The sequence below is a fragment of the Bailinhaonella thermotolerans genome (genome assembly GCF_003594875.1).
Lineage (GTDB): Bacteria > Actinomycetota > Actinomycetes > Streptosporangiales > Streptosporangiaceae > Bailinhaonella > Bailinhaonella thermotolerans.
In genome coordinates this window covers 169,277-224,171 of the sequence record NZ_QZEY01000008.1, presented here as the reverse complement: position 1 = coordinate 224,171, position 54,895 = coordinate 169,277, and the positions used below count along the sequence as shown (strand labels likewise).

The 54,895-nt window shown below is 72.7% G+C and carries 56 protein-coding genes and 1 tRNA gene (2 of these 57 cut by a window edge); 31 read left to right on the top strand and 26 right to left on the bottom strand.

What is annotated here, in order from left to right:
* From D5H75_RS21835 to D5H75_RS21810, 6 genes are all read left to right on the top strand, one after another.
* Positions 1-568, top strand: the final stretch of a protein-coding gene (locus D5H75_RS21835) for a sensor histidine kinase (RefSeq protein ID WP_119928355.1). Its footprint begins 791 nt before the window's first position; only the last 568 of its 1,359 coding nucleotides appear in the window; its start codon lies off the left edge, out of view; it ends in the stop codon at positions 566-568.
* 121 nt (positions 569-689) lie between these two features.
* On the top strand, positions 690-2,432 hold the full coding sequence (locus D5H75_RS21830; RefSeq protein WP_119928354.1) for an MDR family MFS transporter: 1,743 nt from the start codon (positions 690-692) through the stop codon (positions 2,430-2,432).
* A gap of 282 nt (positions 2,433-2,714) precedes the next feature.
* Positions 2,715-3,512, top strand: a complete 798-nt coding sequence (locus D5H75_RS21825) for a cytochrome P450 family protein (RefSeq protein WP_119928353.1) — start codon at positions 2,715-2,717, stop codon at positions 3,510-3,512.
* Entirely contained in the window at positions 3,509-4,285 is a 777-nt protein-coding gene (locus tag D5H75_RS21820) for an isocitrate lyase/PEP mutase family protein (RefSeq protein WP_119928352.1), read from the top strand. The genes D5H75_RS21825 and D5H75_RS21820 overlap by 4 nt, the downstream gene beginning before the upstream one ends.
* 90 nt (positions 4,286-4,375) lie before the next feature.
* Positions 4,376-4,741 (top strand): STAS domain-containing protein, encoded by a 366-nt coding sequence (locus D5H75_RS21815; protein ID WP_202638376.1) that lies wholly within the window; start codon positions 4,376-4,378, stop codon positions 4,739-4,741.
* A 143-nt stretch (positions 4,742-4,884) separates the two neighbouring features.
* Positions 4,885-5,586 carry a nitroreductase family protein gene (locus D5H75_RS21810; RefSeq protein WP_119928351.1) on the top strand — a complete coding sequence of 234 codons (702 nt, stop codon included), beginning with the start codon at positions 4,885-4,887 and terminating at the stop codon, positions 5,584-5,586.
* Positions 5,587-5,759: 173 nt separating this feature from the next.
* Here D5H75_RS21810 and D5H75_RS21805 read toward each other — a convergent pair whose 3' ends face one another.
* Positions 5,760-7,001: a hypothetical protein gene (locus D5H75_RS21805; protein WP_147425242.1), complete on the bottom strand. Its 1,242-nt coding sequence runs from the start codon at positions 6,999-7,001 to the stop codon at positions 5,760-5,762.
* Between the two features lie 159 nt (positions 7,002-7,160).
* Here D5H75_RS21805 and D5H75_RS21800 point away from each other — a divergent pair, with 159 nt between their 5' ends.
* On the top strand, positions 7,161-7,970 hold the full coding sequence (locus tag D5H75_RS21800; protein ID WP_119928349.1) for a polysaccharide deacetylase family protein: 810 nt from the start codon (positions 7,161-7,163) through the stop codon (positions 7,968-7,970).
* A 131-nt stretch (positions 7,971-8,101) separates the two neighbouring features.
* On the opposite strand, the gene D5H75_RS21795 is transcribed toward D5H75_RS21800, so the two are convergent.
* Entirely contained in the window at positions 8,102-9,385 is a 1,284-nt protein-coding gene (locus D5H75_RS21795; protein ID WP_119928348.1) for a carotenoid oxygenase family protein, read from the bottom strand.
* A 96-nt stretch (positions 9,386-9,481) separates the two neighbouring features.
* Positions 9,482-10,057, bottom strand: a complete 576-nt coding sequence (locus tag D5H75_RS21790) for a hypothetical protein (protein ID WP_119928347.1) — start codon at positions 10,055-10,057, stop codon at positions 9,482-9,484.
* A 106-nt stretch (positions 10,058-10,163) separates the two neighbouring features.
* On the opposite strand from D5H75_RS21790, the gene D5H75_RS21785 reads away from it, so the two are divergent.
* Both D5H75_RS21785 and D5H75_RS21780 read left to right on the top strand, forming a co-directional pair.
* Complete coding sequence (locus D5H75_RS21785) at positions 10,164-10,700, top strand: PadR family transcriptional regulator (protein ID WP_119928346.1); 537 nt, start codon at positions 10,164-10,166, stop codon at positions 10,698-10,700.
* 35 nt (positions 10,701-10,735) lie between these two features.
* On the top strand, positions 10,736-11,734 hold the full coding sequence (locus D5H75_RS21780) for an ankyrin repeat domain-containing protein (protein WP_242454413.1): 999 nt from the start codon (positions 10,736-10,738) through the stop codon (positions 11,732-11,734).
* Between the two features lie 13 nt (positions 11,735-11,747).
* Here the strand turns inward: D5H75_RS21780 and D5H75_RS21775 are convergent, their stop codons facing one another.
* The 7 genes from D5H75_RS21775 to D5H75_RS21745 all read right to left on the bottom strand — a co-directional run bounded on the left by D5H75_RS21775 (position 11,748) and on the right by D5H75_RS21745 (position 19,352).
* Entirely contained in the window at positions 11,748-12,521 is a 774-nt protein-coding gene (locus D5H75_RS21775; RefSeq protein WP_479688597.1) for an enoyl-CoA hydratase/isomerase family protein, read from the bottom strand.
* A gap of 76 nt (positions 12,522-12,597) precedes the next feature.
* Positions 12,598-13,590, bottom strand: coding sequence for a 2,3,4,5-tetrahydropyridine-2,6-dicarboxylate N-succinyltransferase (dapD, locus tag D5H75_RS21770; RefSeq protein WP_119928343.1), 993 nt, complete (start codon positions 13,588-13,590; stop codon positions 12,598-12,600).
* Positions 13,591-13,666: 76 nt separating this feature from the next.
* A complete protein-coding gene (locus D5H75_RS44210; protein ID WP_147425241.1) occupies positions 13,667-15,091 on the bottom strand; it encodes a hypothetical protein in 1,425 nt (474 codons plus the stop codon).
* Positions 15,084-15,326 carry a hypothetical protein gene (locus D5H75_RS21760; protein WP_119928341.1) on the bottom strand — a complete coding sequence of 81 codons (243 nt, stop codon included), beginning with the start codon at positions 15,324-15,326 and terminating at the stop codon, positions 15,084-15,086. Before D5H75_RS21760 ends, D5H75_RS44210 begins: the two co-directional genes overlap by 8 nt.
* A 123-nt stretch (positions 15,327-15,449) precedes the next feature.
* Positions 15,450-16,073: a GNAT family N-acetyltransferase gene (locus D5H75_RS21755; RefSeq protein WP_119928340.1), complete on the bottom strand. Its 624-nt coding sequence runs from the start codon at positions 16,071-16,073 to the stop codon at positions 15,450-15,452.
* Between the two features lie 103 nt (positions 16,074-16,176).
* A complete protein-coding gene (locus tag D5H75_RS21750; protein WP_119928339.1) occupies positions 16,177-18,678 on the bottom strand; it encodes a DEAD/DEAH box helicase in 2,502 nt (833 codons plus the stop codon).
* A 170-nt stretch (positions 18,679-18,848) separates the two neighbouring features.
* On the bottom strand, positions 18,849-19,352 hold the full coding sequence (locus D5H75_RS21745; RefSeq protein WP_119928338.1) for an SRPBCC family protein: 504 nt from the start codon (positions 19,350-19,352) through the stop codon (positions 18,849-18,851).
* Positions 19,353-19,475: 123 nt separating this feature from the next.
* Between D5H75_RS21745 and D5H75_RS21740 the strand changes: the two genes are divergently transcribed.
* The 3 genes from D5H75_RS21740 to nudC all read left to right on the top strand — a co-directional run bounded on the left by D5H75_RS21740 (position 19,476) and on the right by nudC (position 21,634).
* A complete protein-coding gene (locus D5H75_RS21740; RefSeq protein ID WP_119928337.1) occupies positions 19,476-20,174 on the top strand; it encodes a TetR/AcrR family transcriptional regulator in 699 nt (232 codons plus the stop codon).
* Between the two features lie 130 nt (positions 20,175-20,304).
* Complete coding sequence (locus D5H75_RS21735; RefSeq protein ID WP_202638375.1) at positions 20,305-20,706, top strand: VOC family protein; 402 nt, start codon at positions 20,305-20,307, stop codon at positions 20,704-20,706.
* Between the two features lie 40 nt (positions 20,707-20,746).
* Positions 20,747-21,634, top strand: a complete 888-nt coding sequence (nudC, locus tag D5H75_RS21730; RefSeq protein WP_202638374.1) for an NAD(+) diphosphatase — start codon at positions 20,747-20,749, stop codon at positions 21,632-21,634.
* Between the two features lie 174 nt (positions 21,635-21,808).
* Here the strand turns inward: nudC and D5H75_RS21725 are convergent, their stop codons facing one another.
* The gene (locus D5H75_RS21725) at positions 21,809-22,102 is read right to left on the bottom strand and encodes a hypothetical protein (RefSeq protein WP_119928336.1); all 294 of its coding nucleotides are present in this window, start codon (positions 22,100-22,102) and stop codon (positions 21,809-21,811) included.
* A 332-nt stretch (positions 22,103-22,434) separates the two neighbouring features.
* Here D5H75_RS21725 and D5H75_RS21720 point away from each other — a divergent pair, with 332 nt between their 5' ends.
* Both D5H75_RS21720 and recD2 read left to right on the top strand, forming a co-directional pair.
* Complete coding sequence (locus D5H75_RS21720; RefSeq protein WP_202638373.1) at positions 22,435-22,797, top strand: group I truncated hemoglobin; 363 nt, start codon at positions 22,435-22,437, stop codon at positions 22,795-22,797.
* Positions 22,798-22,867: 70 nt separating this feature from the next.
* Positions 22,868-25,084 (top strand): SF1B family DNA helicase RecD2, encoded by a 2,217-nt coding sequence (gene recD2, locus D5H75_RS21715; RefSeq protein ID WP_119928450.1) that lies wholly within the window; start codon positions 22,868-22,870, stop codon positions 25,082-25,084.
* A 30-nt stretch (positions 25,085-25,114) separates the two neighbouring features.
* Here the strand turns inward: recD2 and D5H75_RS21710 are convergent, their stop codons facing one another.
* Entirely contained in the window at positions 25,115-25,756 is a 642-nt protein-coding gene (locus D5H75_RS21710; protein WP_119928334.1) for an FMN-binding negative transcriptional regulator, read from the bottom strand.
* 305 nt (positions 25,757-26,061) lie between these two features.
* Positions 26,062-28,338 (bottom strand): ATP-binding cassette domain-containing protein, encoded by a 2,277-nt coding sequence (locus D5H75_RS21705; protein ID WP_119928333.1) that lies wholly within the window; start codon positions 28,336-28,338, stop codon positions 26,062-26,064.
* 61 nt (positions 28,339-28,399) lie between these two features.
* On the opposite strand from D5H75_RS21705, the gene D5H75_RS21695 reads away from it, so the two are divergent.
* Positions 28,400-29,131: a TetR/AcrR family transcriptional regulator gene (locus D5H75_RS21695; RefSeq protein ID WP_202638372.1), complete on the top strand. Its 732-nt coding sequence runs from the start codon at positions 28,400-28,402 to the stop codon at positions 29,129-29,131.
* 31 nt (positions 29,132-29,162) lie between these two features.
* Here the strand turns inward: D5H75_RS21695 and D5H75_RS21690 are convergent, their stop codons facing one another.
* Together D5H75_RS21690 and D5H75_RS21685 are read right to left on the bottom strand one after the other, a co-directional pair.
* Positions 29,163-29,567, bottom strand: a complete 405-nt coding sequence (locus D5H75_RS21690; RefSeq protein WP_242454412.1) for a GNAT family N-acetyltransferase — start codon at positions 29,565-29,567, stop codon at positions 29,163-29,165.
* A gap of 79 nt (positions 29,568-29,646) precedes the next feature.
* Positions 29,647-30,927 (bottom strand): MFS transporter, encoded by a 1,281-nt coding sequence (locus tag D5H75_RS21685; RefSeq protein WP_119928330.1) that lies wholly within the window; start codon positions 30,925-30,927, stop codon positions 29,647-29,649.
* A 56-nt stretch (positions 30,928-30,983) separates the two neighbouring features.
* Here D5H75_RS21685 and D5H75_RS21680 point away from each other — a divergent pair, with 56 nt between their 5' ends.
* Positions 30,984-31,550 (top strand): CGNR zinc finger domain-containing protein, encoded by a 567-nt coding sequence (locus tag D5H75_RS21680; RefSeq protein ID WP_119928329.1) that lies wholly within the window; start codon positions 30,984-30,986, stop codon positions 31,548-31,550.
* 58 nt (positions 31,551-31,608) lie between these two features.
* Here the strand turns inward: D5H75_RS21680 and D5H75_RS21675 are convergent, their stop codons facing one another.
* Entirely contained in the window at positions 31,609-31,833 is a 225-nt protein-coding gene (locus D5H75_RS21675; RefSeq protein ID WP_119928328.1) for a hypothetical protein, read from the bottom strand.
* Positions 31,834-32,139: 306 nt separating this feature from the next.
* On the opposite strand from D5H75_RS21675, the gene D5H75_RS21670 reads away from it, so the two are divergent.
* Positions 32,140-32,619 (top strand): DUF1801 domain-containing protein, encoded by a 480-nt coding sequence (locus tag D5H75_RS21670; RefSeq protein WP_119928327.1) that lies wholly within the window; start codon positions 32,140-32,142, stop codon positions 32,617-32,619.
* 144 nt (positions 32,620-32,763) lie between these two features.
* On the opposite strand, the gene D5H75_RS21665 is transcribed toward D5H75_RS21670, so the two are convergent.
* The 3 genes from D5H75_RS21665 to D5H75_RS21655 all read right to left on the bottom strand — a co-directional run bounded on the left by D5H75_RS21665 (position 32,764) and on the right by D5H75_RS21655 (position 35,553).
* On the bottom strand, positions 32,764-32,988 hold the full coding sequence (locus tag D5H75_RS21665) for a hypothetical protein (RefSeq protein ID WP_147425239.1): 225 nt from the start codon (positions 32,986-32,988) through the stop codon (positions 32,764-32,766).
* 194 nt (positions 32,989-33,182) lie between these two features.
* The gene (locus D5H75_RS21660) at positions 33,183-33,728 is read right to left on the bottom strand and encodes a DUF5317 family protein (protein WP_119928325.1); all 546 of its coding nucleotides are present in this window, start codon (positions 33,726-33,728) and stop codon (positions 33,183-33,185) included.
* Between the two features lie 532 nt (positions 33,729-34,260).
* Positions 34,261-35,553, bottom strand: a complete 1,293-nt coding sequence (locus D5H75_RS21655) for an NsdA family TPR-like regulatory protein (RefSeq protein WP_119928324.1) — start codon at positions 35,551-35,553, stop codon at positions 34,261-34,263.
* Between the two features lie 187 nt (positions 35,554-35,740).
* Between D5H75_RS21655 and D5H75_RS21650 the strand changes: the two genes are divergently transcribed.
* Positions 35,741-36,289 carry a hypothetical protein gene (locus D5H75_RS21650; RefSeq protein WP_147425238.1) on the top strand — a complete coding sequence of 183 codons (549 nt, stop codon included), beginning with the start codon at positions 35,741-35,743 and terminating at the stop codon, positions 36,287-36,289.
* 37 nt (positions 36,290-36,326) lie between these two features.
* On the opposite strand, the gene D5H75_RS21645 is transcribed toward D5H75_RS21650, so the two are convergent.
* The 3 genes from D5H75_RS21645 to D5H75_RS21635 form a co-directional block, all read right to left on the bottom strand.
* Positions 36,327-37,136 (bottom strand): inositol monophosphatase family protein, encoded by an 810-nt coding sequence (locus D5H75_RS21645; protein WP_119928322.1) that lies wholly within the window; start codon positions 37,134-37,136, stop codon positions 36,327-36,329.
* A gap of 521 nt (positions 37,137-37,657) precedes the next feature.
* A complete protein-coding gene (locus D5H75_RS21640) occupies positions 37,658-38,296 on the bottom strand; it encodes an HAD family hydrolase (protein ID WP_202638371.1) in 639 nt (212 codons plus the stop codon).
* 622 nt (positions 38,297-38,918) lie between these two features.
* Positions 38,919-38,992, bottom strand: a tRNA-Gly gene (locus D5H75_RS21635).
* 115 nt (positions 38,993-39,107) lie between these two features.
* Between D5H75_RS21635 and dcd the strand changes: the two genes are divergently transcribed.
* From dcd to D5H75_RS21620, 3 genes are all read left to right on the top strand, one after another.
* A complete protein-coding gene (gene dcd / locus D5H75_RS21630) occupies positions 39,108-39,683 on the top strand; it encodes a dCTP deaminase (protein WP_119928321.1) in 576 nt (191 codons plus the stop codon).
* Between the two features lie 834 nt (positions 39,684-40,517).
* Positions 40,518-41,135, top strand: a complete 618-nt coding sequence (locus tag D5H75_RS21625; protein ID WP_119928320.1) for a DUF47 domain-containing protein — start codon at positions 40,518-40,520, stop codon at positions 41,133-41,135.
* A gap of 5 nt (positions 41,136-41,140) precedes the next feature.
* On the top strand, positions 41,141-42,136 hold the full coding sequence (locus tag D5H75_RS21620; protein WP_119928319.1) for an inorganic phosphate transporter: 996 nt from the start codon (positions 41,141-41,143) through the stop codon (positions 42,134-42,136).
* Between the two features lie 324 nt (positions 42,137-42,460).
* Here D5H75_RS21620 and mshD read toward each other — a convergent pair whose 3' ends face one another.
* Positions 42,461-43,309, bottom strand: coding sequence for a mycothiol synthase (gene mshD / locus D5H75_RS21615; RefSeq protein WP_119928449.1), 849 nt, complete (start codon positions 43,307-43,309; stop codon positions 42,461-42,463).
* Positions 43,310-43,442: 133 nt separating this feature from the next.
* Here mshD and D5H75_RS21610 point away from each other — a divergent pair, with 133 nt between their 5' ends.
* The 4 genes from D5H75_RS21610 (at position 43,443) to D5H75_RS21595 (ending at position 47,936) form a co-directional block, all read left to right on the top strand.
* Complete coding sequence (locus D5H75_RS21610; protein WP_119928318.1) at positions 43,443-45,176, top strand: bifunctional metallophosphatase/5'-nucleotidase; 1,734 nt, start codon at positions 43,443-43,445, stop codon at positions 45,174-45,176.
* A gap of 145 nt (positions 45,177-45,321) precedes the next feature.
* The gene (locus D5H75_RS21605) at positions 45,322-46,086 is read left to right on the top strand and encodes a PIG-L deacetylase family protein (protein ID WP_119928317.1); all 765 of its coding nucleotides are present in this window, start codon (positions 45,322-45,324) and stop codon (positions 46,084-46,086) included.
* Positions 46,087-46,264: 178 nt separating this feature from the next.
* Entirely contained in the window at positions 46,265-47,242 is a 978-nt protein-coding gene (locus tag D5H75_RS21600; RefSeq protein WP_119928316.1) for a phosphotriesterase family protein, read from the top strand.
* A 235-nt stretch (positions 47,243-47,477) separates the two neighbouring features.
* Entirely contained in the window at positions 47,478-47,936 is a 459-nt protein-coding gene (locus tag D5H75_RS21595) for a VOC family protein (RefSeq protein WP_202638370.1), read from the top strand.
* 107 nt (positions 47,937-48,043) lie between these two features.
* On the opposite strand, the gene D5H75_RS21590 is transcribed toward D5H75_RS21595, so the two are convergent.
* Positions 48,044-49,201 carry an FAD-dependent oxidoreductase gene (locus D5H75_RS21590; protein WP_119928315.1) on the bottom strand — a complete coding sequence of 386 codons (1,158 nt, stop codon included), beginning with the start codon at positions 49,199-49,201 and terminating at the stop codon, positions 48,044-48,046.
* Between the two features lie 62 nt (positions 49,202-49,263).
* On the opposite strand from D5H75_RS21590, the gene D5H75_RS21585 reads away from it, so the two are divergent.
* On the top strand, positions 49,264-49,767 hold the full coding sequence (locus D5H75_RS21585; RefSeq protein WP_202638369.1) for a MarR family winged helix-turn-helix transcriptional regulator: 504 nt from the start codon (positions 49,264-49,266) through the stop codon (positions 49,765-49,767).
* A gap of 61 nt (positions 49,768-49,828) precedes the next feature.
* Here D5H75_RS21585 and D5H75_RS21580 read toward each other — a convergent pair whose 3' ends face one another.
* The gene (locus tag D5H75_RS21580) at positions 49,829-50,719 is read right to left on the bottom strand and encodes a LysR family transcriptional regulator (RefSeq protein ID WP_119928313.1); all 891 of its coding nucleotides are present in this window, start codon (positions 50,717-50,719) and stop codon (positions 49,829-49,831) included.
* Between the two features lie 72 nt (positions 50,720-50,791).
* On the opposite strand from D5H75_RS21580, the gene D5H75_RS21575 reads away from it, so the two are divergent.
* Positions 50,792-51,664 carry an aldo/keto reductase gene (locus D5H75_RS21575; RefSeq protein ID WP_119928312.1) on the top strand — a complete coding sequence of 291 codons (873 nt, stop codon included), beginning with the start codon at positions 50,792-50,794 and terminating at the stop codon, positions 51,662-51,664.
* Between the two features lie 113 nt (positions 51,665-51,777).
* Here D5H75_RS21575 and D5H75_RS21570 read toward each other — a convergent pair whose 3' ends face one another.
* Positions 51,778-52,485: a winged helix-turn-helix transcriptional regulator gene (locus D5H75_RS21570; protein WP_119928311.1), complete on the bottom strand. Its 708-nt coding sequence runs from the start codon at positions 52,483-52,485 to the stop codon at positions 51,778-51,780.
* 153 nt (positions 52,486-52,638) lie between these two features.
* Between D5H75_RS21570 and D5H75_RS21565 the strand changes: the two genes are divergently transcribed.
* From D5H75_RS21565 to D5H75_RS21550, 4 genes are all read left to right on the top strand, one after another.
* The gene (locus tag D5H75_RS21565) at positions 52,639-52,893 is read left to right on the top strand and encodes a MoaD/ThiS family protein (protein WP_119928310.1); all 255 of its coding nucleotides are present in this window, start codon (positions 52,639-52,641) and stop codon (positions 52,891-52,893) included.
* A gap of 82 nt (positions 52,894-52,975) precedes the next feature.
* Positions 52,976-53,656 carry an LmeA family phospholipid-binding protein gene (locus tag D5H75_RS21560; protein ID WP_119928309.1) on the top strand — a complete coding sequence of 227 codons (681 nt, stop codon included), beginning with the start codon at positions 52,976-52,978 and terminating at the stop codon, positions 53,654-53,656.
* A gap of 132 nt (positions 53,657-53,788) precedes the next feature.
* Positions 53,789-54,301: a sigma-70 family RNA polymerase sigma factor gene (locus tag D5H75_RS21555; protein WP_119928308.1), complete on the top strand. Its 513-nt coding sequence runs from the start codon at positions 53,789-53,791 to the stop codon at positions 54,299-54,301.
* A protein-coding gene (locus D5H75_RS21550; RefSeq protein ID WP_119928307.1) for an anti-sigma factor crosses the window boundary here: on the top strand, positions 54,298-54,895 show its 5' portion. It continues 134 nt past the right edge of the window; only the first 598 of its 732 coding nucleotides appear in the window; it begins with the start codon at positions 54,298-54,300; the stop codon falls past the right edge of the window. The genes D5H75_RS21555 and D5H75_RS21550 overlap by 4 nt, the downstream gene beginning before the upstream one ends.

Sequence of the window (54,895 nt, the reverse complement as noted above, 5' to 3'; positions counted from 1 at the left end):
CGCGGGCTGGGAACGGGCCGGCCGCGAGATGCTCGACTGCGTGAACCACCTGGACTCGGTGGTGGGGGACATGCTCGTGCTCTCCAGCCTCGGCGCCCCCGGCGAACGCGAGCCGGTGGACCTGGCCGCCCTGGTGGAGGACGAGGTGCGGCGGCTGCCGCGGGGGATCCGCGTCGAGACCGACCTCACGCCCGGCGTGGTGGTCGAGGGCGACCGCGGCCGCCTCGCCCGGGCCCTGCGCGACGTCCTGGACAACGCCGTACGGCACGCGTCCGCGCTGGTCACGGTCACGCTGCGGCGGGAGGGCGAACGCGCCGTGCTGGAGGTGCGCGACGACGGCGACGGCGTGCCGTTCCGCGACCGGGAGCTCATCTTCACCCGCTTCGCCCGGCTGGTGCCGGCCCGCGAGCGCGACGCCGGAGGCAGCGGCCTGGGCCTGCCCATCGCCCGCGAGGTCGCCGTACGGCACGGCGGGACGCTGACCGCCGAGGACTGCGACGACGGGGCGCGCTTCGTGCTCTCCCTGCCGCTGGAGCGGCCGCGGTCCGTGGACGAGCCCGTGGCGTAGGGCCGCGGGTACTCGCCGGCGGGCGGGCTTATCCGGGTTGTTACACAATCCGCCGGGATCGGGCGGAGTAAAACGGGATTGTGGCGCGTTATGTGCACCGTACATGCTTCAGGGAGGTCACATGACGGCACAGCCGACGACGGATGCCCAGCCCGGGTCGGCGGGCGCGACGGCGCCGCGGTTCACGCACAAGCAGGTCCTGGAGATCCTCGTCGGGCTGATGCTCGGCATGCTGACCTCGATGGTCGCGACCTCGGTGGTCGGCACCGCGCTCCCGACGATCGTCGGGACCCTCGGCGGGCAGGACCAGCTCTCCTGGGTGGCGAGCGCGACCCTGCTGACGATGACGGCCTCGACCCCGATCTGGGGCAAGCTGTCCGACCTGTTCGGCCGGAAGCTGATGTTCCAGATCGCGATCCTGTTCTTCATCGCCTCGTCGCTGGCCGCCGGGTTCTCCCAGAACATGGGCCAGCTCATCGCCGCGCGAGCCGTACAGGGCATCGCCGCCGGCGGCCTGGCCGCGCTGCCGCAGGTCATCCTGGGCGACGTGGTCGAGCCGCGTGAACGCGGCCGCTACTCCGGCTACATGGGCGCCGTCTTCGGCGTCTCCACCGTCGCGGGCCCGCTGCTCGGCGGGTTCATCGTGGACGCCGACTGGCTCGGCTGGCGCTGGTGCTTCTGGATCAGCGTGCCGCTCGCCGTCATCGCCTTCGCGGTGATCCAGAAGGTGCTCAAGCTGCCCTTCGTCAAGCGCGACAGCAAGGTCGACTGGTGGGGCGCGACGTTCCTCACCGGCGGCACCACCGCGCTCATGCTCGTGCTGTCCCTCGGCGGCAAGGAGTTCGACTGGAACTCCGCCTGGACGTACGGCCTGAGCGCCGCGAGCCTGGTGCTCTTCGGCCTGGCCGTCGTGGCCGAGCGCCGCGCCGCCGACCCGATCCTGCCGCCCCGGCTGTTCCGCAACCGCGCGTTCGTGCTCTCCTCGATCGCCTCGCTGCTGGTCGGCGCGGCCATGTTCGGCGCGATGATGTTCCTGCCGCAGTACCTCCAGATCGTCAAGGGCATGTCCCCGACCAACTCGGGCCTCATGACCCTGCCGATGGTGCTCGGCCTGCTCGCCGCCTCGATCACGACCGGCCGCATCGTCACCCGCACCGGCCGCTGGAAGATCTTCCCGGTCATCGGGATGCTGCTGGTCGCGGCGGGCCTGCTCCTGCTGTCCCGCCTGCACGTGGACACCTCGCTGGTCGTCGTGGGCGTGGACATGGCGGTGCTGGGCATCGGCCTGGGCTCGTCGATGCAGATCCTGATCCTGGCCGCGCAGAACGCCGTCCCGCGCGCCGACATGGCGACGACCACGGCCGGCGTCTCGTTCTTCCGCTCGATGGGCGGCGCGGTCGGCGTCGCCGCGTTCGGCTCGATCCTGGCCAACCGCCTCGGCACGGAGCTGGCCGAGCGGTTCGCCGCCGCGCACATCAAGGTCCCGGCCGGCGGCGGCGCGACGCTGGGCAGCCCCGAGGAGATCCACAACCTGCCCGGCCCGATCATGAACATCGTGCTGGAGTCCTTCAGCGACGCGATGGACCGGGTCTTCGAGTTCGGCGCGCCGGTGGCCGTCCTGGCGGCCGTGGCGGCCCTGCTCATGAAGGAGATCCCGCTGCGCTCCGCCGCCGCCGCGGGGGCCCCGGCCCCCGCCACCGTGGGCGGCTCCCCGGCCGCCGTCGCCCCCGCGGTGACCCCGCAGCCGGCGACCGGCTCCCGCGAGCCCGGCTCCCGGGAGACCGGCTCGCACGCCTCCGGCCGCCCAGGCCCCAGGCACGCCGCCGGTCGCGGCGGGTCGGGCCGCCACAAGAAGAACCGCTGACCCCCGCCCCCGCGCGACCTCACACGCGCGGGCGGCGGGCACCAACCGCATGATCGGCGCGAGCCGGAGACATCGCCCATCTCCCTCGCGCCGATCATGCGCCTCTCCCTCCCCGGCGCCTCCTTCCACGAGTCCCCGCCCCCGGCCCCCCTTCCTCGCCGTGATCATGCGGTTTCAAGCACAGGGTGTGCGCAAAACCGCGTGATCACGGCGAGGGGTGGGGGTGGGAGGGCGGGGACGTTTCGGTGGGGGGCGAAACGTTTCGGGCATAGCGTCGTGCGCATGGTGACCCTGAAGAACGCGGGGGAGGTCCGGGCCGTGCTCGCCGACGCCCGCTTCGCGGTGCCGGTGGCCCCGCCCGGCGGCCGGCCGGGCACGATGGCCTGGCTGCGGGCGTCGGTCTCCCGGTGGTCGGAGGGCGAGGCGCACGCCCGGCGGCGCGCCCTGGCGGTGGCCGAGCTGGACCGCCTGGACCCCGCGGCGCTGCGCCGTACGGCCAGGGAGCGGGCCGCGGCGATGGTCTGCCACCAGCCTGAGGACGTGGCCCGGACGGTGCCGGTGACGGTCCTGGCCGAGGCCCTGGACCTGCGGGCCGGCGTGCGCGACGTGGCCGACGTGGCCGCCGCCTACTTCCCCGGGGCGGCCGACGACGTCGTACGGCGGGCGGACGCGGCCGTGGCACGTCTGGTCGCGGCCTGCACCCGGGAGGACGCCGGGGACGCGGGAGGGGACGCGGGAGCGGCGGAGCGGGACGGGGACGGCGTGGAGCCCGGGGAGGCGGTCGCGGCCCGGATCGCGGTGCTGGTGCAGGCGTACGACTCCACGGCGGCGCTGATCCTCAACGCGCTCAAGGAGGGCGGCGTCGGCGAGGCGCTGGAGCGGGACCCGCCGCTGAAGGCGATGCGGCGGGTGGCGGCGGAGACCGCCGAGCTGGACGGGCGGTCCGTCGAGGCGGGGACGGAGATCGTGCTCGACCTCGTGGCGTCGGGGGAGACGGCGTTCGGGACGGGGCGGCGGCCCTGCCCCGGGCGGGAGCAGGCGATCGCGATCGCCGAAGGCGTGCTGGAGGCACTGCGATGACCAGGTTCGAGGAGTTCACGGCGCTGCACCGGCCCGGGGAGCCGTTCCTGCTGCCCAACGCGTGGGACTTCGGCTCCGGGGCGCTGTTCGCCGAACGGGGTTTCCCCGCCGTGGGCACGACGAGCCTCGGGGTGGCCGCGGCCGCCGGGAAGCCGGACGCCGAGGGCGCGACGGAGGACGAGACACGCGACCTGGCGCGGGCGCTGTCCCGGCTGCCCCTCCCGGTCACGGTGGACGTCGAGGGCGGGTTCGGCAGGTCTCCGGAAGGGGTGGCCGACTACGTGTCCGGGCTGGCGGACCTCGGCGTGGCCGGGGTCAACCTGGAGGACGGCGCGATCGGGCCCGAGGCGCTGCGCGAGATCGTGGCGGCGGTCAAGGCCCGCGTGCCCGGGGTGTTCGTCAACGCCCGCGCCGACACGTACTGGCTGGGCCGCCCGGACCTGGAGGAGACCGTACGGCGATGCGCCGAATACGCCGACGCGGGCGCCGATGGGCTCTTCGTCCCCGGGGTCGCGGACGAGGCGGCGATCGCGGAATTGGTAAAGCGGCTGGACAGGCCGCTGAACGTCCTCTACGGCAACGGAATCGGCCTCGCGCGGCTGGCGGAGCTGGGCGTGGCCCGGGTCAGCACCGGGTCCTACCTTTACCGTGTCGCGGTCGGGGCGGCGGTGGCGGCGGCGGCCGCGATCAGGGCCGGGGAGCCCGCCGGGGACGGGGAAATCCCCTCCTATCAGGACGTGACCGCGCTCCTGCCACGTGGCTCCCAGGGGTGACGGTCCCCTGGGGTTTCGTTCCCAAGTAGGAGACGAACTCAGACCCTCAGTGGGGTTACGGGACGGTCACGGGCTTCCTAGGCTGAGGGGGTGGCTGTATCGAGGGGGACACTCAGCAGAGACGTCGAGCTCATCGACGTCTCGGTGGTGCGGCGCACCGCCGACTCCGCGGAGCTGCGCGTCTGCGGCGAGGTGGACATCTCCACCGCCGGCGTGCTGCGGATGAGGCTGCACCGCGAGATCGACGGGGGGCGCCGCCGTCTGGTCGTCGACTTCTCCGGCGTCCGCTTCTGCGACGCGAGCGGGCTGCGCGTGCTGGTCGCGACCCGCAACCGGCTGCTGCGCATCGGCGGCTCGCTGCGGCTGAGCGGCGTGAGCGACAACCTGCGCAAGATCCTGCGCCTGACGGGCCTGGAAGGGGTGTTCCCGCCCACCCCGATCCCCGTGCGCCCCTAGCCGGGCCGTACGGCTGCGCAAACTGCCCAACCGGGGAGCCCTGCGGCCGGGGATCTGCCCGGTGGCGGCGGTGGTCACTTGTCAGGGGCGCCGGGGGGCGCCGAGACTACGCGCACCCGTATGACCGCCCCGAGGAGGCCGCCATGGACCGCCAGCACACCCACCCGTTCGTGCCCTACCGGCCGGTGCGCTACGACGAGGCGGAGATGGTGGCGCGGGGACGGGCCTTCGCGGACCTGCTCGACCGGCGGCGCAGCGTGCGGTTCTTCAGCGACGAGCCGGTGCCCCGCGAGTGCGTGGACCTGGCGATCGAGGCGGCCAACACCGCGCCGTCCGGGGCCCATCAGCAGCCGTGGAAGTTCGTGGTGATCGGCGACGCGGAGACCAAGCGGCGCATCCGCGAGGCCGCCGAGGTGGAGGAGCGGCAGAACTACGAGGGCGGCCGGCTGACCCCCGAGTGGCGCGAGGCGCTGGCGCCGCTGGAGACCGACTCCGACAAGGGGTACCTCGAAGTGGTGCCCTGGATCGTGGTCTGCTTCGCCGAGAAGTACTCCCTGCTGCCCGGCGGCGAACGCCGCAAGCACTACTACGTCAACGAGAGCGTGGGCATCGCCTGCGGCATGTTCATCACCGCGCTCCACACGATGGGCCTGAGCACGCTCACCCACACGCCCAACCCGATGGCGTTCCTCAGCGAGATCTGCGAGCGCCCGGCGAACGAGCGGCCCTACATCCTCTTCCCGATCGGCTACGCCGCCCCCGACGCCGAGGTGCCCGACCTGCGCCGCAAGCCCCTGTCCGAGGTCATCGTCGAGAGCCCCGCCGTCACCCGCGCCCACGCCTGACGCCCCGCGCACGGAACGGCCCGCCCCCTCGGTGGAGGGGGCGGGCCGTTCGCCGTCCGCTCAGGTCGTACGGCGCGCTCAGACCGTACGGCGCGCTCAGGCCGTACGGGCTCGCCCGGGCCGTACGGCGGGGCCGGGCCGTACTCGCGCGCCCGGGGCCGTACGGCGGGCCGTCAGCGCGGGATCAGGGCGGCCTCGGCCTCGGCGGCCGGGGGGCGCTCGGGGCCGGGGACGCGCCGCGCCCACGGCATGGCCAGGACCAGGAACGGGATGACCGCCAGCGAGCTGTACGCCCACGGGATGTGGGCCGCCCACCAGGCGTCGTCGGTCTCGAACTGGGTCAGGTAGATGTAGCCGGCGCCGGCCCACAGGGACACCGCGGTGATCGCCGGCCACATCCAGCGGGTGGGCCTGGCGATCAGGAACGGCATGAACCACAGGAGGTACTGCGCGCCGAGGCGGGGCGTGACCACCATGAACGCCAGCAGCATCGCGGTCACCATGTCGAGGCGGTCGGCCTTGCGCCAGAGCCACATGACCAGGAGCAGCGTGCTGTAGAGCACGACCTGGCCGATGCGCGCCGCCGTGGCGTCCAGCTCCCACTGGCCGCCCGCGGTGATCGCGGTCCAGCCCCACTCGCCGACGATGGGACGCACGCCGCGGATGATGCTGATGACCTCGGGCATGCGCTCGATCGGCGTGTTGGTGCCGATCGGCATGGTGATCAGGAAGAAGAACGGCACCAGCCCGGTCACGACGAACGTGCGGATGCGGTTCTTCCAGTCCGGGACGCACATCAGCAGCACCGGGATGAGGATCACCGGCCAGCTCTTGGAGGACAGCGCCATGCCCATGAGCAGGCCCGCGTAGACCGCCCGCCGGGGCGTGAACGGGATCCGCCGGTTGCGGACCACCACGAACGCGCCGGCCAGGAACACCAGCGACACCGGTTCGAGCTGCGCGTGCAGGGTGGAGACCATGAGCGCGAGCGGGTTCACGGCGTACTGGAAGCGGGCCAGGGCCTCGCGCTTCTCCCCGGCCAGCTTGCCCACCAGGACGATCAGCACGATGTCGGCGATCATCGGGTAGAGCCGGCCGCCGATCTCCCAGGGCAGCCCGGTCCAGATCGCGAACGCGTAGACGTACGCCGAGGTCGGCAGGAAGTGCCAGCCCTCCCTGGGCGGGAGGACGGGATCGACCCGTTCGAGGATGGCCTCACCCGCGGGCTTGAAGCTCTCGACGAAGTCCACCGGCTGCCAGTCGCTGATCGCGGACAGCACGAGCATGGCGAGCCGGACGGCGATTCCGGTCACGAGCGCGGCGCGTAAAGAGGGCCGCCAGCCCCGCCATTGGGCGACTACGGCGAGTAGCAACCCGGCGACGAGCAGCAGCCCGGTGATGATTGGATGGTCCATTGTGGGCTGCACGCTGCCAGAACTGCGGATTGTTTGCAATCCGCGTGTGGCTGAGACTCAGTCAACTCTCAGGTTCCGTTCAATCAGGAATCAGTCATAGCTTGACTTATCGGCCATCCGCTGAAGGGAGGGTGGGTACGGGGTGTGACCGGGGGTGCCATGAACCAGAGACTCATGTGGGCGGCCGTCGCGGTCTGCCTGCTCCCGGCCCTGGCGGCGGGCGGCTGCGGAGGGGACGGCGGCGCGCGGGAGGGGAAGGTGGCCGCGCGGGCCACCGCCCCGGCGAGGCCGGCGAGCCCGCCCGCCACCGCGAAGCCGAAGCCCAGCCCGAAGCCGCTGCCGACCAGGAGCGTGCCGCGCGTGGACTGCGCCCGCGTGCAGTGCCTCGCGCTCACCTTCGACGACGGCCCGGGCGAGCACACCGGCCGGCTGCTGGACATGCTCCGCAGGTACGACGCCCCGTCCACGTTCTACGTCCTGGGCGGGAGCGCCAAGGGCGAGGAGAGGCTGCTGCGCCGCATGACGGCGGAGGGCCACGAGATCGGCAACCACACCTACGGGCACCCGAACCTCGTCGAGCTGTCCAGCGAGCGCATCAGGAGCGAGATCCGGCGCACCCAGGACGTGGTCAGGAAGGCCGTCGGCAGCGCCCCGCGCACCATGCGCCCGCCGTACGGCTCGACGGACGAGCGCGTCGCCAAGGCGGTCGGCATGCCGCAGATCTTCTGGCGCAGCGACACCCGCGACTGGGCCGACCGGGACGCGAACGTCGTGGCGCGGCGGGTCCTGGACATCGCCGCGCCCGGCGCCGTGATCCTGCTCCACGACACGCTCGGGTCCAGCGTGGACGCGATGAAGAAGGTGCTGCCCGAGCTGAAGCGGCGCGGCTACCGCCTGGTGACGGTCTCCCAGCTCCGTGGGACGAAGCCCTTCAAACCGGGTGGGGTGTACTACCGCGAGTGGGGCTGAGGGCCCCGGCATCTGAGGGCTCCGGCATCTGAGGGCCGGCATCTGAGGGCCCGGCACGCGCGCGGCGGGCGGGACCCCGGCGGAATTCCGTCCGGGGCCCCGCCCGCCTTGCGCCGTCCGCGCCGCGGGCTCTAGGCGTGGTCGGGGATCCAGGAGCCGTGGAACCCGGCGGGCACGCGGCGCGGCAGCCGTACCGACGCCACGCGCGCGAGGTCGGCGGCGTCCAGCACGACCAGCTCCTCGCCGTTGATCGTGAGCAGCCAGCCGTCGTCCTCGGCCCGCGCGCCCTCGGCGGCGACGAACTCCGCCTCGCCCGCGCGGCCGCCCACCTCGCGCTCGATCGCGCCGCCGGTCTCCAGGTCGTACTTGACGACGGAGCCGCCGCTCACGGTGTACAGGTAGCGGGCGGACCGGCCGAGCCCGGTCTCGTTGAAGCTCGGGAACTCCACCGCCCGGTCGTCGATCCGCTCCTCCGCGACGCGCCCGGTGCGCGGGTCCAGCGTCCACCGGTGCAGGACGCCGCCCAGCGCCGCCTCCACGGGCCGTCGCGCGTCCTGGCCGCCCGCCCTCTCCCAGAACGCCCGGAACGACGCCGGGGCGTACCTGACGCCCTCCAGCACGACCCGCCCCTCGGCGTCCTCCCGCGCGTTGCCCACGTGGAACACGTAGCAGGGGTCCACGTCGAACCAGGTCACGTCCCCGGCCCGGGTCATCACGCCGAGCCGCGCGCCGTACCCGTCGTCCCAGCGGTACGGCATGCCCGAGCCCACCGCGGCCAGGTCGAAGACCACGGGCAGGTCCAGCCAGACCACGTGGTTCGCCGTGACCGCGAAGTCGTGCATCATCGTCGGCCCGGGCACGCGGACCTCCCGGCTCTCCACCAGCTCGCCCTTCTCGTCGAGCCGGTGGTAGGTGAGGTACGGCGGCGCGAAGCCGTACCCGAAGAAGTGCAGCTCCCCGTCGAGCTCCTTGGGGTGCGCGGTCATCGCCGTGCCCAGCCGGCCGCCGAAGTCGCACGGCCCGACCGTGTCCAGTTCCCCGGTCATCTCGTACGGCAGGCCCGCCTCGACGAGCGCGAGGATCCGGCCGGCGTGCTGGATGACGTGGGTGTTCGCCTGGACGGAGGTCAGGTCGAGGCCCTTGTCGGTGACGTACGGGGCGTTCTCGGTGAACCGGCGCGTGCGGACCCAGCGGTTGCGGTACCACTCGGCGCGGCCGCCGCGCAGCCGTACGCCGTGGATCATGCCGTGGCCGGTGAACCAGTGGCCGGGGTCCTCGCCGGGACGGGGGTTGGGGCCGTTGCGCAGGTAGCGGCCCTCCAGCTCGGGCGGCAACTGCCCCGTCACGGGCAGGTCCACGGCGGTGATCTCGTCGGGGACGGGGGCCAGGTGGCCGGTGAGGTAGGCGCCGGTCATCGTCGCTCCTTGCGGTCGGGGTGTCGCGGTCGATGGAGAGTTCGGCGGCGTTCGGGGTGCGGGGTGGGCGTGGTGGGCGGGTGGGCGGCGCCGGGGTCAGCCCCCGGCGCGGGCGGCGGCCCGGGCGCGCCTGCGGGCGATGCCGGGGTACCTGGCGGTGAAGAGCGCGGGCACGGCGAACGAGGCGGCCTTCACGGTGATGAGGAGCGCGGTCGCGTGCGGGTTCACGACGAGGACGTCGGCCAGCACCGCGGCCGCGATCGTGAACGAGACGGCCCAGACGGCGGTGATGACCACGTTCACGCGGTAGAAGACGGGGGACGCCCACACCTCGGGCGGCGCCATGCCTCGCGCGATCCCGAGCGTGAACGGCCTGCGGATGATCAGGGAGCCCCAGGCGGTGAGCGCGAGCCACACGTTGACCAGCGCCGGGCCGTACATCGTGAGCGGCGAGCCGGGCTGGACGAACGAGTAGACGGTCAGCGGCGCGAAGAACGCGACGGCGCTGAGGCCGATCACCATCTGGTCCCAGCCCTTGCCGCCCCGCCGGTCGAACGCGACGAGCGCGACCGCGGCGACCAGCCCGACGACGGCCCCCAGCCGCCACTCGTCGCTCGTGGCGACGAACCCGTAGGCGATCCAGGGGATGAAGTGGATCAGACCGCGGAGCATAGGGGCTTCCCTTCGACATTCCAGTGGAGACATGTCGAGCATGAACCTTCCATGACAGACATGTCAAGACGAAAATATTCCTCTCTAGATATGTCACAATAGGAACATGAGTCTCCGACACGCCGTCCTGGGTCTGCTCTCCGAGGCGCCTGCCAGCGGATACGACCTGTTGAAGATCTTCGAGATGTCGCTGGCGAACGTCTGGCCCGCCACCCAGAGCCAGTTGTACGGCGAGCTGGGCAAACTCACCGACGCCGGCCTCATCGAGGTGGCGGCCGAGGGCCCGCGCGGCCGCAAGGAGTACCGCGTGACCGAGGCGGGCCTGGCGGAGCTGCGCCACTGGATCGCCGAGGTCCCCCCGAACACCGTCCCGCGCAGCGACGTCCTGCTCCGCGTCTTCTTCCTGGGCGCGCTCCCCGCCGACCAGGCCGTCGCCTACCTGCGGAGCCTCGCCCGGGACGCCGAGAACGACCTCGCCCACCTCCGGTCCCTGGTGCCCCACGTGGAGTGCCAGGACGACAACCTGTCGGTGTACGGCCGGCTCGCCCTCGAATGGGGCCTCCGCGCCAGCGAGTTGCGCCGCGAATGGGCCGAATGGGCGGAGGAGCAGATCAGGTCGCTGAATGTCACACCCCGGGACTAGCGTCCGGCGCACTCGCCATCGATCAAGGAGTGCGCGTGACCGCCGACGGATGGGCCGGCTTCGGCCGGTACGACTGGCATGACCTGGGCAAGGTCCGGGCCCGGCTGGAGGCGGGCGCGGACCCGAACACGGGGATGGGGCCGGGCGGTCCCTTGCACGACGCGGTCCGGGTCGGCGCCCTCGGAGCGGTGGCGGAGCTGGCGCGGCGGGTGGACGACGTGGACGCCGAGCACCACGGGCGCACACCCCTGTGGACGGCGGTGTTCGACAAGCGGCCGGAGATCGCCCGCGCGTTGGCCGAGGCCGGGGCCGACCCGTGGCGGCCGATGATGAACGGCTGGTCGCCGGGGCGGCTCAGCCTGGCCGGGCCGACGCCGGACCTGTTCCCCCTGCCGCCGGACGCGCCCGGCCTGTCCGAGGAGGAGACCGCGGCGGCGGAATACGCGCGGAGCCTGGTCGCGGCCCTGGGCGACCCCGGCATCGACATCATGGGACTGTCCCTGGCCTGCGCCCCGGGGATCACCGTGGACGAGGCTGCCCGCCGCCTGCACGCCGTGCCCGCCGACAAGGACGAGGTCGAGGAGATCCTCGAAGATCCGTACAGCGGCGACATCGAGGACGGCCCGATCCTGGTCGTCGGCGCCACCGGGGTCCCCGGCGGATGCGTCCTCAGCCAGCCCTGGGGCTACGCCGCCTCCGCCTCCGGCGCCGTCCGGCGGCTGTCGGCCGGCACCCTCTGCGCCGCGATGTACGCCAACCCGTCCAGCGGGCCGCAGGGCTGCCTCAGCCGGGACGGCGAGCGTGTGTACCACGACGGCTTCCCCGGTGGCGGTGGCGCGGACCCCGACATGGCGGCGGCCGAGATCCTCACGGAGTACCTGTACCACTTCGAGCCGGTGGCGTTCACCGTCTTCGAGGCCGGGATGCGGCTTCCCGACGCGCGGGCCGTCTTCGGGCCGCCCGACGTCTGGCTGCGGCTGCCGTCCCTCGACTTCATCTGGGACGACCTGGAGCCGGGCGACCCGCTCGGCTGAGACGACCGGCCGCCTAGCGGCCCGGGGTCCAGGTGAAGTTCGGGGGGCGGCGTTCCAGGAAGGCGGCCACGCCCTCGTGGAGGTCCTCCGCGTGGCGGGCCCGCTTCTGCCAGGCGCGGAAGGGCTCCCCGACGGGCTCGTCGGCGGCGATCAGGTTGATCAGCTCCTTGGCGGCGGCGATGGAGAGCTGGGAGCGGGAGGCGAGCGTGCGGGCGAAGCCGTACACGGCCTCGGCGAGCGTCTCCGCCGGGTGCAGCTCGTCGATGAGGCCGGTGCGGAGGGCGTGGGCGGCGTCGATGAGGTCGCCGGAGAAGAGGAGGCGCTTGGCGGTCGCCGGGCCGACCAGGCCGACCAGGCGGCGCGTCGTGCTCGCGGGGTAGACCAGGCCGAGCTTGGCCGGGGGGATGCCGAAGCGGGCGGTCCCGGCGGCGAACCGCAGGTCGCAGGCCCCCGCGAGCTGGCAGCCGCCCCCGACGCAGAAGCCCTCGATCATGGCGATGGTCGGCTTGGGGAACGCCGCCAGGGCCTCCTCGGCGACGACCGTGACCCCGGTGTCGTCCTCGTCCTCGGCGAGCCCCGCGAGGTCCGAGATGTCCGCGCCCGCGCAGAACGTGCCGCCCGCCCCGGTCAGGACCAGGACCCGCACCCCGGGGTCGGCGGCGAGCCCGGCGAGGATGCCGGGGATGGCCCGCCACATCTCCGCGTTGATCGCGTTGCGCTTCTCGGGCCGGTTCAGGGTCAGCGTGGCGATCCGGTCGTCCCGGGTCAGCTCGAATCCGTGGTGCACGCCGACCATGCTCTCGCGCGCCGCCCCACGCGCCGCCACCAGGGGGTACGGCCGGGCGGCCGTACCCCGGGGCGGGTCAGTCGTTGGCGTGGAGGGCGGCGTTGAGGGCGATGCCGTGGCCCTGGCGGGCGACGGCCTCGACGGCGCCGGAGACCGAGTTGCGGCGGAAGAGGAGGCCGCTCGCCCCGGACAGCTCCAGGGCCTTGACCACCGGCCGGTCCGAGCGCTTGGCCAGCTCGCCGACCAGCGTGACCTTGGTCCCGGCGGTGACGTAGCAGCCGGCCTCGACCACGCAGTCGTCGCCGAGGGAGATGCCGATGCCCGCGTTCGCGCCGAGCAGGCAGCGCTCGCCGAGGCTGATGACCTGGGTGCCGCCGCCGGACAGCGTGCCCATGATGGACGCGCCGCCGCCGATGTCGGTGCCGTCGCCGACCACGACGCCCTGCGAGATCCGGCCCTCGACCATGGACGAGCCCAGCGTGCCCGCGTTGAAGTTCACGAAGCCCTCGTGCATGACCGTGGTCCCGGGCGCGAGGTGGGCGCCGAGCCGTACCCGGTCGGCGTCGGCGATGCGCACGCCCGACGGCGTCACGTAGTCGGTCATGCGCGGGAACTTGTCCACGCCGTAGACGGCGAGGGTGCGCCCGGCGGCGCGCTCGATCAGGCGCAGCTCGTCCACGCGGGCGGGCGGGCACGGCCCGGCCGAGGTCCACGCGACGTTCGCGAGCAGCCCGAAGACGCCCTCCAGGTTCGCGCCGTTCGGCTTCACCAGGCGGTGGGAGAGCAGGTGGAGGCGCAGGTAAACGTCGTAGGTGTCGCCCGGCTTGTCGGCCAGGTCGGTCGTGACGTACACCCCGACGACCTCCGCGCCGGGCAGCGCGCGCGGCCCGAGGACGCCCTCGGGGACGCCCAGCAGCTCCGTGGCGGCGGCGGCCGGCAGCGGGGTGGACGGCTGCGGCAGGTCGTCCCGCGGCGGCTCCCCGAGCCCCAGCTTCGGGAACCAGACGTCGAGTACCTGATCGTCGGCGACGGTGGCGAGGCCGAAGCCCCAAGCGGTGGAAGCGTTCACGCCGAGTCAGCCTAGTGCGAACCCGCACGTGCGACGCGTCCCCGCCCCGCTCATGTCGTACGGCGGGCCGCCCGGCTCACCGCGAGCCGGCGGACAGCCGCGCGGCGGGGGAGTGGAACGCCTGGCGCACGAATCCCTCCAGGTGGGTGGGGGTGCCGCCGGTCCAGGGCTCGGTGAGGTCGGGCAGCCGGCGGTCGGCGATGTCCACCAGCGCCAGCCGGATCTCGCAGGGGAGAGGGCGCCCGTCGGCGGCCTCGTCGAACTCGGCGGCGGCCTGCACGACGTGCACGGCCGCGTGGGCCGACTCCAGCGCCCCGGCCGGGTCGTCGCCGTCGGCCCGCGTCGCCGCGCGCAGGAACGCCGCCGGGTGGGCCGACAGGTCGATGCGCCCGCCCGGGGTGTGCCACGTGTCGTCCACGAGCGCCCGGGCGTAGTCCAGCCCGCGCTTCTCGTCCCCGAGCACGTGCCGCGCGGCCCCGCCGTTCTCGGTCGCCCGGTCCAGCACGGCGGCCGCCGGGTCGAACTCGGCCAGCCGCGCGTGCCGCAGCGCCTCCTCCCGCTCGCCCTGCCCGAGCCCGGGGCTCCCGGTCACCGCCGCGGAGTAGGGCGGGAGGAGGACGGGCGGGTTGATGAGGCCGTCGCGGCGGGCGTCGAGCATGGTGCGGACCATCTCGGCGAGGAAGAGGTCGTCCCAGTCGGCGCCGTGCGGGCCGTACTTGAAGAGCATGCCGACCGACCACAGGTCGCCTCCGGCGGTGCGGAGGAGGGCGTCCCTGGCCTGGCGGGACAGCGCCTTCTTGGCGTCGCGCCCGGCCCGGGCCGCCGCCGCGAGGGAGACCCCGAGGGCCGACAGCGCCGCCGGGTCCGCGCTCGCCGCCGCGGCCCGCAGCGCCTCGGGCCCGGCCTGTTCCCAGAACCGCGCGTGCTCCCCGGGCGTGAGATCCCGCAGCCGTTCCGCCAGCTCCTCCGCCGCGACCTCCTCCCGCGCCTGCCCGCCCGCGGTCTCCGCTACGGGGCCGCCAGAGGTCTCCGGTACGGCTGTCGCGGGGCCGTGCGCGGCCTCGGGTACGGCTGTCGCGGAGTCCTCCCCGGGCTCCCGCGCGGCCGCAGCGAGTTCGGCAGGCCGAACCGGGTCGGTGGATTCGGCCGGGTCGGCGGGCCCGGCCGGCTCGGTGGGCTCGGCAGGGTCGGTGGGCTCGGCGTCGGCGGTCCAGTCCAGGTGGACGGACGGGGCCGCGGCGTGGCCGGGCCGTACGCCCTCGGGGGCGGGGGCCTGGAGGGCGAGGTCGCGGGCGCGGCGGCAGCGGGCGGCCATGTCGCGAGCGTCGGCCTGGGCCTCCTCCACGAAACGGCGGAGCTGGACGAGGTTCAGCTCGCTGCCCCATTTGCTCATTTTGGTCAGGATAATCGGGGATTTCGTGGCGAGAGTCTCGTGGAGGCGTTCCAGCCGCCGCGCCAGCCGTTCGAGGTTTTCCGGATCGACGCCGGCGAAATCAGCCATGGTCCCGCATTCTTCTCAGCAGGTCGGGCTGTTCCTCCAGGACCGCCCGCAGCAGGGCGCGCAGCCGGGCCCGCCGCGCCGTCCAGTCGCGGGCCCAGGCGTCGGCCGCCCCACCCCGCCAGGTCTGCGTCCCGAGCAGGGCCGAGGTCGAGCCCAGCTCGGCCGCGATCGCCTCGACCGCGTCCGCCACCGCGGCCATGTCCGCCCGGAATTCGGCGATTTCCGACGACGCCATGTGTCCTCTCTCCGCTCCGAGAACACCGGTTCAACCGTCGTACCGTATGACACTTGTGGTGTCCATGGGAATCCCGGTATGCGGCAAGAAAAATGTTCTTGATGTGCCGTGTTCGGGTGAGGCTTACGCGGGCGCCTCGTCGAGCACGCGCGCCCCGCGCTCCAGCCGGGCCACGAGGGCCTCGCGCGCGGCCGGCCACTCCTCGTCCAGGATCGAGAAGCACACCGTGTCCCGCCAGGTCCCGTCCGGGCGGAGACGGTGGCGGCGCAGCGTGCCCTCGTACACCCCGCCGATCCGCGCGATCGCCTTCTGGGAGCGCTCGTTCCGGTGGTCGGTCTTCAGCAGTACGCGGTTGTAGTCGCCCGTTCCGAAGGCGTGGGTCAGCAGCAGCAGCTTGGCCTCGGTGTTCACCGCCGTCCGCCACACCGCCCTGCCGTACCACGTCCACCCGATCTCCAGGCTCAGGTCGAACCCGGGCACGTCGCAGAACGTCGTCCAGCCCACCGCCCGCCCCGTCTCCCGGGAGATCACCGCGAACGCCGTGTACTCCTCCGGTGAGCCCAGCAGGTGCCGCGCGATCGCCAGCAGTTCGCCCTCGGTGCGCGGCGTCGCCGCCGGCAGCCACCGCCACACCTCGTCGTCCCCGCCCCCGGCGGCGAACAGGTCGGGGACGTGCCCCTCGGTCAGCGGTTCCAGGCGGACATGGGCACCTTCGAGCACCACGGGCTCGGGCAGCTTCACAGTCATGCGGAGGAACGTACCAACGGGAAGTGGACCACCCGCAGATCCACTTCCCGCCGCTTCGGGGGAACCACTTCCCCATCGCCCCAGGTAGCGGGCGCGAGCGGAGTCAGCCCATGCGGTTGACGTCCACCACGTGGATCACCGCGCGGCCGGCCTCGTCGGAGGCGGCCAGGTCCACCTCTGCGCTGATGCCCCAGTCGTGGTCGCCCGCCGGGTCGTCGAAGATCTGGCGCACCCGCCACATCTCCGGCTCCTGCTCGATGAGCAGCATCTTCGGGCCGCGCGCGTCCGGGCCGGTGCCCAGGTCGTCGTGCTCCTCGAAGTACTCGTCCATCGCGTCGGCCCAGCGGTCGGCGTCCCAGCCGTCGTCGCCGTCCAGCTCGCCCAGCTCGTCGTACCGCTCCAGCGCGGCCAGCTCGACCCGGCGGAACATCGCGTTGCGCACGAGCACCCGGAACGCCCGGGTGTTCGCGGTGACCGGCGTGGCCCGCTCCTCGATCTCGGCCCGCGCCTCCGGGTCGGGGTTCTGCAACTGCTCCCACTCGTCGAGGAGGCTGGAGTCCACCTGCCGCACCAGCTCGCCCAGCCAGGCGACCAGGTCGTTCAGCTCCTCGGTCTTGATGTCGTCGGGCACGGTCTGCTGCACCGCCTTGTACGCCCCGGCGAGGTAGCGCAGCAGCAGCCCCTCCGTGCGCGCCAGCTCGTACTGGCCGATGTACTCGGTGAACGTCATCGCCCGCTCGAACAGGTCCCGCGCGATCGACTTGGGCCGCAGCGGGTGGTCGGCCACCCACGGGTGCCCGCGCCGGTAGATGTCGTAGGCGCCTTCGAGCAGCTCCTCCAGCGGCTTGGGATAGGTGATCTCCTGGAGCCGCTCCATCCGCTCCTCGTACTCGATCCCGTCGGCCTTCATCTGCGCGACGGCCTCGGCCTTGGCCTTGTTCTCCTGCGCCGCCAGGATCTGGCGCGGGTCGTCGAGCGTCGCCTCGATCACCGACAGGACGTCCAGCGCGTACGTCGGGGACGCCGGGTCCAGCAGCTCGAACGCGGCCAGCGCGAACGTGGACAGCGGCTGGTTCAGCGCGAAGTCCGACTGCAGCTCGACCGTCAGGTTGACGTACCGGCCCTCCTCGTCGGGGGCGTCGAACTGCTCGACCACGCCGCCGTCCAGCAGCGAGCGGTAGATCGCGATGGCCTTGCTGATGTGCCGCCGCTGCGCCGCGCGGTCCTCGTGGTTGTCGGTGAGCAGCTTCTTCATGGCCTGGAACGCGTTGCCCGGCCGGTTGATGACGTTGAGCAGCATCGCGTGGCTGACCTGGAAGCGCGACTTCAGCGGCTCCGGTTCGGCGTCGATCAGCTTCTTGAACGTCTCCTCGTCCCAGGAGACGAAGCCCTCCGGGGCCTTCTTGCGCACCACCTTGCGCCGCTTCTTCGGGTCGTCGCCCGCCTTGGCCAGCGCCTTCTCGTTCTCCACGACGTGCTCGGGCGCCTGCGCGACGACGTAGCCGACGGTGTCGAAGCCGGCCCGGCCCGCGCGCCCGGCGATCTGGTGGAACTCCCGCGCCCGCAGCCGCCGCACCCGCGACCCGTCGTACTTGGACAGCGCGGTGAACAGCACCGTGCGGATGGGCACGTTCACGCCGACGCCGAGGGTGTCGGTGCCGCAGATGACCTTGAGCAGGCCGGCCTGCGCGAGCCGTTCGACCAGGCGGCGGTACTTCGGCAGCATGCCCGCGTGGTGCACGCCGATGCCGTGCCGTACCAGGCGGGACAGGGTGCGGCCGAACTTGGTGGTGAAGCGGAAGTTGCCGATCAGCTCGGCGATCGCGTCCTTCTCGGCGCGCGTGGACATGTTGACGCTCATGAGCGCCTGCGCCCGCTCGATCGCCGCCGCCTGCGTGAAGTGCACGACGTAGACCGGGGCCTGCATGTTGCCGAGGAGTTCCTCGATGGTCTCGTGCAGCGGCGTGACGCGGTAGGAGTAGACGAGGGGGACCGGGCGCTCGGCGTTCTTGACCACGGCGGTCGGGCGGCCGGTGCGGCGGGTCAGGTCCTCCTCGAACCTGGTCACGTCGCCCAGCGTCGCCGACATCAGGATGAACTGCACCTGCGGCAGCTCCAGCAGCGGCACCTGCCAGGCCCAGCCGCGCTCGGGCTCGGCGTAGAAGTGGAACTCGTCCATCACGACCTGGCCGATGTCGGCCCGGTCGCCGTCGCGCAGCGCGATGTTGGCCAGCACCTCGGCGGTGCAGCAGACGATCGGGGCCAGCGGGTTCACGCTCGCGTCGCCGGTCATCATGCCGACGTTCTCGCTGCCGAACACCTCGCACAGGTCGAAGAACTTCTCCGACACCAGCGCCTTGATCGGCGCGGTGTAGAACGTGCGCTCCTTCCTGGCCAGCGCGGCGAAGTGGGCCCCGGCCGCGATCAGGCTCTTGCCCGACCCGGTGGGCGTGTTCACGATCACGTTCGCCCCGGAGACCACCTCGATCAGAGCCTCCTCCTGGGCCGGGTACAGCGTGATGCCCCGGCCCTCCGTCCAGCCCGCGAAGGCCTCGAACAACTCGTCGGGGTCGGGGTTCGCGGGAATCCGGTCGATAAGGCTCATCCGTCAATAGTGCCCGCTGCCGCCGCCTGCGCATGACGTCAGGTCGCACGGAGGCCACGGGCCGTACGGCGCAAGCGCGCGGACCCACCCCGGCGCCAGCCGTACGACACCCGGATCCGGGCCGGGGTGACGCGTACGTTGACCACCGCGCCTGCCCGGTGCGGTCCTGGTCATGACCGTTCCGCGGCGGTCTTGATCGAGTCGAGCCAGCGGGTCAGCTCGGCGTGCAGCTTGGCGCTGTCGTAGAAGAGCCCGAGCAGGGTGCCGGCCATGGACTCCTCGGTGCGCAGGAGCGTGGTGCCGTCCTCGCGGGCGGTGATGAGGTGCCGGTGCACGGCGCGTGAGCCCATGGCGCTGCCGGTCCAGGTGAGCTCGCCGAGCGGCTCGACGACGGCGAACCGTGAGGCGATGGTCGTGCGGCCGTTCACCCAGGTGAACCGCGTGTCCACCCTGACGGCGCCGTCGTCGGCGATGCGCACGCCGCGAATGGCGGGGTTGAACGCCGACCAGCCCGAGGGGTCGGCGAGCAGGGCCCATACCCGCTCGGCCGGTGCGTCGATCACCACCTCGTGCGCGGACCGGATGGGCGCGGCCTCGTCGATCCGGTGCCGCTTCGCGTAGGCGTCGTGCAGTTCGTCGAGCGACGGTCCGCGGTAGCGCATCTCCTGGAACATCTGGATCCCCCTAAAGCGTGACTGGTGTTCTCGCTTGAGAACAGTAGTCACATTCATGGAAGATCGTCAAGAACGGTGTTCTCGTTGTGAGTCGGGTGTTCTCGACTGTGGCATGCTGGGGGTGTGGCAGCGATTCGCAACGCCCGGGAGCGGGCCCGGTCGGCTCTGGTCGAGGAGATCAAGGCGGAGGCGTTCCGCCAGTTGTCGGCGCACGGCTCCGCCGGGCTGACGATTCGGGCGATCGCCCGTGAACTGGGCATGGTGCCCTCGGCGCTGTACCGCTACTTCCCCAGCCGCGAACAGCTCCTCACCGCCATGATCATCGACTCCTACACCGCCCTCGCCGACCATCTGGACGCCGCGGCGGCCACCCAGGAGACGCACCGGAACCGCTGGCTGGCGGTGTGCCGTGGCGTGCGGGAATGGGCGTTCGACCGTCCCCACCAGTACGCCCTGCTGTACGGCACGACCGTGCCCGGCTACCAGGCGCCCCAGGACACCATCGCCCCGGCCGCCCGAATTCCAGCGCTCCTGCTGGGAATCGCGTGCGACGCGTGGCGCGCGGGACAACTCACCCAACCCGCCGAGGAGCCCTGGTCGGATGAGGTCGCCGCGAACGCCGCCACCCTCGCCAGGGCAACCGGTCTCCTTGACGTGCCGCCATCGCTGCTGATGCGCGCCGTGAGCGCCTACACCCAACTGTTCGGCGCGGTCAGCATGGAACTCTTCGGCCACCTCGACGGGGCCTTCGACGACGACGCGGTCTTCTTCGACCACAGCATCACCCTGCTCGCCGACCTCGTGGGATTCCGCACCTCCTGACCGGCTCGGAACGACGTGACGAAGTCGGCGGGAACGCGCCGCGTGCCCGGTGACGACCGGGTGATCCGTTGGGCCGGGCGGATCCGGGTGGCGCGCGCATGACGGGCGGCGGGCGGGGAAGCCGTACGGCATGCACAGGTCGAGGGTCGGCAGCGTGGTCATCGACTGCGATGACCTCACGGTGGGCAAGACGTTCTGGGCGGGCGTGCTCGGCGTGCCCACCCCGGACGACGACGGGCAGTGGGCGATGATCCCCGGCGTCATCGGGGACGGCGTGCGGCTGCTGCTGCAGAAGGTTCCCGAGCCGCACACGTGCAAGGCGCGCGTGCACCTGGACATCGAGACCGACGACGTGGAGGCGGAGACGCGCCGGCTGGAGAAGCTGGGCGCGACCCGGGTCGGCCCCTTCGAGGACCAGGGCTGGGTGCTCGCCGACCCGCTCGGGAACGAGTTCTGCGTCCTCCGCGCGGGTGGCACGGCGAATTGGCCGGAAAGAGCCGTTACCTGGGAAGAACTCCCATCCGACGAGTAGAGTCGGATTTACTGACCCGTTTCCCGTACCAGCCGAATCGGTGATCGAAGTGCTGCCCTACTCGGGCCGTTGGCTCGACCGCGCCCCCGGTCGTCGCACCGACCCCCGCTGGGTGAACCGAATCCTGGCAGCCCCCTCCACCCGGGTGATCCCCATGTGGAACGACCGCTGCCTGGCCAAGGACGACCAGCCGGTGAGCCTCACCCCGTCCACTCTCCCCGAGGGGGCCGAGCCCGTCCTCCTCGGCCTCGACGGCGACGCGGGAGTGTTCGCCGCCGACCTCACCCACCTCTCCGAGCCCGACGCGCTCGCCCTCGCCGCGGCCACCGCGACGATGGACGTCCGCGCCCTCGTCGCCCGCCTCACCCCGCCCGAGGCCGGCACCCTGGCGTACGCCAGGGGGATCCTCCACTGGGCCCGCAACCAGCGCTACTGCGGCGCCTGCGGCAGCCCCACCGAGAGCCACCACGCGGGCGCGGCCCGGGCCTGCCAGGGCTGCGGCAAGGTGCTGTTCCCCCGCATCGAGCCCGCGGTCATCGCCCTGATCGAGGCCCCCGGTGACGCCGGCCGCTGCCTCCTCGCCCGCCACAAGGGCGCCCCGGAGAACGCCTACAGCCTCCTGGCGGGCTTCGTGGAGATCGGCGAGAGCCTGGAGGACGCCGTCTGCCGCGAGATCCACGAGGAGGCCGGCGTGGAGGTGGAGGACGTCGTCTACCAGGCCTCCCAGGCCTGGCCCTTCCCCGCCGGCCTCATGACCGGCTTCCGCGCCCGGGCGCTCGGCGAATCCATCAAGGTGGACCCCGGGGAACTGGAGGAGGCCCGCTGGTTCACCAAACCGCAGGCCGCCGCCCTCCTGACCCGCCAGCGCCCGGACAGCATAGGCCGCTACCTGCTCGAATCCTGGCTCCAGAACCCCGCCGCCGCCTGACCACCCATTACGGGGCCACGCGGGCGGAGCGTCGGCTCGCGGAGTGGCCGGAGGGGGCCGGCCTCGGGCGGCCCGGTCCTCGCGGGGTGGTGTGCGGCGCGGCGCGCGCCCCGGGCCGCCGCGCCGGGCGCGGTCCGGTCCGGGTCGGTCCGGGCCGGTCCGGGTCGGGTCGGTTCAGGGGGCGGCGGGGGTCGTGGTGGCGAGGGGGGTGAGGACGTACATGATGCGGTCGACGGCCTGGTCCACTTCGGTGACGGGGACCATGGGGTGGCCCCAGCTCCAGACGAACCAGTCCTGGCCGTCGGACTGGCGGCGGATGGAGACGTCGTCCTTGAGGGTGGACTCCAGGGATTCGACGCGGAGGAGGACCTGGTCGCCGCGGCGGAGGAACCGCGCGGTGAAGCGGGAGTCGTCGGTCAGGCCGCCCGCCAGTCGGCTCAACATCTGGGCGTGCCGGTGCGTGTCCATTCGGCATCCTTCCTCGATGTGCCACCCGTAGTGTTCATGTTCCGCATCGCGATCACTCCTCGCCCGGTCCGACCCGGGCCTTGCGCCGTACGGCATGAGCGGTGCGACCAGCGGACACGCCGTCACGCTCCGTGGTGATCTGGAGAACCGGCCCGCCGTTCGTCGCAGGTCGTCGCGGAGTGATAGTCACGGAGAGTAAAGGCGGGTCGTCGTGGCCGCAGCGGGGGCGGCGGCGGAGCGGGTGAATCCCTCGCGGGGCGGGAGGGGGAGGGCTAGACTCGCGGGCTGACGGAAGCTTCTGACTTGGTGTCAGTCAGGAGATGGATTTGAGCGTGTACGAGCGCTTGGGGGGTTCTTACACCCTCGCGCGGGTGATCCCCCACTTCTACGTGCGGCTGCTCACCGACTCCGCGCTGGCGGGGCGGCTGCGCGGGGTGGACGTGGGACGGCTGGCCTGCCGCCAGCTCGAGTTCCTCGGGGCGCTGATGGGCGGTCCGCCGATGGGGCGGGACGTCGACCTCGCCGGGGCCCACCGGCGGCTGGGGATCACCGACGGCGACTTCGACCGTGCCGTCGCCCACCTCGCGGAGTCCCTGCGCGCCCACGGCGCCACGGCGGAGGAGGCCGAGGTCGTCGTCGAATGCGTCGGCCTGTTCCGGGACCAGATCGTCTCCGCCCCCGTGGACACCGCCTGACGGCCCGCTCATGCCGTACGGCGGGCGTGCGGGACGGGTCGTGACGTAACGGGTGGTTCGAGACGGCATGATGGCGGACGTGCAGCCGGAGAGCGGTTTCAGGGAAGCGGTGCTGGACGCCGTGCTGGAGCGGATCACGTTCGCCAACGAGGAGACCGGGTACACCGTGGCGCGCGTGGCCACCGAGCGGTCCGGCGGCGAACTGCTGACCGTCGTGGGCGCGCTGCTCGGGGCGCAGGTGGGGGAGAGCCTGCGGCTGACCGGGCGGTGGTCCTCGCACCCGAAGTACGGCAAGCAGTTCGAGGTCCGGACCTACACCACCGTGCTCCCGGCGACGGTCCAGGGCATCCGGCGGTACCTCGGCTCGGGCATGATCAAGGGCATCGGGCCGAAGATGGCCGAGCGCATGGTGGACCACTTCGGCGTGGACATCCTGCGGATCATCGAGGAGGAGCCGGCGCGGCTCGCCGAGGTGTACGGCCTCGGGCCCAAGCGCTCCCAGCGCATCGCGAAGGCGTGGGAGGAGCAGAAGGCGATCAAGGAGGTCATGCTCTTCCTCCAGACCGTCGGGGTGTCCACCTCCCTCGCCGTGCGCATCTACAAGCAGTACGGCGACGAGGCCGTCGAGGTCGTGAAGGCCGAGCCGTACCGGCTGGCGGCGGACGTGTGGGGCATCGGGTTCAAGACGGCCGACGCGATCGCGCGGTCGGTGGGCATCCCGCACGACAGCCCCGAGCGGATCAAGGCGGGCATCCAGTACACCCTGTCGGAGGCGGCGGACGCGGGGCACTGCTTCCTGCCCGAGCCGAACCTGGTCGCCGAGGCCGTGAAGATCCTGGAGGTGGACCGGGAGCTGGTGCCGCCGTGCCTGGACGCGCTGGTGGCGGAGGAGGGCGTCGTCCGCGAGCCGCTGCCGACCGGCGTGCCCGCGATCTACCTGGTGCCGTTCCACCGGGCCGAGCGCTCCCTGGCGTACGGGCTGCTCGAACTCCTCAACACCAGGGCCGAGCGGATGCCGGCGTTCCGCGACGTGGACTGGGACAAGGCGCTCGCGTGGCTGCGCGGCCGGACCGGGCAGGAGCTCGCCCCCGAGCAGGAGCAGGCCGTACGGCTGGCGCTCACGCGCAAGGTCGCGGTGCTGACCGGCGGGCCCGGCTGCGGCAAGTCGTTCACCGTGCGGTCGGTGGTGGAGCTGGCGCGGGCGAAGAAGGCCAAGGTCGTGCTGGTGGCCCCGACCGGGCGGGCGGCCAAGCGGCTGGCCGAGCTGACCGGGCACGAGGCGTCCACGGTGCACCGGCTGCTCCAGCTCCAGCCCGGAGGCGACCCCAAGTACGACCGGGAGAACCCGCTGGACGCGGACCTGATCGTCGTGGACGAGTGCTCGATGGTGGACGTGATCCTGGCGAACAAGCTGGTGCGGGCCATCTCCCGCGGCGCGCACCTGCTGCTCGTGGGCGACGTGGACCAGCTCCCCTCGGTGGGGGCGGGCGAGGTGCTGCGGGACCTGCTCACCGCCGAGGAGGCGATCCCGCGCGTGCGGCTGACCAAGATCTTCCGGCAGGCGCAGGAGTCGGGGATCGTGGTCAACGCGCACCGGATCAACAGCGGGAACCACCCGCGCCTGTCGGGCTTCCCGGACTTCTTCTGGTTCGGCTGCGAGGACAACGACGAGGCCGCCGCGCTCACCGTGGACGTGGTCGCCAACCGCATCCCGCGTAAGTTCGGCCTCAACCCGCGCCGCGACGTGCAGGTCCTGGCCCCGATGCACCGGGGCGCGGCGGGCGCGGGCAACCTCAACACCCTGCTCCAGGAGGCCCTGACCCCCTCCCGCGAGGGGATGCCCGAGCGGCGGTACGGCGGGCGGGTGTACCGCGTGGGGGACAAGGTCATCCAGATGCGGAACAACTACGACAAGGGCGAGGCCGGGATCTTCAACGGCACCGTCGGGATCGTGACGGCGATCTCCCTGGAGGATCACCAGCTCACCGTGCTCACCGACGAGGACGAGTCGATCGACTACGCCTTCGACGAGCTGGACGAGCTGGCCCACGCCTACAGCATCACGATCCACCGTTCCCAGGGCAGTGAGTACCCCGCGGTCGTGATCCCGCTGACCACCAGCTCCTGGATGATGCTCCAGCGCAACCTGCTCTACACGGCGGTCACGCGGGCCAAGCGGCTCGTCGTCCTCGTGGGCTCCCGGCGCGCGCTGGCCGCCGCCGTCCGCACCCCCGGCGCGGGCCGCCGCCACACCGGCCTCACCCACCGCCTGGTCGAGGCGATCTGACTTCGGAGGCCCGGGCCTGGCCGTACGCCGTCAGCTTCCGTCGCCGGTCAGCAGGTCCAGGCGGCGGAGCTGCTGGGCGCGGGCGCCCGCGTCGCCGGGCAGGCCGCGCTCGGCGAGCCGGTCGGCGATCCGGGCCCGGAACGCGGCGGGCTTGTGGTCGTCGTACTTGAACTTGGCCCTCACCTCGTCCACGCGCAGCCGTACGCCCCGGATGGCCGACAGCATCTTGCGGTACGGGCCCTCGTCCACGGCGACCAGCCCGTGGTCTCCGTCCGGCTGGTGGTGCGCGAGCTGCGCCCGCAGGATCTCGGCCTTCCCCTCCCGGTCGTCCACGACCTCCGCCCGCCCGACGAGCTGCACCGCCGCGTAGTACTGCGTCGGCACCCCGTCCGGCGAGTCGTCGGGCGCGCGCCACGTCGTGGGCACGTACGCCCACTGGTCGAACACGCTCAGCGTCACCGCCGGATTGGCGGCCAGCGCGGGGAACACCGGGTTGGGCCGCGCGAAGTGCAGCAGCACCGTCGCGTCGCCGTCGAAGAGGAAGGGCGTGGGCACCACGACCGGCGGCCCGCCGTCCACGCCGTTGGCGGTGAGCTGCCCGAAGTCCCGCCCCGCCAGCCACGCCTTCCACTCGCCGTCGTCCACGGCCGCGTCCCAAGGCAGAATCAGCACAGCGCCACCCGAAGAAATAGAAGGAATGCCGGGAAACACACCCTAAGGCGCGCGTGTCCGGCTTCCCCCGCGTGGTCGCCGCCCCGCCTCCCCACGCTCCGCCGTCCCGCCGTCCCGCCGCCCCGCCGTCCCGCCGTCCCGCCGCCCACGCCCCGCCGCCCGGCGCTCCGCCGCCCTGCCGCTCCACGCCGCGCCGCCCCACGGCCGGCGGCCCACGGCCCGGCGTGGCCCCCGCGCGCCGTACGCCATGGGCCGGCGGGCCGTACGGCATTGGGCGGCGGGCGCGAGCCGTACGGCGTGGGCCGTCAGGGCGCGGCGGGGAGACGGGCGGCGAGGTCGCGGCGGAGGTGGTCGGCGGTGTGGGAGCCCTCCGCGCGGGCCAGGGCGGCGGGGGTGCCGGTGAAGACGACGCGCCCGCCGTGGCGCCCGGCCTCGGGGCCGAGGTCGATGACCCAGTCGGCGCGCTTGACCAGGTCGAGGTCGTGCTCGATGACGATGACGGTGTTGCCGGCGTCCACGATCCGGTCGAGCAGCGCGAGCAGGGTCCCCACGTCCGCCGGGTGCAGGCCGGTGGACGGCTCGTCGAAGACGTACACCAGGCCCGTCTCGCGCAGCCGGTCGGCCAGCTTGAGCCGCTGGCGCTCCCCGCCGGACAGCGTGGACAGGGGCTGGCCGAGGGTGAGGTACGGCAGGCCGACCTCGGCCAGGCGCTCCAGGCCGGGGCGCACCGAGTCCTCGGTCAGGTACGTCAGCGCCTCCTCGACCGTGGACTCCAGCACCTCGGCGATCGTGCGCCCGGCGTAGCGGTGCTCCAGCGCCTCGGGGCGGTAGCGGCGGCCCTCGCACACCTCGCACACCGTCGTGACCGGGTCGAGGAACGCCAGGTCGGTCGTGACCACCCCGCGCCCGCCGCACGCCGGGCAGCCCCCGGCCGAGTTGAAGCTGAACAGCGCGGCGTCCACCCCGCCGGCCCGGGCGAACAGCCGCCGGATCGGGTCGAGCACGCCGACGTAACTGGCCGGCGTCGAGCGCGACGAGCTCCCGATCGCGCCCTGCCCGATCAGCACCACGCCCTCGTGCCGCTCCGGCAGCACCCGGGCGATCAGTGTGCTCTTGCCCGACCCCGCCACACCGGTCACCGCCGTGAGCACCCCCGTCGGGATGTCCACGTCCACGTCGCGCAGGTTGTGCAGGTTCGCCCCGCGGATCGGCAGCCACCCCGCCGGCTCGCGCACCGCCGCCTTGAGGCCGTACGGCTCGCGCAGGGCGCGCCCGGTCGCGGTGTCCGCGGCGTACAGCCCGGCGAGCGGACCCTCGTAGACGATCTCGCCGCCGTTCGCGCCCGCGCCCGGGCCCAGGTCCACCACGTGGTCGGCCACCGCGATCGCGTCGCGGTCGTGCTCGACCAGGAGCACGGTGTTGCCCTTGTCGCGGAGCGCGGTGAGCATCCGGGTGAGGCGGTGCACGTCGCGGGGGTGCAGGCCGACGGTGGGCTCGTCGAAGACGTACAGCATGCCTGTGAGCGCGGAGCCGAGATGGCGGACGGTCTTGAGGCGCTGGCCCTCGCCGCCGGACAGGGTCGAGGTCTCGCGGTCGAGGCTGAGGTACCCCAGCCCGAAGTCCTCGATCCGGCGGAGCGCGGCGAGCGCGGCGTCCGCGATGGGCGTGGCCACCGGGTCGTCGATGGCCTCCAGCTCCCGGATCAGGTCGGAGATCTCCAGGGCGGCCAGGTCGGCGATGTTCCTACCGCCGATCTTCGAGGCGAGCGCGGCCGCGTTGAGCCGCGCGCCGCCGCACTCCGGGCACACCCCGGCGCGCGAGACCCGCTCCAGCGCCTCGCGCGTGCGCGCGTCCCTGACCTTCTCGGGGTCCTTCGTCAGGTATCGCCGCCGCATGACCGTGACGACGCCCTCGTACTCGTTCTGGTACACGCCACGCCTGCTGGCCCGCCGTACCCGGAACCCGGACCCGTGCAGCAGCAGCTCGCGGTCCCCGGGGCTGAAGTCCTTGAGCGGTCTGTCCGGGTCGAACAGGCCGGACTCGGCGTACAACTGCCAGGAGGGCCTGCCCACCGCGAACGCCGGGAAGCCGATCGCGCCCTCGTTGAGGCTCTTGTCCCAGTCGATGAGCCGGTCCACGTCGAGGCTGACCGTACGGCCGAGCCCGTCGCATTCGCGGCACATGCCCTGGGGGTCGTTGAACGAGTAGGCCGACGCGAGGCCCGCGCTCGGCCTGCCGTACCGCGAGAACAGCACGCGCAGGATCGGGTGGACCTCGGTCATCGTGCCGACGGTGGACCGCGCGTTGCCGCCCACCGGCCGCTGGTCCACGACGATCGCCGCGGGCAGGTCGTCGATCAGGTCCGCCTCCGGCCGCTCGGGCCGCTCCAGCCGGTGCCGCGCGAACGACGGGAACGTCTCGGCGAGCTGCCGCCGCGCCTCGGCCGCGATCGTCCCGAAGACGAGCGACGACTTCCCCGACCCGGACACGCCCGTGAACACGGTGATCCGCTCGCCGGGCACGCGCAGCGACACGTTCTTGAGGTTGTGCTGCCGGGCGCCCTTGACGACGATGTCCCTCATGCTCCCCCTCAGCTATGGCTAATAGCTATAGCTTAAGCTAACGCCATCGTATGCTGAGGACGTGGCAGAGGTGACGGACGCGGCAGGTACGGCGGGGGCGGCTGGTTCGGGGAACGCGGCTGGTTCGGGGAACGCGGCTGGTTCGGGGAACGCGGGTGGTTCGGGGAACGCGGCGGGCGCGGGCGACCGGCGGGGGAGGCGGCGCGCGGAGACCAAGGCCGAGATCCTGGAGATCGCGCTGGACCTCATGGCCGAGGAGGGGGCGGCCTCCCTCAGCCTGTCGGCGATCGCGCGGCGCTTGGGCATCCAGCCGCCGTCGCTGTACAAGTACTTCCCGTCCCGGCACGCCGTCTACGACGCCCTCTTCGCGCTGGGCCAGCGCCGTTACCGCGACGTCATCGCCGAGGCCGCCGCCCGCGCGGAGCCGCCGGGCCTGGCGCAGGTCGCCGCCGCCTTCGAGGCGGGGGGCCGGTGGATCATGGACAACCAGATCCTCGCCCAGCTCCTCTTCTGGCGCCCGGTCCCCGGCTTCACGCCCTCGCCGGAGTCGTACGGCCCCGCGCTGGAGACCCGCGACCTGTACGCCGGGATGGTGCGCGCCGCCGTCGAACGCGGCGAGCTGGCCCCCGCCGCGGCGGGGGAGGAGGGCCTGAACCTCCTGGCGAGCCTGATCACCGGCCCGATGAGCCAGCAGATGGCGAACGGGCCGGAGGCCACCTTCGACACCGGCGCCTACACCCGCCTGCTCGCCCGGATGCCCGCCCTCTTCGCCGCCGCCTACCCACCGTCCTGACGCGCGCCCCCCTGCGGCGGTGGGGGCGGGCTCAGGCCGTACGGGAAAGAGGGTGGCGGACCATGAACACGTCCACCTCGTCCTCGGTCTCGAGGGTGAAGCCGTGGCGCTCGTACAGCCGCCGGGCGGCGCTGCCCTGGAGGACGTTGAGCCGGACGGTGACACCCTCGCGGTCGCAGCGCTCCAGCAGCTCGCCCAGCACCGCGGTGCCGATGCCCCGCCCCTGCAGGCCCGGGTCCAGGTAGAAGTGCTCCAGCCAGCGGCAGTCGTCCTCCGGCCGCAGCGCCACCGACCCGGCGGGGCCGCCGTCCACCTCGATCACCCAGGTGTGCGCGGGCTCGAACCCGTCCCGGAACCGCTGCCGCACCCGGTGCGGGTCATACCGCCCGAGCCGTTCGAGGTCCGCCCGCAACACGACGGCGCGCAACTCCGCCACCGTCTCAACATCCTCCGCCAAAGCCGGACGAACCGCCCATTTCATCATGATCTCGATGCTATCGCCCGGTCACCGCCGATCAGGGGGCGTGCGCGGGGGCCGGCGGCGGAACGGCCGCGCCGGGTTCGCCGGGACGCGCCTCCTCGGCGGTGCGGAGGTGGCGCACGGGCGACAGCAGCACCCACGCGGGAGCCAGCGCCAGGCCGACGCCGCCGACCACCAGCGCGGCCCGCAGGCCGATCAGGTCGCCCAGCAGGCCGCCGGTCAGGGCCCCCAGGGGGAGCACCCCGAACGAGAGCGTGCGGTAGGCGGCGTTCGCCCGGCCGACCACCGCGGGCGGCACCGCGACCTGCCGCAGCGTCACCGCCTGCGAGGCCGACACCGCCAGGCCGATTCCTTGCGTGAAGTACGCGCCGGCCAGCACGAACGGGCTCGCCGGGCCCGTCGCCAGCGGGATGGCGACGAGCGGCGTGGAGGCGATCACCATGGTCGTGATCAGCGCCGGGCCGAAGCCCATGCGGCGCACCAGCCGCTCCGTGACGAGCGCGCCGAGCATCGCCCCGGCCGCCCCCGCCGTGGCGACGGCCCCGATGACCCCTGCCGACAGGCCCAGATCGTGGACCGCGTAAAGGATGTAGAGCGAGGCGATGAACTGGAAGAAGAAGTTGAACGTGGCGGCCTCCAGGACGACCGGCCGCACATGCCGGTTCCCGAAGGTCGCGCGCAGCCCTTCGGCGATCTCCTGCCGGATCCGCCGCCCCGCCGCGCGCTCCGGCCGCCGCTCGCGATGCCGTACGCGGGCCAGGAACAGCGCCGAGAGCAGGAACGACGCGGCGGCCACGGCGAGCACGACGGGCGCGCCGACCCCCTGGATCAGCAGTCCGCCCAGCCCCGGCCCGGCCATCTGGGCCAGCGAGACGCTGAACTGGAGCCGGCTGTTGGCGCGCACCAGGCCCCCGCCGGGCACGAGCGTGGGCACGTAGGCGTGGTAGGCGGTGTCGAACAGCACGGTCAGCGCCCCGCTGACCAGGACCAGCAGATACAGCCCCTCGACGCCCAGCAGCCCGGCCAGGGCCGTGGCCGGGATCAGCCCGATCGCCACCGCCCGGCCCAGGTCGGCCCCGATGAGCAGCGGCCGCCGGCGGCTCCGGTCGATCCAGACCCCGGCGAGCAGCGTGAGCAGCAGAGCGGGCAGGTACACGGCCGCGTTCAGCAGCCCCATCTGGGCCGGGCCGACGTCGAACAGCGCGACGGCCGCCAGCGGCAGCGCCACGGTGGTGATCTGGGACCCGACCTGCGAGATGGACTGCGCGGCCCACAGTGAGCCGAAGTCCCGGCCTTCTACCCCCTTGAGAAGCATCACGGGGTTAGAAGATGTCCCTTCTAACCCCTTCTGTCAAGTTTTATAGTTAGAGGATGCCGTTCACGTTCGTCGCCGGTTCGCTCCCGCTCGACTTCGCCAACACGGTGAGCTGGCACACCGGGCCCGAGCCGTACGACCATCTGCGCACCCCCGCCGACCTGGCGGAATGGGCGCGGGAGGCGGGCATCCCCGCGCCCGTCGGGGGAGAGGCCGACCTGGCGGAGGCCCGGGAGCTGCGGGAGGCGCTGTTCCGCGCGTTCCTGGCGGCGACGAGGGGGGAGGCCGTCGCCCCGGCCGACCTGGCCACGCTCAACGCGCACCTGCGCACCGCGCTCGCGCACGTCCTCGTGGCCCCCGACCTGACCTGGAGCTGGGACGACCCGGCTTCCCCCGCGATCGTCGGCTGGACCGTGGCCCGCCAGGCCGCCGACCTGCTCACGTCGGCCGACCTCGGCTCGGTCTCCGTCTGCCAGGCCGACAACTGCGGCTGGCTCTTCCTCGACCGCCGCCACCTGCGCCGCTGGTGCACCAAGCAGGGCTGCGGAAACCGGGCCAAGGCCGCCCGCCACTACCAGCGGGTCAGGGCGCGGCGCGGGTCGCCCCCGCCGGACTCCGCCTGAACGCCCAGCCCCGGGTCACGCCTCGCGAGCGGTGGGCCCAGCCTCGCGAGCGGGTGGGTCACGCCTCGCGAGCGGTATGGTCGGCGCGGCGTCTGGCGACGTACGGCAGGGCGAACAGGTACAGGCCGGTGAACATCTGCAGGGCGAGCGGGAAGAGCGGGACGTAGTAGAGCCACTCGGCCGGCTTCTCCTGCAGCCCGGCGACGATGGCCACCAGGACGGTCACCGTGAACACGATCGACAACCACCGATGGACCTGCCGGACCCGGTTGTTTCCGCTCATGGATACCTCCTCCTCCGGAACTCCGCCGGGACGCCGTTGGAGCCTGGGCGTACACGGGCTTTCACGCTAGGCGCGCCGAGTGCCCGCGGCTTCTCGATTCCTGACCGCTTCACCCCGCGCCGGCCGTACGCCGGGATCGTCGTACGCCGTGATCGTCATACGGGGCGCCTGCCGTACGCCCGCGGTCGCCGTACGCCGCCTTCCGCTCGCGGGTCGTCGAGGTGGTCAGGATTCGAGAAGTCCCGCCTGCGCCGCGGCCCCTAGCGTGAAGGGGCACCGTTGCCGTGTTGAGGAGGATCGACGCACATGAGCGGCACGTCGAAGGCCGGCGAGGAGTCCCGGGCCGAGCCCTCGAAGGAGGGTTTCTCCGAGGAGGAGCGCGCCGCGATGAAGGCGCGCGCCAGAGAGCTCAAGGCCGGGTCACGCGCCCGCCGCGGCTCGAAGAAGGCGGCCGACGACGGGGCGGCGGTGCTGGCGGCGATCGCCGAGATGGCCCCGCCGGACCGCGCCCTGGCCGAACGCGTGCACGCCCTCGTCACCACCGCCGCCCCGGAACTGGCCCCCAGGCTCTGGTACGGCCAGCCCGCCTACGCCAAGGCGGGCAAGGTCGTCTGCTTCTTCCGCAGCGGCCACCTGGACAAGGAGCGGTATTCGACCTTCGGGTTCGGCCCCGAGGCGGCGCTCGACGACCCCATCGGCCTCTGGCCCACCGCCTTCGCCCTGACCACCCTGACCGAGTCCGCCGAGGCCACCCTGAGGGACCTCGTGCGCAGGGCAGCCGGCTGAGGACCGCAGAACGCCCGGCCCCGCCGGCGAGGCGGTTTCATCCGCCACCGGGTGGGTGATCGAGGCGGCGCTCCAGGATCCCCTCGGGCGTGAAGAGGCCCCGCTCTCCCCCCTCGGGAGTGCGGGGCCGCTTCGTGCCGTGGGTCACGAATCGTGGTAACCGTCGGCGATCAGGGCGACGCGGCGGTCGTGGAGGTACCGGTCGGCCTCGGCGGCGCCGGCGAACCTGTGGGTCTCCTTGTCGGCCACGCCGTTCAGCGTGACCGTCTCGGTGACCTGGGCGCCGTCAACCGTGATCGTGACCGTCGCGGCCCCCTGCCCGGCGTCGTCGTCGCGGACGAGGGTGATCGTGTTTACCTTGCCGTCCATGCTGGCCTCCTCAGCGGTGAGGTCGGGGGATCGGCGCCGGAGCCGGGTGACCGCGCCGCCGTACGGCGACGCCACCGGCACACGGCCGCCCGCTCAGTGCGAGTCCCAGGGCGCGCCCACGGTGTAGAGCAGCGTGGCGAGCGCGAAGAGCGCGCACACGGCCTGCGCGACCCGGGGACGGCTGGTGATGCGTTTCATGATGGTTCGCCTTCCTTGCGGGGGTGACGCCGCATCGCGGCGGCGATGAGCAGAGCGGAGCCGACCGAGATGGCGACGTCTCCCAAACTGACGATCTTCTGTAGCCCGGGAACGGGAATGACGTCGGCCAGGAACATCAGCCGCGTGCCGGCGGTCTCGGGCTCGTTCTTGGCCGTGGCGCTCCCGGCGGGCAGGCCGATGACCTCCGCCGCCCAGGCCGAGTACGGCATCGCCCCGTTGACCGCGATCGCGACCCCGTTCATGACCGCGCCCCCCAGCACCAGCCCCGCGCCCCCGCGCATCCCCGGCGAGAAGCCCGCCAGATTGACCGCCACCCAGCCCAGGACGATGAGGAAGGTCAGAGCGAGAAACGCCGCCCCGCCGCCCAGGTAGGCGTGCGCGACCTGAGTCCCCACGGCCAGCCACAACAGCCAGAGCCCCCGAAACCCGCCGGCGATCCCGTCAAGGCTCCCGCCCCTCCAGAACCCGGCGACGACCCCGGCGACGACCGGCACCCCGGCCAGCACGAGAAACCCAGGCATTCCCAGCCCCTCCGGCCCTGTCACTCCATCCCTGAGAGCGTCCACCCCAGCCCCGCCCCCGTCTTCCACCTGAGCGCACACCTCTTTAGCCACAGCGCACAGGTCGCACACCGAAGTCCCCCGCAGGCCGTACGGCGAGGCCAACGCGCAGGCCGTACGGCGAGGCCAACCCGCAGGCCGTACGGCGAGGCCAACGCGCCGACCGTACGGCGAGGCCAACCCGCAGGCCGTACGGCGAGGCCAACGCGCCGACCGTACGGCGAGGCCAACGCGCGGGCCGTACGGGGATGCCGAGGCGAGGCCGGTAGGAAAGCGGCCGCCCGAAGGCAAGGTCCTCGCGAGAGAGCGCTTCGCGCGTCCGAGCGCGGGCCGCTTTGTGTGGGGGCAAGCCACCACACCCCCGGCGAGGGGCTGCCGCCCCTCCCCCTCCCCGCAAACCCCGACCGACGCGAGACCGAAAGACGCGAGACCGAAAGACGCGAAATCCAGAACGCGAACGAGAACCCCGCATGGGGGAGTGGGTGTGCGTCGTTCAGCCGAGTAGGTGGGGACGGCGGGTGTTCATGGCGTGGCGGGCCTGGCGGCAGCGGTCGTGGAACTCCTGGGCGAGCTGCTCGCGGCGGTAGCGGCGTCGCAGGATGCGGTCGAGGTCTCCGGCGCGGTTGACCAGGTCGACCAGGGATCGGCGCTCGAAGTCGAGGGCGGTCATGCCGTGGTCCACGGCGGCTTCGAGTTCGCCCCGCCGCGCGTAGACCATGCCGAGGTCGATGTGCGCGTCGGCCATCCGCATCGGCGCGTTGCTGGTTCCGTCCGGGCGGGTGTGCTGGTCGATGGTCTCAAGCGCGTGCTCTTCGGCGCGGTCGTCGTCCCCCAGCCAGGCATAACAGGTGGCGGCGTAGAAGATCCACTTCGAGTGGTCGAACACGAAGTGATGGTCGGGGTTGGACGGCAGGGGCAAGGTCGCGAGGACGTCGGCTCCCCTGGCGAGAGCGCGGTCGGCCTCCCCGCGGTCGCCCAGGCGTGCGAGTCCGCGAGCTTCCTGCAGGGTGAGCTGGACCTGCGCGCTCGTGGGACCGGCGATGTCCTGTCCGGCGCGGGCCTGGGCCACCACGTCCTCATAGCGGCCCTCGGTGAGGGCGAACCAGGCCGCCATCTCGTGCGCCCACCCCATGAGTTCGCCGTGCCCGGCCTCGCGGCCCATGTTGTAGGCGGTCCGGCGCGACGCCTCGGCCTCCTCCCGTTCACCGAGGTCGTAGTGCACACACCCCAGAAGCGCGGTGAGCCAACCGGCGATCACGAGCAGTTCGCGGTGCTGGGCGAGGGTGACGCGGCCGCTGAGCAGCTTGTCGACGTACGCCAACCGGCGGACGGCGCGGGCGCGCAGGGCTGGGGCGGGTGTCACCGGATAGGCGCGGCATAGCAGGTCAACAGCCTCCTGCAACGCCTCCAGGGTCCCGGTGCCGACGTCGGACGCTTGAAGGCGCTGGGCGAGTTCCATCGTGTCGAACAGCTCGGCCTCGGCGTTGAGCGCGTCGCGCGGCATGACCTCCCCGGCGATCAGGGCTGAGCCGTGTCCGCCGCCGGGCGGGATGAAGCCCAGGGACTCGGGAGGCCGTCCGGTCAGCTCGGCGAGGGCCCGCCGATAGTGGGCGCGGGGCCAGCGCACTTCGCCGGTCTCCCAACGGCGTACCCGCTCCTCGTCGCACTCCAGCTTCTGGGCCATCCCCGTGGGGGTCCGGTTGATCGCGTTCGCGAATCCCTCGCGGGTCAGGTGCTGAGTGTTCCGCCACGCTCTGAGCCGCAGATTCGGCACGGGCCTGCCCATCGACTCACCTTCCGAAGCTCAAAAGGGGGGTGCGGAAAGGGGGGTAAGAGGGGGGCCGCTCAGCGGGTCCTCGCTCCGGCGATCGCTGATTGTCTGGCCGTCTACCGACAACCGTACGACATCAGCCCCGGCCCAGCCGGAGACGCGGGGAGAGGACATGGCCGGCAGCCGAACGGAGGGACACGGCATGAACGACGTGCCACGCCCGGGACCGCGATCGTTCCGGGGCGGGCTGGTCGCGCGGACGAGCGGCGGGCGCCCGGCGATGGCCGCCCGCCGGGCCGCTCTGGGGCTGGCCGAGCAGTTGGCGCTTCGCGGTCTCTCGGGCGAAGTCCATGAGGGCTTCGGAGTGGCGGTGGTCTGGGTCGGCGCACGGGCCGACGTCGTGGTCTGGACGAACGGCACGTTGTTCCGCTGGTGGACAGGGCGTGTCTCGGAGTCGGGGCGCCGGATCTACACGTACGGCGTGGCCGACAGCCCGGCGACGGCGGCGCGCCGCGTGGATCAACGGTATCGGCAGGTGACCGGCGGGTCCGGCTTGGGAGGCGAGGCAGGCATGCGCGAACCGGGATGGCCCCTCGACGAGCGCTCGCTGGAGGCGATCCGGCACGTGACGATGACGGAGACGATCGCCAAGGCACGAGCGCTGTTGCAGCGAATGACCGCGCGGGCACGGGCCGAGCGGGAGCTCCGTGAACGAGCGTGCAACCGGCGTCTCGAACAGCCGGAGGCGTGAGGCCCGGGCCTTATGTGCTTGAAGCGGGCGGCGGAGGTCAATCCGGCGGCAGAGAGCTTTCGGCGGCTCGCAGGGCGTCGAGGATCTGGGGGATCAGGGCGGGGGCGGCGGCGATGGTGGCCTGGGAGGCCGGGGTGTGGGGGCTGCCGCCGCTGTCGACCACGGCGGCTCCGGCCTCGCGGGCTATGACGACCCCCGCGCTCGTGGCCCAGGGCTTGTTGCTCAGCATGATGCTCGCGTCGATCTTTCCTTCCGCCACCCAGCAGAGGTCGACCGCGGCCGAACCGAGCATCCGGACACGTTGCGCGCGTGCGGCGAGCTGGTGGGTCAGGGCGAGGCGCAGCCGGTTCTTCTCCACGGAGCCGTTCCCCACGGCGTAGTCGCCGATGGCCACGATCGCGTCCCCCAGGTCCTCCGCGCGGCTCGCCTTCATCGGGGCGCCGTTCCGAGAGGCGCCCTCGCCGACGACGGCGGTGTACCGCGAGCCCAGGAACGGCAGATCGACCACGCCGACGGTGAAGCCGGTCCGCTCGACAAGCCCGAGGGAGATGCCGCAGAGCGGGATGCCGCGTATGAAGTTCGCGGTCCCGTCTATCGGATCCAATGCCCACATCGGATAGGCGCGTTCGCCCGAGACGCCCTCCTCCTCGCCGAGAAACGTCACCTCCGGCGTGCGTTCCCGCAGGAATTCACGCACCGCGCGCTCAATGGCGAAATCGACCTCCGAGGCCATATCCCGGTCGCCCTTGCCGGTGATCACGCCGGGCAGTTCACTTCTCGCGAGATCGCTGGCAATGTCCACCGCCTCCTCGGCGACGGCGAGCAGCGACCGGTGATCCGTCCTCAAACTGGCCTACTCCTAGCACACAGACCTGCGTAAACGTGCTCAAAGATCGGGAATAGCCGCGATCTCGATGCCTGAAGTGTGCCCGGCCCCAGCAGCACACGCGACCGGGTTTCACGTCACCAGCCGCCGCCCCGAACCGGCCACCGGTAATGCTTCCGCGGATTGGTCTAAGAGCGCCTCTCGCGTGACGCTCGCTGATAGCCGCCTCGCCCTGTCTGTAACGGTCGCGGCATTTCCCCCTGTGGCGTCTGCCGAGGTTTGCGGGGAGGGGGAGGGGCGGCAGCCCCACCCCATCCCCAGGAAGGCGACAAAGTCCCGTTCGTCTTCGACGGCGGCACTCTCTCCCCCGCCCACCGCCGCCAGATCAGAGCGCGCCCCCTGCGGCACGGGCACGCGTCATGGGCGGAGTGCCGGGGTCGCTCATGATCCCGACGTTAGCCGGAACAGCGGGGGCGGCGTCGGCGGAGCCGCCGCCTTGATTTCTGAAGCCAAATTGGGCAGTGCTCGGCGTGGATCGCTGGTCAGGTCGTGGCGGGGAGGAGGTCGGTCATGTGCGTGATGATGGTGTCGGCTCCGGCGGTGCTGAGGCGGTCGGCCTTGCCGGGTTTGTTGGCGTAGCCGATGCAGGGGATGCCTGCGCTGTGGGCGCTGAGGATGTCGGCGGTGGAGTCGCCCACGAGGACGCATGTCGCGGGATCGGCGTCCAAGCCCTCGATGGCCTGGCGCACGAGGTGGGGGTGTGGCTTGAGCAGCCCGGGGTCGGATGCCATACCCCGGGCTGAGATGACGTCGATGAGGCCGGACAGGCCGTGGCTGTCGGTGTAGAGCTTGACGGCGGCGTCGGAGTTGTTGCTGACCACGGCGAGGCGCTTTCCGGCCCGGTGGGCAGTGGCCATCACGTCGGCGGTGCCTGGTGTGGGCGTGGCGCAGGGAACCGCCTGCACTTCCAGGGCGCGCAGGGCGGCCTCGATGCGGTCGCTGACCTCGCGGCCTGCGGTGGCGGCGAAGCGGAGGACCTCAAGCGGGTCGGTCTCTTGACGCCTGGTGGTACGTCGGGGACCAACTGGGCGAGGTGGTCGCGGAGCCGGGCGGCGACCGTGGGGGCGGGGAGGCCGGCGAAGACGGCGCAGACGGGGCCGTCGAAGTCGAGCAGGAGGCAACGGGCCTGGGCGAGCAGGCGGACGGCCTCGGCCGGGGTGGGCCGGCAATGACGTTCCCGCATGAGCGTCTTCAACGGGTCGGTTGTTCGGTCATGGCGCCGCCTGGACACGAAGTGAACCGGTGGAAGCACCGTAACGAGGGATTCCAGGGCCAGAGGGCTGTTCGCGCGACGAGATGGGACATGGCTGCCGTGAAGGCACGACAGCTCGGCGGCTGGGCGTTCACCGTGGCTTCTTCGGCGATGCCCCGGTCCTGGCGCCCGGCCTCGCCTCCGTGCGGATCCTCGTTCGCGTTCTTGCCGACGCGTCTTTCGGTTTCGCGTCGGTCGGGGTTTGCGGGGAGGGGGAGGGGCGGCAGCCCCTCGCCGGGGGTGCGGGGGCTTGCCCCCACACAAAGCGGCCTGAGCTCGGTCGCGCGGAGCGCTCTCTCGCGAGGACCTTGCTTTCGGGTGGCCGCTTTCCTGCCCGCTTCGCCCGGGCTCCGACGTACGACCAAGGCGTTGGGTTCGCCGTACGGCCGGGGGCGTTGGGGTCGCTTTTTGGTCGGTGCTGGGGGCGCTGTACGGCGGGCTCGCCGTACAGCGGAAAGGCCCGGGTCCTGAGGACCTGGGCCTTGCTCTGTTGGAGCGGGTGACGGGAATCGAACCCGCACTAGCAGCTTGGGAAGCTGCCGTTCTGCCATTGAACTACACCCGCGGGGGTCGCGCCTTGGCGCTTACCGCCTCGTCATACTAGCGGAATTTTGGGCGGGCGGGGACGGGATGCCGTTGGGCGGGGGCTTGCGCTGTGGGGGGTTGGTAGGTTGCAGAGCGTGCTGCTCTCTGACCGCGACATTCGAGTTGAGCTTGAGAAGGGGCGGGTCCGGCTGGATCCGTCTGACGCGTCCATGATTCAGCCGTCCTCCGTGGACGTGCGGCTGGACCGGTACTTCCGGGTGTTCGAGAACCACCGTTACCCGCACATCGACCCCGCCCAGGAGCAGCCCGACCTGACGCGGCTGGTGGAGCCGGCCGACGACGAGCCGTTCATCCTGCACCCCGGGGAGTTCGTGCTCGCGAGCACCTACGAGCTGGTGCAGTTGCCCGACGACATCGCGGGGCGGCTTGAGGGCAAGAGCTCGCTGGGGCGGCTGGGGCTGCTCACGCACTCGACGGCCGGGTGGATCGACCCCGGGTTCGAGGGCCACGTGACGCTGGAGCTGTCCAACGTCGCCACCCTGCCGATCAAGCTGTGGCCGGGGATGAAGATCGGGCAGCTCTGCCTCTTCCGGCTCAGCTCCCCGGTCGAGCACCCGTACGGCTCCGCGGTCTACGGCAGCCACTACCAGGGCCAGCGCGGCCCGACCCCCTCCCGCTCCTACCTCAACTTCCACCGCACCGAGGTCTGAGCCGGCCGTCCGTCGGCCCTTTCCCTCTCGGCGGGCGTGCCGCCGCGGCAGCCGTACGGCTCACGCCCGGTCTCCTCGTTCCGTACGGCGCGCGCCCGGCCCCGGCTCGGCCCGGTCCTCCCCGGTTCGCGCCCGGTCCTCCCCGGTTCGCGCCCGGCTCTCCCCGGCTCGGCCCGGTCCTCCCCGGTTCGCGCCCGGCCGCTCCCTTTCGTGCGGCGCTCGCCCGGTCCGTACGGCTCTCGCGGCGGGATCCTCGGGCGTACTCGCGGGGCGGGCTCGGAGCGGCTCACGCCGGGTCCGGGGCGGTGTGATGATTCCCACAGCCGCGCGGGCCCGCGAAGCGCTCGTCGCAAGATCGACTAGTCGCGAGCGGGTCCGCGGGGGCCTGGGGCGTCCCCGTCATCGTCCAAGATCATCCAGCGTCGCCACCTCGGCGGCGGTGCCGGAGCTCCCGTTCGCGCCCCTCTCCGGACGTACGCCGTCAAGGGCCGCAAATCGCTCAAAGAAGATCGAATCACCTGCGGCGGAAGCTCTCAGCCCCGGCCCCGCAGGCGAACCGGCGCACCGCCCCTTCCGTCGCGCGGCGCCGCGTCGTGACCCCCGCAAGCGTCCGCATTCCGGACGCTCCCATGTCCACTTTTCCGGCGAAGGGGTGGAAAAGCGGGTAAGGGTACCGGCAACTTGAGCGTGTCTCCCGCATCCAGGTACAAGAGACGGGCAGTCTTGTTGGGTGAGGAGAGGGTGACGAACGGGTATGCGGGCCCTGAAGTTCGCATTTCCGCTGGTTGCCCGTAGCATCCTCAGCGGATCGTTCCCGCACATCAGGAGTATGACGTGCGCCTGCGTCTCACGCCGCGTGAGGACAGCTACTACGACTTGTTCGCCGACTCTGCGGGCAACCTCGTGACGGCGTCCCGATTGCTGGTCGAACTGATCAGCGAGGGAGCCGACCGCGAGGGGATCGCCGAGAAGATGCGTGCCTGCGAGCACGCCGGTGACGAGCGTACGCATGCGATCATGCGGCGCCTCAACGAAAGCTTCATCACCCCGTTCGACCGCGAGGACATCTACCGTCTCGCCTCGAACCTCGACGACTGCATGGACTACATGGAGGCGGCGGCGGATCTGGTCGTCCTGTACCAGATCGACCACCTGCCGAAGGAGGTCGTGCGCCAGGTCGAGGTTCTGGAGCGGGCGGCCGAGCTGACCGCCGAGGCCATGCCCCGGCTGCGGTCCATGAAGAACCTCAACGAGTACTGGATCGAGATCAACCGGCTGGAGAACCAGGGCGACCAGGTCTACCGCCGGCTGCTCGCCAAGCTGTTCAGCGGTGACTACGACGCGCTGACCGTGCTCAAGATGAAGGAGGTCATCGACCAGCTCGAAAGCGCTGCCGATGCCTTCGAGCACGTGGCCAACACGGTCGAGAGCATCGCGGTCAAGGAGTCCTGAGCACCTTGTCCGCTGATCTCATCGGCATCGTCGTCGTCATCGCGGTGGCGATGGGCTTCAACTACACCAACGGGTTCCACGACGCCGCGAACGCCATCGCGACCTCGGTGTCCACCCGGGCGCTGACGCCCCGGGCGGCGCTGGCGATGGCCGCGGTGATGAACCTGGCGGGCTCGTTCTTCGGCGCGAGCGTGGCCAAAACCGTCGGGCAGGGCATCATCGACCTGCCTGACGGTAAGGACAGCCTGGTCATCGTCTTCGCGGCGCTGATCGGGGCGATCGCCTGGAACCTCATCACCTGGTGGTTCGGCCTGCCGTCGTCGTCCTCGCACGCCCTCATCGGCGGCATGGTCGGGGCGACGCTGGCGGCGGCCCACACCGTCCTGTGGGACGGCGTGCTCAACAAGATCGTCGTCCCGATGATCGTCTCCCCGATCGTCGGGATCATCCTGGGTTACCTGGTGATGACCGGGATCTTGTGGTTGTTCCGGAAGGCGCATCCCGGACGGGTGAGCCGCGGGTTCCGGCTGGCGCAGACCCTGTCGGCGGCGGCCATGGCGTTCGGCCACGGCATGCAGGACGCCGCCAAGATCATGGGCATCGTGGTGCTCGCCCTCAACGTGGGCGACTTCCACGAGGGCGACACGATCCCGCTCTGGGTCTACTTCCTCACCGCGGGCGTCCTCGCCGCCGGCACGTACGCCGGAGGCTGGCGGATCATGCGGACCCTCGGGCGCCGCATCATCGAGCTCGACCCCCCGCGCGGCTTCGCGGCCGAGTCCGCCGCGGCGACCGTGCTCTACGTGGCCGCCAACTTCGGCCTGCCGATCTCCACGACCCACACGATCACCTCGACGATCATGGGCGTGGGCGCGACGAAGCGCATCTCGGCGGTCCGCTGGGGCGTCGCCGGCAACATCGTGGGCGCGTGGATCTTCACGTTCCCCGGCGCCGGCATCATCGCGGCGCTGACGTTCTTCATCTCCGACCTGATCGTCTAGCCGGAGCGACGCCGACCGCGCCCCGCCCGCCCGTCCCGTACGGCGCCGCGGGGCGCGTCTCGTTCCGCCCGGCCCACCGCCGGTTCCCCGCCGGCCCGGGAAGACCTCCTGGCCCCATGCGGCCCCGAGAGGCCCCGCACGCCCTCCCGCGCTCCCGCCCGGCCTTCCACCCGCTACCCGGGCCCACCCGGGCCCCGCGGACGCCGTACGGCTCGCGCGGGGCGCCGCTCAGGCCGTACGGCTCGCGCGGGACGGCTCAGGCCGTACGGCCGCCGCGGGGGCGCGGACGCCAGGCGGGAGGCGCGCGGTGGGGGAGACGCGGTCCTAGGCGTACATGACGTCGGTGCCGAAGTGCTCGAAGCCGAGCGACTCGTACAGCTTCACGGCGGGGCGGTTCTCCTCGTCCACGTAGAGCGTGACCAGCTCCAGGCCCCGGTCGCGCAGGTGCGCCAGGCCCGCCAGCGTGAGCGCCCGCCCGAGGCCGGTGCCCTGCTCGGACGGGTCCACGCCGACGACGTAGACCTCCCCGACGCCGTCCTCGACCTTGGTCCAGTGGAATCCGGCCATGCGCCCGCCGCGATCGGCGATCAGGAACCCCGCGGGGTCGAACCACGCCTCGGCCTCGCGCTGGTCGATGTCGGACCGCGTCCATTTGCCCTGCTCGGGGTGGGTGGCGAAGGCACGGGAGTTCACTCCGAGCCACTCCTCCTCGTCCGCGCCGGGCACGAACGCGCGCAGCCGCACGCCCTCGGGGAGGCGCGGCTCGGGGAACGGCTCGGCCAGCGGGCGGCGCATCTGCCACAGCGCGCGTACGCGGTCCAGCCCGGCGGCCCGCGCGAGCGCGGCGGCGGCCGGGTGGTCGCCGTGGGCCCAGATCTTCTTCGCGCCCAGCTCCAGGGCGCCGTCGAGGAGGCGTCGGCCCAGGCCCTGCCCGCGCCGCCCGGGATGGACCACGAACTCGGTGCCGTCGGGCTCCACGTGGGCGTACCCGGCGAGCTCCCCGTCGGCGTACACCAGCAGGGCCCGGGCGGGCCCGCCGTACCGGATCCACAACATGCCGTGCTCGGAGATCGGCCCGACCCCGTCGGCCCGCGCGGCGGCCTCGATCAGGGCGAGCGCGGCCGTCTGCTCGTCCGGGGTCAAAACACTGCGAATCTCGGTGGAAACGTCCATGTTCAGCAGCCTATTGCGCCGTGTGATCACCGCGCTGACCTGGTGGTACGGCAAAGCACGACATTCCGTAATGCGATGAATCGTTATGTTTGTGACACTTGCCGGAAGGGTTTGCCCCCTACTCTCAGACCTCATGACGTCTCGCAACATCGTCCGGCTCCTGGCGGCCGGTGCTATCGCCATATCCGGCCTGGGACTCGCGTCCCTCCCGGCCGGCGCGAACCCGGACCGGCCGATCCAGCCCGGCCAGCCGTCCGAGAGCCTGCCCTTCAAGCGCGAGGTGCCGGTGCGGCTGCTCGCCCTGAACGACTTCCACGGCAACCTCGAACCGGCCAGCGGCAGCGGCGGCGAGATCGTGGACGAGGACGGCAAGACCGTGAAGGCGGGCGGCGCGGTGTACATCGCGGCCCACCTCAAGCGGCTCCGCGACCGGAACACGCTCACCGTGGCGCAGGGCGACATGATCGGCGGCAGCCCGCTGATCTCCGCGGCGTACCACGACGAGCCGAGCGTCGAGTTCCTCGGGCGTGTGGGCGTCACCGCCTCGGCCGTGGGCAACCACGAGCTGGACGAGGGCTTCGCCGAGCTCCAGCGCATCATGAAGGGCGGCTGCCACCCGGTGGACGGCTGCTCGCCCGAGGGCAAGTGGAAGGGCGCGAAGTACGACTACGTCGCGGCCAACATCCTCTACAAGAAGAACGGCAAGCACGCGGTCGCGCCGTTCACGATCCGCAAGGTCAACGGCGTGAAGGTCGGCCTCATCGGCGCCGTCACGCAGATCACCCCGACGATCGTGACCCCGTCCGGCGTCAAGGACCTCAAGTTCACCGACGAGGTCGAGGCCGTCAACCGCGCCTCCGCGCAGCTCCGCCGCATGGGCGTCCGCGCGCAGGTCGTGCTGGTGCACGAGGGCGACCAGATCGAGACCGGCAAGAGCCCCGACGCGTGCTCGGCCAAGCCCGGCCCCGGCTACCGCATCGCGACACAGTCCGCGTCCGAGATCGACGTCATCCTCGAGGGCCACTCGCACAACGCCTACATCTGCCAGGTCAAGGACCCCGCGGGCGCGAACCGGGTGTACTCCCAGGGCGGCTCCAACGGGCGCGTCATCACCCAGGTGGACCTGAAGGTGGACCGCCGCACCGGTGACGTCGTCCGCTCCACGGTCAAGGCCGACAACCACGTCGTCACCCAGACGATCGCGCCGGACCCGGAGACCGAGAAGTTCGTGGCCAAGTGGAAGGCCCACGTCTCCGAGGTCGGTGACAAGGTCATCGGCAAGATCACGGCGACCCTCGACCGCAAGGCCGGGCCCTCCGGTGAGACCCCCCTCGGCAACGTCATCGCCGACGCCCAGCTCGAGGCCACCAAGGCCGAGGGCAAGGCCGAGATCGCGCTGATGAACGCGGGCGGCGTGCGCGCCGACCTGGCGTACGCCCAGAAGAACGGCGAGGGCGACGGCAACGTCACCTTCGGCGAGGCCTTCGACGTCCAGCCGTTCGGCAACCTGATGGGCGTGGTCACCCTGACCGGCGCCGACCTCAAGGAGCTCCTGGAGCAGCAGTTCCAGACGCCCAAGAACCGCGTGATGTCCCCCTCGGCGAACCTCAGCTACACGATGACCCCGTCCGCCGCGGCCGGCTCCCGCATCTCCGACATCAAGATCGACGGTAAGGCCGTGACGCCGGACCAGCAGATCCGCGTGGCCGCCAACGCCTTCCTCCTGGACGGCGGCGACAGCTTCACCGCCTTCACCAAGGGCAAGGACCGCTGGATCGGCATGCCCGACCTGGACGCCTTCACCGCCTACCTGAAGGCCCACTCCCCGATCACGCCCCCGGCCACCGACCGGATCACGGTCAAGTAGTCGGGCGACTCTTCACGGCGGCCCCGCCGTACGGCCATCCGCGGCCGTGCGGCGGGGCCTTCCGCCGTTCAGGGGCCTCTCCCGGCCGTGATCGTTTTCGGTCGTACGGCTCTCGCCGGGCCGCGCCGGGTGTGAGACTGGGGCGATGGTGACGTTGGTGGCGTTCCACGCGCATCCGGACGACGAGGTGCTGCTGAACGCGGGGACGCTGGCGCGGGCGGCGGACGAGGGCCACCGGGTCGTGCTGGTGGTCGCCTGCGACGGGCTGATGGGCGAGGTGCCCGAGGGCGGCGCGCCCCGGCTGGCCGAGCTGCGGGAGAGTGCGGCGGCGCTGGGGGTGGCCCGGGTCGAGCACCTGGGGTACGCCGACAGCGGGCACGGCCCGGTGCTGTACCCGGACCCGGCGGACCGGCGGCGCTTCGTGCGCGCGGACCCCGGCGAGGCGGCCGGGCGGCTGGCCGCGATCCTGCGCGAGGAGCGGGCGGAGGTGCTGCTGAGCTACGACGCGAACGGCGGCTACGGGCACCCCGACCACGTGAGGGTGCACGAGGTGGGCCGGCTCGCGGCCGAGCTCGCCGGAACGCGCGTGGTCCTCGAGTCCACCATGCCCCGCGACCTGGCGTACCGGGTGCTGTCGGTCGCGCAGCGCCTCGGCCTGGCCCGCCGCTACGACCTGGAGAAGATGACCGGCTTCTACAGCCCGTCCTCGGCGATCACGCACCGGGTGAACGTCACCCGCTACGCCCGCCGCAAGCGCGCCGCCCTGGCCGCCCACCGCTCCCAGTACACCGGCCGCGGGCGCGTCGCGCCCCTCTACCGCCTCCTCCTCCGCCTCCCCCTCCCGATCTTCGCCCTCCTCCTCGGCCGCGAATGGTTCGCCGCCCCCACACCCCGGAACCCCGGCCCCTGACCCCCCACGGCGACCGCGATCCCCGCCGAGCCCCCTCCGCGCCCGCCGCGAGGTCCGCCCCGGCCCCCGCCGTACGGGCGTGCCCGCCCCTGGCCCCACGCGGGTGATGGCCGAATCTTGTTCGGGGGTGGGGGGCGGATTACGGTTTGGGGGAGCTTTCGGGCGGCGGGAGGCGGGCATGGGCGTTACCCAGGTCGAGACGGTGCTCGGGGCGGTGCCCACGGCGGAGCTGGGCGCGACGCTGATGCACGAGCACGTCTTCGTGCTCACGGCCGACAGCCAGGCCAACTGGGAGGCCGGCGCCTGGGACGAGGAGGAGCGCGTCGCCGACGCCGTACGGCGGCTGCGCGAGGTGCGGGACGCCGGGATCACCACGCTGGTGGACCCGACGGTGGACGGGCTGGGGCGGGACGTGCCGAGGATACGGCGCATCGCCGAGCGGGTCCCCGGCCTCAACATCATCGTCGCGACCGGCATCTACACCTACGCCGACGTTCCCGGGTACTTCCGGTTCCGGGGGCCGGGGCTGCTGCCGGGCCTGCCGGAGCCGATGGTGGAGCTGTTCGTCCGCGACATCCGGGAGGGGATCCAGGGCACGGACTCCAAGGCGGCCTTCATCAAGTGCGCGATCGACTCCCACGGCCTCACCCCGGGCGTCGAGCGGGTGATGCGCGCCGCCGCCGGGGCCCACCGCGAGACCGGCGTCCCGATCATGGTCCACACCCATCCCCGCTCCCGCACGGGCCTCGCGGTTCGCCGGGTGCTCGCCGAGGAGGGCGTGCCCCCCGGCCGCGTCATCCTGGCCCACAGCGGCGACACCACCGACGCCGACCACCTCACCGAACTCGCCGAGTCCGGTTTCATCCTCGGGATGGACAGGTTCGGCATCGATGTCGAGCTGCCCTTCGAGGACCGCGTGGCCATCGTCGCCGAGATGGCCCGCCGGGGCTACGCCGACCGCATGGTCCTCTCCCAGGACACCGCCTGCCTCATCGACTGGGTCCAGCCGGACTTCCTCCCCGCCCTGCCCAACTGGAACTACCTCCACGTCCTGCGCGACGTCGTCCCCGCCCTCAGGGAGCGCGGGCTCGACGAGAAGGACATCGACGCCATGCTCGTCCGAACCCCCCGGGCCTGGTTCGAGCGCACCACCTGACCCCGCGGCCGCCCGCGACGTCCCGCCCCGCTCCCGCCGTACGGCCGGAGCCCGCCCGCGCCGTACGGGCCAGGGCCGGCGCGAGCCGTGCGGACGGGCCGGCGCGCCGTACGGCCCCAGGCGGGCGCGGGCCGGACGAGAGGGGCGGGCTCGGCGGGGCTCACCGGGAGGTGGGTTCGGCGGGCGGCGGGGAAGACCGGTCCCGGAGCGACTTCGGCGGGCCGGGGAGGTCGGCATGGGCGGCACGGGCGGCAGGGACGGCGCGGGCGGGACCAGCGGCGCGGGCGGCAGGGACGGCGCGGGCGGGACGGGCGGCGCGGGCGGGAGGCCGTGGACGGCGCTGACGGCGGTCGTGCTGGGGGCGCCGGACGTGCGGGAACTGGCCGGGTTCTACCGGCGGCTGCTCGGGTGGGAGGTCGCCGAGGACGGGGACGAGTGGCTGCGGCTGGTCCCGCCCGGGGGCGGCGTGGGCCTCTCGTTCCAGGCCGAGGCGGAGTACGTCCCCCCGAAGTGGCCCGCGCGCCCCGGTGACCAGCAGATGATGATGCACCTGGACATCGAGGTGGACGATCTGGAGGCCGCCGCCGCCCACGCGGAGGCCCTGGGGGCGAAGCGGGCAGGCCACCAGCCCCAGGAGGACGTCCTGGTCCTCCTGGACCCGGCGGGCCACCCCTTCTGCCTCTGGACGCGGTAGCACCGCATCGGGACGCGGTAGCCCCGCCTGGGACGCGGTGGCCCGCCTCTGGACGCGGTGGCCCGCCTCTGGACGCGGCAGCCGGCCCCCGGGGCGGCTGCCGCGGGTCAGCGGGCGGCGTGGGTCCTCGTGGGGGCGGTGCCGTTCTGCTGGGCCGTCAGGCGGTTGCTGAAGCGGGCCAGCATGTTCGAGTGGCCCGTCTCCGGGAGCAGGCGGCCGATGACCGGGGGGATCCGCACGTTGGCGGGGTTGCGCCTGGCCATGCGGGAGACCAGGTTGACGTGGGGGTACCTCGCCCGCTCGTAGGCGCGGAGCTTGGCGGGGACGTCGGGGCCGGGCTTGGCGAGCTCGCGGGCCAGGACCCAGGCGTCCTCCATGGTCTGGTTCGCGCCCTGCCCGAGGGTGGGCGGCATGGTGTGGGCGGAGTCGCCCAGGAGGGTGACGCGTCCCTCGCCCCAGACCTTGCGGACCTTGTTCCAGTGGTGGCCGAAGAAGTCGAGGTCGGACTCGTCGGCGGCGGCCAGGATCTCCGGGACCGGGGAGGCCCAGTGGCCGAAGCGGCGGCGCAGGTCGGCCAGGGGGTTCGCCGGGCGCGGGTCGCCCGGGGACCAGCGGACGTCGAACCACCACTGCAGACGTCCCTCGCCCGCGGGGATGACGCCGCAGGCGCCCTCCTTGCCGGTGATCATCAGGTGCAGGCCCGTGTCGGTGATGTCGATGTCGATCTCGCTGAACGCCTGCCAGGTGCCGTAGGTCGCCGGCTTCACCACGCCGTCGCCCCACAGGGCCCGCCGTACGACGGAGTGGTGGCCGTCCGCGCCGATCAGCAGGTCCGCGGTGTCGCTGGTGCCGTCGGCGAAGGACGCGGTCACCTTGCCGGCGGTCTGGGTCACGCCGCGGCACGCCTTGCCGTACTGGACCAGGTCCTCGGGGAGTCCTTCGGAGAGGAGCTCCAGGAGCTCGCGGCGGGACACGGACTTGGTGGGGAAGCCGTAGCGCTCGGCGGCGTGGCGGAGGTCGGCGCGCATGCGGAGGCGGCCGTCGGACGTGAGGGCGTCGATCGTGTCGACCGGGACGGAGACGCCGTCGAGGCTCACCCCCAGGTCGTGCAGGACGGCGGCGCCGTTGCAGAAGATCGTCAGCCCCGCGCCGCCGGTGCGCTGGGCGGGGGCCTGCTCGTAGATCCGCACGTTGTGCCCGGCGGGCAGGAGCGCGCGGGCGACCGCGAGGCCGCCGATCCCGGCGCCGATGACGATGACGTCCATATTTCCTCCAAGTCGGAGTATCTCCTATATGAAGATATCTCGAACTGGAGTAGATTGGGAAGGTGGCCGACGAGGAATCCGAAGTGGACATCTGGCGCGAGTTCCTGATCGCGATCCTGCTGCACAACGAGGCGGTCGCCGACCGGCTCGGGCTGCAGGTGGTGGACGTGGCCGCGCTGGTCCTGCTGGAGATGCGCGGGCCGCTCCCGGTCGGCGCGATCGCCGAGGAGCTGGCGCTGCCCTCGGCCACGACGACGCGCGTGATCGACCGGCTGGAGAGGGCCGGCTACGTACGGCGGGTGCGGGGCGAGCGCGACCGCCGCACGGTCATCGTGGAACTGCGCGAGGGCGGCCTGGACGACTACGAGGCCGCGGCCGAGCCCTCACGCCGCCACCTGTTCGAGCTCGGCGCCCACTACACCGAGGAGCAGGTCCCCCTGCTGCTGGACATCTTCGTCCGCCTCGCCGGGGCCTACCGCTCGGCCACCGGCGAACTCCGCGCGACCCCGACCCGGCCGCGCCGCCGCGCCCGCGCGGACGATCAGCCCTCCCCGGCCGACCCGTAGTGCCCGAGCCGGTCGCCCTCGACCTCGGTCCGTACGGCGGGCGGGGAGGCGCCCGGCGGGGTCAGGGAGCGGTCAGGAGGGCGCGGAGCTCGTCCACGTAGGGGTGGAGGGGGCCGGGGCGGCGGGGGGTGGCCACGCCGATGAAGCGGGAGGGGCTGGGGGCCTCCAGGGGGACGGCGGTGAGGGCGGGGTCGGGGGACAGCGCGATCTCGGGGATGAGGGCGACGCCGACGCCCGCCGTCACCAGGGCCTGGGCGAAGAAGTAGTCGGTGGCGCCGCACGCGACGGTCAGCTCGAAGCCGGCGAGGTGGGCGTACCTGGCGAGGAGGTCGTTGGTCTTGAGGCAGCCCAGGATCCAGCGCTCCTCCGCCAGCTCGGCCAGGTGGAGGGAGTCCCGGGCGGCGAGGGGATGCGTGCTCGGGAGCACGGCGCGCAGGGGGTCCCGGCGGAGCGGCGTCCAGTCGAAGCGGGCGCGGTCGCCGGGGCGGGACGGAGGCGGGCCGTCGAAGTGGTAGGCCAGCGCGAGGTCCGCGCGGCCCTGGGCGACCAGGGGCAGGGCGTCCTCGGGCTCGCGCTCCAGGATCGTCAGCTCCACCTCCGGGTGCGCCGCGGCGAAGCGGCCCAGCGCCGGGGGCAGCAGGATCCGGCCGCCGCTGGCGAAGGCGGCGATCGTGAGCCGCTCCCGCGCCGAGGACAGGCGATCGATGCGCTCGCGGGCGTCGGCGAGCTCAGCGTCGATGGCCTCGGCCGCCTCGACGAGGAGCCGGCCGGGCTCGGTGAGGGTGACCCCGCGGGTGCTGCGCTCCACGACCGTGGTGCCGAGCCCCCGCTCCAGGGCCGCGACCTGCTGGGACACCGCCGAGGGGGTGAACCGCAGGGCCGCCGCCGCGCGGTTGAAGCTCCCGTGCCTGGCCACCTCGCGGAGCACGGCCAGCCTGCGGACGTCGATCAACAGTTCTCCTTACGACGGGTTAAGGAAGTCATCACTACCGCTGGTGACTATAGGCGGGCAGGATCGGGTGCCATGAACGAGATCCGCGTCATCGGAGACGCCGAGGTGGCCGCGGTCGGGCTGGGCGCGATGCCCCTCTCCATCGAGGGCCGCCCGGACGAGGGCCGGGCCATCGCCACCATCCACGCCGCCCTCGACGCGGGGGTCACCCTCATCGACACGGCCGACTCCTACCACTGGCACGCCGGCGAGGAGGGCCACAACGAGCTGCTGGTCGCCCGCGCCCTCGCGGCGTACGGCGGCGACGTGAGCGGGGTCCTGGTCGCCACCAAGGGCGGCAGGGGACGGCCCGGCGACGGCTCCTGGACCGTGAACGGCGACCCGCGCCACCTGCGGCGGGCCGCCAAGGGCTCGCTGAAGCGCCTCGGCGTGGACGCGATCGGCCTCTACCAGCTCCACAAGCCGGACCCGGCCGTCCCGTTCGCCGAGTCGGTGGGGGCACTGCGCGACCTCCTCGACGAGGGCGACATTCGCATGGCCGGGATCTCCAACGTGGACGAGGACCAGATCCGCGAGGCGTACGACGTCCTCGGCGGGCGGCTGGCCTCGGTCCAGAACCGGTTCTCCCCGGCCGTCCGCGACAGCGCCCCCGAGCTGCGTCTCTGCGACGAGCTGGGCGTCGCCTTCCTGCCCTGGAGCCCGCTCGGCGGCATCTCGCGCAGCGCCCTCGACGCGGAGGGGCCCGCCGCGCGGACGCCGTTCCACGACGTCGCGAGGGAGCGCGGGGTCAGCCCGCAGCGCGTCGCCCTCGCCTGGCACCTCTCCCTCTCGGACCGGGTCGTCCCCATCCCCGGCTCCACCCGCCCGGAGTCCATCCGCGACAGCGCCGCGGCGGCGTCCCTGACTCTCACGGAGGAGGAGCTGACGATCCTCGGCGGGGTGTGAGAGGGCTTGATCCTCGGTGGGAAGGCCGGGGAGCGGCGGCGCAGGTGAGAAGGCCGGGGGTCGGCGGCGGCCGTGAGGGGCTCTCCGGGGGTCGGCGAGGGGCTCTCCGGGGGTCAGCGGCGGGCGGCGGGCTCCTCGGCGTGGTCGCCGCGGTCGGGGACGAAGCGGTAGCCGACGTTGCGGACGGTGCCGATGAGGGATTCGTACTCGGCGCCCAGTTTGGCGCGGAGGCGGCGCACGTGGACGTCCACGGTCCTCGTGCCGCCGAAGTAGTCGTAGCCCCAGACCTCCTGGAGGAGCTGGGCGCGGGTGAAGACGCGGCCTGGATGCTGCGCCAGGTACTTCAGGAGCTCGAACTCCTTGAAGGTGAGGTCGAGGACCCGGCCGCGGAGGCGGGCGGAGTAGGTGGCCTCGTCGATCGTGAGGTCGCCGCTGCGGATCTCGTCGGGGGCGTCGTCCACGGCGGCGAGGTCGCGGCGGCCGATCGCCAGGCGCAGGCGGGCCTCGACCTCGGCGGGCCCGGCGGTGTCGAGGAGGACGTCGTCCACGCCCCACTCGGCGGTCATCGCGGCCAGGCCGCCCTCGGTGACGATCGCGAACATCGGGCAGTCCACGCCGGTGGTCTGGAGGAGGCGGCACAGGCTCTTGGCCTGGACGAGGTCGCGCCGCGCGTCCACGAGGACCGCGTCCACCGGGGGAGCGTCCAGCAGGGCCGACGCCTCGGCCGGGGCCACCCGGACCGAGTGCAGGAGCAGCCCCAGCGCGGGCAGTACCTGGGCGGACGGCTCCAGCGCGTTCGTCAGCAACAGCAGGTTGCTCACCGGCGTCTCCTCTCAGAAACGGCACGAGGACCCGGGGGCAGCGTCGCCCGAGTCCTCTCTTACGCGAGGATATCCGACGGGGGCGCGGTGCTCACGCCGCGTCCGACCCGCGAGACCCGGCGCTATCGCCGCAGGTCAGGAGAGGAGTGCGTGATGGGGACCATCCGCTACTGGGCCGCCGCCAAGGACGCCGCGGGCGTGGCGGAGGAGCCCTTCGCCGAGGAGACCCTCGCGGAGGCGCTCGCGGCGGCCGTACGGCGGCGCCCCGGCGACGAGCGGTTCGCGCGGGTGCTCGGGCTCAGCTCGTACCTGGTGGACGGCGACCCGGTCGGCACCCGCCCGCACGAGTCCGTCCGCCTCCCCGCGGACGCCGTCGTCGAGGTCCTCCCGCCCTTCGCCGGCGGCTGACCCCGGCGAGAAGCCCGCGCGGGAAGCCCGGCGGGCGGCCTCGCGGGTAATGTTGCCTCGTCATGGGCCGAAGGAGTGATGGATGCGTAAGCTGCTCGTCGTGCTGGTGCTCCTGGCCGTGGTGGTCGGCGTGGTCGACCGCGTCGCCGTCGCGGGGGCGGAGAAGGAGATAGCCCGCCAGGTCGCCTCGCGTTACAAGCTCTCGCAGCAGCCCGAGGTGGACATCCGGGGCATCCCCTTCCTGACGCAGGCGCTCGGCGGCACGTACGACGAGATCGCGGTCAAGATGGGCCCGATGAACCGCGACGGGGTGAAGCTGGCCCGGGTGGACGCCACCCTGCACGGCGTGCGCGCCCCGCTGTCCGAGCTGCTGAGCAGCACCGGCGCCACCAAGATCGTGGCGGACCGGGTGGAGGGCAGCGCCGTGATCTCGCGCGAGACCATCGCCGCCCGCGCCCCCCAGGGCATGGAGATCGGCGGGAACGGCGACGCGCTCACCGTTTCGGGCAAGCTCAACCTGCTCGGCCGCGAGGTGCCGGTGAAGGCCGAGCTCAAGGTCACGACCACCGAGGGCGGCATCCAGGTCACGCCGACCGAGGTGGACGCGGGCGGGGTGCCCGTGCCCAGGGCGTTCTACGCGCGGATGACCTACCTCGTCCCGGTCCGCAACCTCCCGCTCGGCCTCAAGGTCACCGGCGCCCGGCCCACCTCCGAGGGCCTGGAGGTCAAGGCCGTGGGCGAGAACGTCCCGCTCCGGGGTTAGGCGCCGCCTCCGGGGCCTTCCGGGCCTTCGAGGGCCTTCGGGGCTCTTCGGGGCTTCACGGGGTCCTTCGCGGTCCCCGGGGTGATCCGCGGGGCTTGTGAACCGATCGGGGCGGGCGTACGTGTGTGAGGTGTGGGCCGAGCTCCCAGCGCGGACGAAGACCTCATGCGAGCGCTCTTCGACGAGCACGCGCGCCCGCTCCTCGGCTACGTCATCAGACTGACCGGCGACCGGCAGCGGGCCGAGGACATCGTCCAGGAGACGCTGCTGCGGGCCTGGCGGCACCCCGAGGCCCTGGCCGGCAGGCCCGCCCGCCCGTGGCTGTTCACCGTGGCCCGCAACCTCGTCCGCGACGGGCACCGCGCGCGCCTGGCCCGTCCCAGGGAGATCGGCGACGAGGCGCTGGCCGTACTCCCCGCCGACGACGACCTCGACCGCGCGGTGGAGTCCTGGGCGGTCGCCGAGGCCCTGGCCGACCTGCGCCCCGAGCACCGGGAGGTGCTGATCGAGACCTACTACCGGGGCCGGTCGGTCAAGCAGGCCGCCGACGTGCTCGGCATCCCGCAGGGCACGGTCAAGTCGCGCACGTACTACGCCCTCCGCGCCCTGCGCCTCGCCCTGGAGGAACGGGGGCTGGCGCCATGATCGACTGCTCCGCGGTGCGGACCGCGCTCGGCGCGCACGTCCTCGGCGCGCTGGACCCCGGCGAGCGCGCCCGCGTGGAGGAGCACCTGGCGGAGTGCCGCGCCTGCGCCGCCGAGCTCGCCGTGCTCGCGCCGCTGCCCGGCCTCCTGGCCAAGGTCACCGAGCGCGACGTGGAGCAGGCCGCCGTCCAGCCCCCGGCGCATCTGCTGGACCGGCTCCTCGCCGAGGTCGCCCGCGAGCGCCGCCGCCAGCGCGCCCGCCTCGGCGTGGTCGCGGCCGCGGCGGCCGCCGCCGTCGCGGCGGCGGTGGCCGCGTTCGCCGGACTCGCCCCCCGCGAGGCGCGGACCCCGCCGGTCGCGATCACCTCGCCCGCCCCCGTCACCCCCGCCCCGGTCCCGACGCGGCCGCCCACCCCGGCCCCGTCCGGCGCCCCGGCCCCCGTGGTCTCGGCCGGCGCCGCCGACGGCCGCGTGGCCGCCTCCGTCGAGATGCGCCCGCGCGCCAACGGCACCGACCTCGTCGTACGGCTGCGCGGGGTCCCCAGGGGCACCCGGTGCAGCCTGGTCGCGGTCAGCCGGGACGACGGCCGCGAGT

What these genes read in the sequence shown, in the direction of transcription:
- D5H75_RS21830 (WP_119928354.1), top strand. Translation starts at nt 690, where the DNA reads ATGACGGCACAGCCGACGACGGATGCCCAGCCCGGGTCGGCGGGCGCG.
- D5H75_RS21825 (WP_119928353.1), top strand. Translation starts at nt 2,715, where the DNA reads ATGGTGACCCTGAAGAACGCGGGGGAGGTCCGGGCCGTGCTCGCCGAC.
- D5H75_RS21820 (WP_119928352.1), top strand. Translation starts at nt 3,509, where the DNA reads ATGACCAGGTTCGAGGAGTTCACGGCGCTGCACCGGCCCGGGGAGCCG.
- D5H75_RS21810 (WP_119928351.1), top strand. Translation starts at nt 4,885, where the DNA reads ATGGACCGCCAGCACACCCACCCGTTCGTGCCCTACCGGCCGGTGCGC.
- D5H75_RS21805 (WP_147425242.1), bottom strand. Translation starts at nt 7,001, where the DNA reads ATGGACCATCCAATCATCACCGGGCTGCTGCTCGTCGCCGGGTTGCTA.
- D5H75_RS21800 (WP_119928349.1), top strand. Translation starts at nt 7,161, where the DNA reads ATGAACCAGAGACTCATGTGGGCGGCCGTCGCGGTCTGCCTGCTCCCG.
- D5H75_RS21795 (WP_119928348.1), bottom strand. Translation starts at nt 9,385, where the DNA reads ATGACCGGCGCCTACCTCACCGGCCACCTGGCCCCCGTCCCCGACGAG.
- D5H75_RS21790 (WP_119928347.1), bottom strand. Translation starts at nt 10,057, where the DNA reads ATGCTCCGCGGTCTGATCCACTTCATCCCCTGGATCGCCTACGGGTTC.
- D5H75_RS21785 (WP_119928346.1), top strand. Translation starts at nt 10,164, where the DNA reads ATGAGTCTCCGACACGCCGTCCTGGGTCTGCTCTCCGAGGCGCCTGCC.
- D5H75_RS44210 (WP_147425241.1), bottom strand. Translation starts at nt 15,091, where the DNA reads ATGGCTGATTTCGCCGGCGTCGATCCGGAAAACCTCGAACGGCTGGCG.
- D5H75_RS21760 (WP_119928341.1), bottom strand. Translation starts at nt 15,326, where the DNA reads ATGGCGTCGTCGGAAATCGCCGAATTCCGGGCGGACATGGCCGCGGTG.
- D5H75_RS21755 (WP_119928340.1), bottom strand. Translation starts at nt 16,073, where the DNA reads ATGACTGTGAAGCTGCCCGAGCCCGTGGTGCTCGAAGGTGCCCATGTC.
- D5H75_RS21750 (WP_119928339.1), bottom strand. Translation starts at nt 18,678, where the DNA reads ATGAGCCTTATCGACCGGATTCCCGCGAACCCCGACCCCGACGAGTTG.
- D5H75_RS21745 (WP_119928338.1), bottom strand. Translation starts at nt 19,352, where the DNA reads ATGTTCCAGGAGATGCGCTACCGCGGACCGTCGCTCGACGAACTGCAC.
- D5H75_RS21735 (WP_202638375.1), top strand. Translation starts at nt 20,305, where the DNA reads ATGCACAGGTCGAGGGTCGGCAGCGTGGTCATCGACTGCGATGACCTC.
- D5H75_RS21725 (WP_119928336.1), bottom strand. Translation starts at nt 22,102, where the DNA reads ATGGACACGCACCGGCACGCCCAGATGTTGAGCCGACTGGCGGGCGGC.
- recD2 (WP_119928450.1), top strand. Translation starts at nt 22,868, where the DNA reads ATGGCGGACGTGCAGCCGGAGAGCGGTTTCAGGGAAGCGGTGCTGGAC.
- D5H75_RS21705 (WP_119928333.1), bottom strand. Translation starts at nt 28,338, where the DNA reads ATGAGGGACATCGTCGTCAAGGGCGCCCGGCAGCACAACCTCAAGAAC.
- D5H75_RS21685 (WP_119928330.1), bottom strand. Translation starts at nt 30,927, where the DNA reads ATGCTTCTCAAGGGGGTAGAAGGCCGGGACTTCGGCTCACTGTGGGCC.
- D5H75_RS21680 (WP_119928329.1), top strand. Translation starts at nt 30,984, where the DNA reads ATGCCGTTCACGTTCGTCGCCGGTTCGCTCCCGCTCGACTTCGCCAAC.
- D5H75_RS21675 (WP_119928328.1), bottom strand. Translation starts at nt 31,833, where the DNA reads ATGAGCGGAAACAACCGGGTCCGGCAGGTCCATCGGTGGTTGTCGATC.
- D5H75_RS21670 (WP_119928327.1), top strand. Translation starts at nt 32,140, where the DNA reads ATGAGCGGCACGTCGAAGGCCGGCGAGGAGTCCCGGGCCGAGCCCTCG.
- D5H75_RS21665 (WP_147425239.1), bottom strand. Translation starts at nt 32,988, where the DNA reads ATGGACGGCAAGGTAAACACGATCACCCTCGTCCGCGACGACGACGCC.
- D5H75_RS21660 (WP_119928325.1), bottom strand. Translation starts at nt 33,728, where the DNA reads ATGCCTGGGTTTCTCGTGCTGGCCGGGGTGCCGGTCGTCGCCGGGGTC.
- D5H75_RS21655 (WP_119928324.1), bottom strand. Translation starts at nt 35,553, where the DNA reads ATGGGCAGGCCCGTGCCGAATCTGCGGCTCAGAGCGTGGCGGAACACT.
- D5H75_RS21650 (WP_147425238.1), top strand. Translation starts at nt 35,741, where the DNA reads ATGAACGACGTGCCACGCCCGGGACCGCGATCGTTCCGGGGCGGGCTG.
- mshD (WP_119928449.1), bottom strand. Translation starts at nt 43,309, where the DNA reads ATGGACGTTTCCACCGAGATTCGCAGTGTTTTGACCCCGGACGAGCAG.
- D5H75_RS21610 (WP_119928318.1), top strand. Translation starts at nt 43,443, where the DNA reads ATGACGTCTCGCAACATCGTCCGGCTCCTGGCGGCCGGTGCTATCGCC.
- D5H75_RS21605 (WP_119928317.1), top strand. Translation starts at nt 45,322, where the DNA reads ATGGTGACGTTGGTGGCGTTCCACGCGCATCCGGACGACGAGGTGCTG.
- D5H75_RS21600 (WP_119928316.1), top strand. Translation starts at nt 46,265, where the DNA reads ATGGGCGTTACCCAGGTCGAGACGGTGCTCGGGGCGGTGCCCACGGCG.
- D5H75_RS21595 (WP_202638370.1), top strand. Translation starts at nt 47,478, where the DNA reads ATGGGCGGCACGGGCGGCAGGGACGGCGCGGGCGGGACCAGCGGCGCG.
- D5H75_RS21590 (WP_119928315.1), bottom strand. Translation starts at nt 49,201, where the DNA reads ATGGACGTCATCGTCATCGGCGCCGGGATCGGCGGCCTCGCGGTCGCC.
- D5H75_RS21575 (WP_119928312.1), top strand. Translation starts at nt 50,792, where the DNA reads ATGAACGAGATCCGCGTCATCGGAGACGCCGAGGTGGCCGCGGTCGGG.
- D5H75_RS21565 (WP_119928310.1), top strand. Translation starts at nt 52,639, where the DNA reads ATGGGGACCATCCGCTACTGGGCCGCCGCCAAGGACGCCGCGGGCGTG.
- D5H75_RS21560 (WP_119928309.1), top strand. Translation starts at nt 52,976, where the DNA reads ATGCGTAAGCTGCTCGTCGTGCTGGTGCTCCTGGCCGTGGTGGTCGGC.